Origin of the sequence: Flavobacterium gyeonganense (genome assembly GCF_029625295.1) — a bacterium.
Lineage (GTDB): Bacteria > Bacteroidota > Bacteroidia > Flavobacteriales > Flavobacteriaceae > Flavobacterium > Flavobacterium gyeonganense.
This window is the reverse complement of the sequence record NZ_CP121112.1, coordinates 1,499,456-1,557,126: the sequence shown is the minus strand read 5'-3', so window position 1 is coordinate 1,557,126 and position 57,671 is coordinate 1,499,456. Positions and strand designations below refer to the sequence as shown.

Annotated in this window: 39 protein-coding genes (2 of these 39 running past the window's edge); 27 read left to right on the top strand and 12 right to left on the bottom strand. The window is 35.8% G+C overall.

Annotation, left to right across the window (positions count from 1 at the left end):
- Positions 1-636 carry the 3' portion of a response regulator transcription factor gene (locus P5P89_RS06735; protein WP_278011273.1) on the top strand. Its footprint begins 132 nt before the window's first position, so only the last 636 of its 768 coding nucleotides appear in the window; its start codon lies beyond the left edge, outside the window; it ends in the stop codon at positions 634-636.
- A gap of 50 nt (positions 637-686) precedes the next feature.
- Here the strand turns inward: P5P89_RS06735 and P5P89_RS06730 are convergent, their stop codons facing one another.
- From P5P89_RS06730 to P5P89_RS06695, 8 genes are all read right to left on the bottom strand, one after another.
- Positions 687-1,790 (bottom strand): pectinesterase family protein, encoded by a 1,104-nt coding sequence (locus P5P89_RS06730; RefSeq protein ID WP_278011272.1) that lies wholly within the window; start codon positions 1,788-1,790, stop codon positions 687-689.
- A 91-nt stretch (positions 1,791-1,881) separates the two neighbouring features.
- Positions 1,882-3,186 carry an L-fucose:H+ symporter permease gene (gene fucP, locus P5P89_RS06725; protein WP_278011271.1) on the bottom strand — a complete coding sequence of 435 codons (1,305 nt, stop codon included), beginning with the start codon at positions 3,184-3,186 and terminating at the stop codon, positions 1,882-1,884.
- A 21-nt stretch (positions 3,187-3,207) separates the two neighbouring features.
- Positions 3,208-3,648, bottom strand: coding sequence for a MaoC/PaaZ C-terminal domain-containing protein (locus tag P5P89_RS06720; protein ID WP_007809657.1), 441 nt, complete (start codon positions 3,646-3,648; stop codon positions 3,208-3,210).
- Between the two features lie 168 nt (positions 3,649-3,816).
- A complete protein-coding gene (locus tag P5P89_RS06715) occupies positions 3,817-4,881 on the bottom strand; it encodes a Gfo/Idh/MocA family protein (protein WP_278011270.1) in 1,065 nt (354 codons plus the stop codon).
- A gap of 2 nt (positions 4,882-4,883) precedes the next feature.
- Entirely contained in the window at positions 4,884-6,107 is a 1,224-nt protein-coding gene (locus tag P5P89_RS06710) for an extracellular solute-binding protein (RefSeq protein ID WP_278011269.1), read from the bottom strand.
- Positions 6,107-7,246 (bottom strand): CaiB/BaiF CoA transferase family protein, encoded by a 1,140-nt coding sequence (locus tag P5P89_RS06705; RefSeq protein WP_278011268.1) that lies wholly within the window; start codon positions 7,244-7,246, stop codon positions 6,107-6,109. Before P5P89_RS06705 ends, P5P89_RS06710 begins: the two co-directional genes overlap by 1 nt.
- Positions 7,247-7,250: 4 nt before the next feature.
- Complete coding sequence (locus P5P89_RS06700) at positions 7,251-8,393, bottom strand: CaiB/BaiF CoA transferase family protein (protein ID WP_278011267.1); 1,143 nt, start codon at positions 8,391-8,393, stop codon at positions 7,251-7,253.
- Positions 8,394-8,397: 4 nt separating this feature from the next.
- On the bottom strand, positions 8,398-9,537 hold the full coding sequence (locus P5P89_RS06695) for an ABC transporter substrate-binding protein (RefSeq protein WP_278011266.1): 1,140 nt from the start codon (positions 9,535-9,537) through the stop codon (positions 8,398-8,400).
- A 287-nt stretch (positions 9,538-9,824) separates the two neighbouring features.
- On the opposite strand from P5P89_RS06695, the gene P5P89_RS06690 reads away from it, so the two are divergent.
- The 6 genes from P5P89_RS06690 to P5P89_RS06665 are packed head-to-tail and all read left to right on the top strand — an operon-like array spanning position 9,825 to position 15,335.
- Positions 9,825-11,012: a glycoside hydrolase family 88/105 protein gene (locus tag P5P89_RS06690; RefSeq protein ID WP_278011265.1), complete on the top strand. Its 1,188-nt coding sequence runs from the start codon at positions 9,825-9,827 to the stop codon at positions 11,010-11,012.
- Between the two features lie 17 nt (positions 11,013-11,029).
- Positions 11,030-11,794 (top strand): SDR family NAD(P)-dependent oxidoreductase, encoded by a 765-nt coding sequence (locus tag P5P89_RS06685; protein WP_278011264.1) that lies wholly within the window; start codon positions 11,030-11,032, stop codon positions 11,792-11,794.
- 15 nt (positions 11,795-11,809) lie between these two features.
- Positions 11,810-12,664 carry a fumarylacetoacetate hydrolase family protein gene (locus P5P89_RS06680; RefSeq protein WP_278011263.1) on the top strand — a complete coding sequence of 285 codons (855 nt, stop codon included), beginning with the start codon at positions 11,810-11,812 and terminating at the stop codon, positions 12,662-12,664.
- Position 12,665: 1 nt separating this feature from the next.
- Positions 12,666-13,679: a zinc-binding alcohol dehydrogenase family protein gene (locus P5P89_RS06675; RefSeq protein ID WP_278011262.1), complete on the top strand. Its 1,014-nt coding sequence runs from the start codon at positions 12,666-12,668 to the stop codon at positions 13,677-13,679.
- Positions 13,680-13,698: 19 nt separating this feature from the next.
- Positions 13,699-14,496: an SDR family oxidoreductase gene (locus P5P89_RS06670; protein WP_278011261.1), complete on the top strand. Its 798-nt coding sequence runs from the start codon at positions 13,699-13,701 to the stop codon at positions 14,494-14,496.
- A 5-nt stretch (positions 14,497-14,501) separates the two neighbouring features.
- Positions 14,502-15,335: an amidohydrolase family protein gene (locus tag P5P89_RS06665; protein WP_278011260.1), complete on the top strand. Its 834-nt coding sequence runs from the start codon at positions 14,502-14,504 to the stop codon at positions 15,333-15,335.
- 60 nt (positions 15,336-15,395) lie between these two features.
- Here the strand turns inward: P5P89_RS06665 and pelA are convergent, their stop codons facing one another.
- Positions 15,396-16,604 (bottom strand): pectate lyase, encoded by a 1,209-nt coding sequence (gene pelA / locus P5P89_RS06660; protein WP_278011259.1) that lies wholly within the window; start codon positions 16,602-16,604, stop codon positions 15,396-15,398.
- 70 nt (positions 16,605-16,674) lie between these two features.
- Positions 16,675-18,363, bottom strand: coding sequence for a glycoside hydrolase family 28 protein (locus tag P5P89_RS06655; RefSeq protein WP_278011258.1), 1,689 nt, complete (start codon positions 18,361-18,363; stop codon positions 16,675-16,677).
- Between the two features lie 407 nt (positions 18,364-18,770).
- Here P5P89_RS06655 and P5P89_RS06650 point away from each other — a divergent pair, with 407 nt between their 5' ends.
- From P5P89_RS06650 to P5P89_RS06640, 3 genes are all read left to right on the top strand, one after another.
- A complete protein-coding gene (locus P5P89_RS06650; RefSeq protein WP_278011257.1) occupies positions 18,771-21,284 on the top strand; it encodes an L-rhamnose mutarotase in 2,514 nt (837 codons plus the stop codon).
- Positions 21,285-21,423: 139 nt separating this feature from the next.
- A complete protein-coding gene (locus P5P89_RS06645) occupies positions 21,424-22,488 on the top strand; it encodes a Gfo/Idh/MocA family protein (RefSeq protein WP_278011256.1) in 1,065 nt (354 codons plus the stop codon).
- A complete protein-coding gene (locus tag P5P89_RS06640) occupies positions 22,485-24,065 on the top strand; it encodes a sodium:solute symporter (protein WP_278011255.1) in 1,581 nt (526 codons plus the stop codon). The genes P5P89_RS06645 and P5P89_RS06640 overlap by 4 nt, the downstream gene beginning before the upstream one ends.
- An 83-nt stretch (positions 24,066-24,148) precedes the next feature.
- Here P5P89_RS06640 and P5P89_RS06635 read toward each other — a convergent pair whose 3' ends face one another.
- Complete coding sequence (locus P5P89_RS06635) at positions 24,149-29,035, bottom strand: T9SS type A sorting domain-containing protein (RefSeq protein ID WP_278011254.1); 4,887 nt, start codon at positions 29,033-29,035, stop codon at positions 24,149-24,151.
- Between the two features lie 317 nt (positions 29,036-29,352).
- On the opposite strand from P5P89_RS06635, the gene P5P89_RS06630 reads away from it, so the two are divergent.
- Together P5P89_RS06630 and P5P89_RS06625 are read left to right on the top strand one after the other, a co-directional pair.
- Positions 29,353-30,027 carry a right-handed parallel beta-helix repeat-containing protein gene (locus P5P89_RS06630; protein WP_278011253.1) on the top strand — a complete coding sequence of 225 codons (675 nt, stop codon included), beginning with the start codon at positions 29,353-29,355 and terminating at the stop codon, positions 30,025-30,027.
- Positions 29,910-30,866, top strand: a complete 957-nt coding sequence (locus tag P5P89_RS06625) for a T9SS type A sorting domain-containing protein (protein WP_278011252.1) — start codon at positions 29,910-29,912, stop codon at positions 30,864-30,866. The genes P5P89_RS06630 and P5P89_RS06625 overlap by 118 nt, the downstream gene beginning before the upstream one ends.
- Before the next feature lie 171 nt (positions 30,867-31,037).
- On the opposite strand, the gene P5P89_RS06620 is transcribed toward P5P89_RS06625, so the two are convergent.
- Entirely contained in the window at positions 31,038-32,246 is a 1,209-nt protein-coding gene (locus P5P89_RS06620; RefSeq protein ID WP_278011251.1) for an MFS transporter, read from the bottom strand.
- Positions 32,247-32,346: 100 nt separating this feature from the next.
- On the opposite strand from P5P89_RS06620, the gene P5P89_RS06615 reads away from it, so the two are divergent.
- The 15 genes from P5P89_RS06615 to P5P89_RS06545 all read left to right on the top strand — a co-directional run.
- Positions 32,347-33,147, top strand: coding sequence for an AraC family transcriptional regulator (locus P5P89_RS06615; protein ID WP_278011250.1), 801 nt, complete (start codon positions 32,347-32,349; stop codon positions 33,145-33,147).
- A gap of 241 nt (positions 33,148-33,388) precedes the next feature.
- The gene (locus P5P89_RS06610; RefSeq protein ID WP_278011249.1) at positions 33,389-35,572 is read left to right on the top strand and encodes an alpha-L-rhamnosidase-related protein; all 2,184 of its coding nucleotides are present in this window, start codon (positions 33,389-33,391) and stop codon (positions 35,570-35,572) included.
- A gap of 261 nt (positions 35,573-35,833) precedes the next feature.
- Entirely contained in the window at positions 35,834-37,510 is a 1,677-nt protein-coding gene (locus P5P89_RS06605) for a glycoside hydrolase family protein (protein WP_278011248.1), read from the top strand.
- Positions 37,511-37,679: 169 nt separating this feature from the next.
- Positions 37,680-38,801, top strand: coding sequence for a glycoside hydrolase family protein (locus P5P89_RS06600; protein WP_278011247.1), 1,122 nt, complete (start codon positions 37,680-37,682; stop codon positions 38,799-38,801).
- 145 nt (positions 38,802-38,946) lie between these two features.
- Entirely contained in the window at positions 38,947-42,288 is a 3,342-nt protein-coding gene (locus P5P89_RS06595) for a glycoside hydrolase family 2 TIM barrel-domain containing protein (RefSeq protein ID WP_278011246.1), read from the top strand.
- Between the two features lie 246 nt (positions 42,289-42,534).
- Entirely contained in the window at positions 42,535-43,641 is a 1,107-nt protein-coding gene (locus P5P89_RS06590; RefSeq protein ID WP_278011245.1) for a glycosyl hydrolase, read from the top strand.
- Positions 43,566-43,748, top strand: coding sequence for a glycosyl hydrolase (locus P5P89_RS06585; RefSeq protein ID WP_278011993.1), 183 nt, complete (start codon positions 43,566-43,568; stop codon positions 43,746-43,748). Before P5P89_RS06590 ends, P5P89_RS06585 begins: the two co-directional genes overlap by 76 nt.
- The gene (locus tag P5P89_RS06580) at positions 43,702-45,927 is read left to right on the top strand and encodes a glycosyl hydrolase (protein WP_278011244.1); all 2,226 of its coding nucleotides are present in this window, start codon (positions 43,702-43,704) and stop codon (positions 45,925-45,927) included. Before P5P89_RS06585 ends, P5P89_RS06580 begins: the two co-directional genes overlap by 47 nt.
- A gap of 150 nt (positions 45,928-46,077) precedes the next feature.
- Positions 46,078-47,502: a sialate O-acetylesterase gene (locus P5P89_RS06575; RefSeq protein WP_278011243.1), complete on the top strand. Its 1,425-nt coding sequence runs from the start codon at positions 46,078-46,080 to the stop codon at positions 47,500-47,502.
- A 165-nt stretch (positions 47,503-47,667) separates the two neighbouring features.
- Positions 47,668-49,950, top strand: a complete 2,283-nt coding sequence (locus tag P5P89_RS06570; protein WP_278011242.1) for a DUF5703 domain-containing protein — start codon at positions 47,668-47,670, stop codon at positions 49,948-49,950.
- Positions 49,951-50,009: 59 nt separating this feature from the next.
- Positions 50,010-52,457 carry a pectate lyase family protein gene (locus P5P89_RS06565; protein WP_278011241.1) on the top strand — a complete coding sequence of 816 codons (2,448 nt, stop codon included), beginning with the start codon at positions 50,010-50,012 and terminating at the stop codon, positions 52,455-52,457.
- A gap of 88 nt (positions 52,458-52,545) precedes the next feature.
- Positions 52,546-54,138 (top strand): glycoside hydrolase family 127 protein, encoded by a 1,593-nt coding sequence (locus P5P89_RS06560; protein WP_278011240.1) that lies wholly within the window; start codon positions 52,546-52,548, stop codon positions 54,136-54,138.
- A 23-nt stretch (positions 54,139-54,161) separates the two neighbouring features.
- Positions 54,162-54,566: a glycoside hydrolase family 127 protein gene (locus P5P89_RS06555; RefSeq protein ID WP_278011239.1), complete on the top strand. Its 405-nt coding sequence runs from the start codon at positions 54,162-54,164 to the stop codon at positions 54,564-54,566.
- Between the two features lie 108 nt (positions 54,567-54,674).
- Complete coding sequence (locus P5P89_RS06550) at positions 54,675-55,667, top strand: pectinesterase family protein (RefSeq protein WP_278011238.1); 993 nt, start codon at positions 54,675-54,677, stop codon at positions 55,665-55,667.
- Positions 55,668-56,368: 701 nt separating this feature from the next.
- Positions 56,369-57,671, top strand: the 5' portion of a protein-coding gene (locus P5P89_RS06545; RefSeq protein WP_278011237.1) for a SusC/RagA family TonB-linked outer membrane protein. 2,069 nt of this gene lie beyond the right edge of the window; only the first 1,303 of its 3,372 coding nucleotides appear in the window; the start codon lies at positions 56,369-56,371; its stop codon lies beyond the right edge, outside the window.

The window sequence follows — 57,671 nt, the reverse complement described above, 5'->3', positions numbered from 1 at the left end:
GCTGTACTTTCGGATTTTCAGGCTGACTGTAGTTATATTTATGCAGGTAATTTTGGTAAATTACTCGGATTCTCAAATGATTTGTTTATCGATTCTGCTTTTGAAGACTGCATATTTGATAAGTTAAATTCGGAGGATGTAATCGAGCGTCATGCCTTAGAACTTTATTTTTTTCAATATCTTAAAAATCTTCCTGAGGAAGAATATAGAAATTACAGTACTTATAGTCGTCTGCGTTCTTCTGATGATAAAAACAAGCATTATATTAATCACCGAACCATGTATCTTAAAAGATCACCCAATGGAAGTGTTTTATTTGCATTGTGCCTGTATGCACCATCTACTAATTCGGAATTCCGAAATGGGATTGATGCTAAAATTGTAAACATTAAAACAGGAGAAACTATATCATCTGAAAAGTATAAGCCTTATACAGAAAGTCTCCTTTCTAAAAGAGAATTAGAAATACTGACTCACGTGGCAAAGGGAAGCAATAGTGATCAGATTGCAGAATTGTTAAATATTTCGGTTTATACGGTTCGTCGCCACAGGCAGAATATAATTCAAAAATTGCAGGTTGCGAATACAACCGAAGCATTAAAAACAGCTTTTGTTATGGGACTAATAAATATATAAATTTAAAAACCTTTAAGTATATATTGCTTAAAGGTTTTTATATTTTGTTCTTAGTTAAATGCTTTTTCAAAATTTGAATCGGCATTCTTGGTTTTTTTGGAAGGTAAAACAGAATCACATTTGTCTTTTTCAATTACCGGATTCCAATCACCTTCAAGATTACTTGCAGTTGTTGTGCTGGCTGCAAATATTTTTTCTTTGGTATATTCAGACGCTTCGGTTTTATTTAATTGTTTCGACCATGAAATACGATTATCTGAATTTGATCCCGGACCATAACAATCATATTCTGCATAGAAAGAAGTTTTCCAGTTGTCATAGGCTTTATTTTCCGGATCTTTAGACCAGATTGACCAGCCTTCAGGTATTATAATAGATTCTTCATACGAATGGATAAAAACTGTATTTGCACCGGCTCCCCACGGTCTTCCAAGTGACACTTTTGAAATGGCTGCTTTAGGATATTTCATGATGACACAATCTTTGAATACAAAACCATATTTACTTTTTCCCGCTTCATGATTACCGGCAGTGATGTATGAATCTTTTCTGCATTGGATAAAACAATTTTCAAACAAAGCTATTCCTGCGCCAAAAATAAAGTCTGTTGTGCCATCAATTATACAATCTTTGATATAGGATCTTTTGTTAGCTTTAAGGTAAAATGTATCCTGAAAACCGCTCATTTTGCAGTTATGAAAAATAACCCTGTCGCCATTTACCATTAAAGCTACTGCCTGGCCGCCTTTTTTATATTGAGGTAATTCACTGCTAATCGTATTTTCAAAAGTGATGTTTTCTGCGAAAAAATCATCCGCTTCAATCAATACACTAAAAGACTTGCTGGTTCCTCCTGCAATTTCAGCATAATCATCAAAAGTGAGAATGGTAGTTTTGTATGATTCACCTATAAGTTTTACTTTTTTGTTTTTAGTTAATTTTAGTTTTTCTTTATAAGTGCCGGGCTTTATAAAAATGATTGTCTGCTTAGTATTATTATCAGGTACAGCATTAAAAGCATCCTGAACTTTAGTGTAATTACCGCTTCCATCAGCAGCTACCACAATATCATAAACAGTTTTGTTTTTTTGAGCGTGTAAAGCTGCACTGAAACTAATAAGTAAGAAATAAAAAGTAAGTAAAGTTTTTTTCATGTTAGATTCTGAATGATAAAGTTTTAAAATAAAATTTCCAAGGAATAAATTGTTTACACCTTGGAAATTTATAAAAAGAATTGAAATATAACTAAGAAATAGTGTTTTTTACTTTATGGCCAAATACTCCGAAATAAAGAATGATTACAAAACAGACCAAAGGAATAATATATCCAGCCTGAATATCATCATGTTTCATATCGATTAATGTTCCCATACCATAAGGCAGAATAGCTCCGCCAACAATTGACATTACCAACCAGGATGAACCAGTTTCTGTATTGGATTTTAAACCTACCAATCCTAAAGAGAAAATAGTTGGAAACATAATTGACATAAAAAATCCAATTCCGCCAAGAGCATAAATAACTACAATTCCCGATCCGTAAATAGCTACTAAACAAAGTAAAATACTGGCGACACAATATATAGAAAGTAGAACATAATCTTTAACAAACTTCAAAAAGAAAGTTCCAATAAAACGTCCTGCCATAAACAGAAAACCATAAACTCCAAGATAATATCCGGCTGTCTTTTCATCTAATCCAGCTCCTTGCTGTGCAATTCGAATGAAGAAACTCGTAATACAAACCTGGGCGCCAACATAAAAAAACTGTGCTACAACAGCCCAACTCAAATGAGAGAATTTCAAAACAGAGAAAAATCCCGGTTTTACTTCCACTTCAGAATGTTGTGGTTTCATTGAAGGTAAATGCATGAAATAAAATAAGATAGCAACCAATACCAATACACTTCCTAAAATGATATAAGGTAATTTCACAGCCGAAGCTTCCCCTAATAGATAAGCAGCTTTTGTTGCTTCCGGCATAGCTGCCATTTGTTCTGGAGTGTGATTTGTTCCTGAAAGAATAAACAGTGAACCAACAATTGGGGCAACCATAGCTGCTAATCCGTTAAAAGAAGCAGCTAAATTTAATCTTTTGGAAGATGATTCAGCAGGCCCTAATATAGCAGCATACGGATTGGCGCTGGTTTCCAGAATGGTTAGTCCACAACCAATAACAAACAAGGCTAAAAGGAAAAGTTCGTAGGTTCTTGTATTTGCAGCAGGTACAAAAAGAAATGCTCCACAGGCAAAAACTAATAATCCTATTATGATGCTATTTTTATAGCCAAATCTTTTAATCAGCATTCCGGCGGGAATTGCCATAATAAAATAAGCAAAAAATACGGAGGTATCAATCAATGTAGATTGACTGTTATTTAATTCACAAGCTTTTTTTAAGTGTGGAATCAAAATAGAATCCAGATTGTGCGCCATTCCCCAAAGGAAAAATAAGCTGGTAATTAAAATGAAAGGCAAAAGATACTGATTTCCTTTTCCGCCTTCTGTAGGCACTTCGTGTTGGTCGCCTGTTTGGTTGGTTACTTGCATAGTTAGATTTTTATTTTAGGATTATTTCTTTTTTACTAATAAAAGGTGGTCACACACCAAAACCACTTCACCTCGCTGGTTGATGATTTCTACGTGCTCGGTCACCGTTCCCATATCCGGCTTTTTGGCTTCTCCTTTTTCTGAAATGGTAATTTCTGAATGAATGGTGTCACCAATATGAACCGGTTTCACAAAACGCATTCTGTCATATCCTTTAGAAAAAGCTTCCGGGTTTATTTCGGATGCAGTTAAACCGATACCAATACTAAAAACCATTGTCCCGTGGGCAATTCGCTGTCCGAAAGGCTGGGTTTTGCACCATTCTTCATCCATGTGATGCGGAAAAAAATCGCCGGTATGTCCTGCATGAACTACAAAATCAGTTTCTGTAATAGTTCTGCCTAATGTAACTCTTTTATCATTAAGTTGATAGTCTTCGAAAAATGTGGATTTGAAATACATAGTTTTTTTGTTTTTCACCATATAAGTTATATAAGTTCATTTAATTATTTTGCGTGAAACAAAAAGAACTTATTTAAATTTATGGTCTAATTTTTACTTCTTATATGAATTATTTTTTTCTACTCAAACTGAGTTAAATGAACTTATATAACTTATATGGTAAAAAAATTACAAGTCATTTAGTGGAATTGCTCCTTTTTGATTACTGATATAGCAGGCTTCGACAACTTTCATAGTGTCGAGAACATCCTGAACACTTGCTAATAATTTAGCATCAGACCCTTCTTTAAAACGCATTAGGTTTGACATGGTACCAATGAAGGCTTCCGGGAACCAGGAACCTTCCAGATTGATTTTTTCCCATTCGTAGTTCCCATCCTTTTCTAAAGCAACTTCAAATTCGTCCGGCATACCGTCAGGGTAATTCATCAATAAACCCATTTTGGCTTTGATTGCTCCTTTTGTTCCTTCCCATTTGATGTAGCTTTCTTCGTGTTTTGGACCAAAATGATGGTCGTGATTGGTATTGATAACCACACGCATCGAATTGCCATAATCCAAAATAATCGAAGAACGGCAAGATGATAATTTCTTTAAAGGATGATTGGTTGTTTTTGCATAGACTCCTTTTGGATTTCCCATAAAGGAACGAATGCAGTCAATATAATGCACACTGTGAAAAAGAATTTCCAATCTTGGATGTTCCTTAATCAGCGGAAACAATTCCCAAGGTGTATTTACCGTAACTTTAAATTCTAAATCATACAAATCGCCAATAATTCCCTGATTAATCATGTATCGTGCTGCACTGACAAAAGAGGCAAAACGCAACTGAAAATTAATCGCTGCTACTAATTTTTTTCTTTCGCAAACAGCTACAATTTCTTTGGCCTGCGCCAAATCATTTCCCATTGGCTTCTGAATCAAAACTGCAGCACCATCTGGCAATTGTTCTAATATTTCGATGTATTGATCAGGTAATACCGTAATATCATAAACAGCATTCGAAGGAGCATTTTTTACAGCATCGGCTACGTTTTCAAAAACATTCGGAATGCCAAATTCTTCAGCCATTGCGTGTGCTTTTGCTACCGTTCTGTTTGTAATTCCAAAAACGGAAAAGCCAGCCATTTTATAAGCAGGCAAATGAGCATCTTTTACAATGCCACTTGCACCAATAATAATAATCGGCTGCGTTGTTTCGGGCAATAAAGGTTTATATGGAATATTCATATTTATTCTATTTTTTGAATATTATTATGTGTTTCTTCTAATAATTGTGCTGAAGGAATGTCGCTGTTGATTGCTTTTAAAATCATATGATCAATAAACTCACACACTTTTGGCCAAATTGGTGTTTGTGGAAGGGTAAATGCATTTTCATGTAGCATTTCCAGTTTATGATAAAATGGTATTAAAGCATTAATTTCTTCATCTTTCCAAGTCGACTTTCTACAACCAATACCGCCTTCTTTTGTTAATAATTTGTCACTTTCAGAAGTTGTTGCAAAACGTAAAAAATCGTAAGCCAGTTTTTTATGTTTACTTCCTGAGCCAATAGTATACAACCAGTACACATTCAAAGAAGCCGTTTTATGATTCGGATCGGAAGGGAGTGAAGTGATATCAATTTTTCCCTTTACTTTCGATTCCTCAATCACTTGTGCCATCGAAGCAAATCCGAACCAGTTAATAGCCATTGCAGCTTCCTCTTTGGCGAAAGCCAAACCCGCCTGAACCGAATCAAATTCTTTTGATTTTGGATGAACAGCAGTTGGATCGTTCACCATTTTTCTGTAAAAATCCAATGCTTCAATTGCAGCTTTACTGAGAACGCTGATTTGATTTTTGTGATTGATTAATGATCCGCCACGTGTCCATAATTGCAGGCAGAAATCAAAAACCATGTTGTGTCCGTCTGGATAATTGGCAAAAATGCAACCGTAAAGATTTTCTTCCGGCCGATTAAAGAAAGAAGCAATTTCTACGAACTCTTTCCATGTTTTTGGTGTGGAAAGTTCGTAACCATACTGCTTTTTAAAAGTTTCCTGCTCGTTTTGGTCTTCGAATAAATCCTTTCTGTAAATCAGACATTCCGGGCCATCATGAAACGGAAGTCCATAAGTGCCGTTATCCAGTTGCTGCAATTTTAAAAGCGATTTATGCCAGCCGTAAGGATAATTTTCCGGTGGATTTGCTGCTATAAAAGAATACAAATCCAAAACCGCTTTTTCGTGTACAGCATCATAAATCCAATCGGTATTGAGGTGTGCAATATCCCATTTACCTTCTTTCAAACCTTTTTTCGTAATAGTGGTTTCATACAAATCATGAAGCTCCAGCGGTACCATTTCTGCTTCAATTTGAATATTGTTTTGAAGGCAGAATAAATCCCACAGCTTTTGAAGTGTACTTTCAAAAGGATCAAATTTCCGGACAGCAATTCTTATTTTCTCCATTACAATTCTATAAATTCCTTAATAATTTGCTCGTTGTCCTGTCCTAATTTTGGAGAACCTTTACCTGATGTAAAAATTTCTCCGTCAATTCTAATAGGACATCGGGTTGTTTTATAAGTGTAGCTGTCCAGCATTTCAACTCGCTGTACGAAATTCAGAACCTGAAAACCCTCTTCTGCAAAAAGCTGTTTATAGTTCAGGACTTTGGCACACCAAATATCAGCGGGCTCCAAAATATCCAGCCAGTGTTGCGTTTCCTGAGTTTGCAAATGAGAAGCCAGAATGTTTTTGATTTCATCCCTCAATTCAAATTTATTTTCAGGAAATTGCAATAATTCATCACATTTTAAAAGCGAAGCCAAAACTGGAATTGATCCCATCGCCAAAGCCAGATAGCCATTTTCGGTTTTGTAAATTCCGTAAGGTGCGCCTAAATAAGCGTGTGCATTATTGGATTTTGTTCGGAGAGGCAATTCACCACCGTCGTTAAAATAAGTTGTAATGGTTTCAAACTGAAAATCAAAAGCCGATTCCAGCATACTTACCTGAACTTTTGCCCCAATACTATGGGTTGCTTTTCTGTATAAAGCAGCTAAAATTCCTTGTGCCAGATGTGCTCCCGCCAACATATCCACAATTGATAATCCCATTGGTACGGGTCCATCCTCCTGATTTCCACTTAACCAGGTTAAGGCTGTCAGCGATTGCAGTAATAAATCCTGTCCGGGTAAATCTTTTAGTTTGGATTTTGTACCGTAGCCTGAAATTTCTGCATAAATGATATTGGGATTGATTTCTTTCACTTCATCATAACTCAAACCTACTCGTTCCATTACGCCGGGTCTGAAATTGTGCATGACAACATCGGCTTTGGTCAATAATTTTTTTAATTTTTCGAGTTCTTCCGGTTGTTTGAAATCTATAGCGAATGATTCTTTGTTTCTGTTGATGGTATGAAAAACGGAAGATTCGCCGTTCATAATTAAATCAGAAGTATATAAGGTTCTGCAGATATCTCCGGTTCCCGGTTTCTCAATTTTTATAACACGCGCACCTAAATCGGCCAATCGCAAACTTGCTGAAGGGCCAGAAAGAAACTGGCTAAAATCTACTATTAAATAATTTTCTAATGGTTTCATCCTGCTAGTTTAAAAATTGTTCGTGTATTGTTACATTATCTTCGCCCACTTTAGGCGCTGCTTTGGTACTGGTTAAAATTTTACCATCCAGTTGAATTGGGCTTCTGGTCGTAACCAATGTTTCTCCTGCTGAATTTTGTACCGTTTGTTTCAATTGAAGTTCATTAACAAAGGACTGGTTGTCCAATTCCTGGTAATTAAGTACTTTGCCACACCAGATTCCTTGTTTCTGCAATAAATTCGACCAATAATCTGCTGTTTGAGTATTCAGCTTTTCCGCTAAAATTGCTCTGATTTCATCTCTTTCAGAAAACCATTTGTGTTTATCAGTATATTTTTGGAAATCGATTTCCAAAACACTTCCAATAAAAAGTAAATCGCCCATTGCCAGAGAAATGTAACCGTCCTGAGTTTGATAAACACCATAAGGTGCACTGAGAAAAGCATGAGCGCTTCCTTTAACATCACTTCTTTGTGGCTGTTGTCCACCATCATTTAAGTAAGAAGTAATGGCTTCGAACTGAACATCTAAAACCGATTCCAGTAAACTAACTTCGACCAAAACACCTTTTCCGGTTTTGGCTCTTTTCAATAACGCAGCTAAAATTCCCTGAACGAAATGATTTCCGCATATTAAATCGGCTACAGCCAGACCAAACGGAACTGGTCCCTGACTTTTTCGACCGCTTAACCAGCTTAATCCGGAAAGTGATTGAAGCAATAAATCCTGTCCCGGTTTATTTGCCCAGGGGCCTTTATCTCCGTAACCGGTTATAGTTCCGTAAATTATTTTGGGATTAATATTTAAAGTTGTTTTAAAATCCAGTCCGATTTTTTCCATAACACCCGGACGGAAATTATGGGTCATAATATCTGCCTTGGCAATTAGTTTTTTTACCAAAATCAAATCATCAGTATTTTTAAGATCAGCTGCAAAGGATTCTTTATTTCTATTTATTGTATGAAATAACAAACTGCTATCATCAACAAAAAGATCTTTGATACTCAACTGACGGCAAGCCTCACCTTTTACAGGACGCTCGATTTTTACAACCCTTGCTCCTAAATCAGCCAGTTTTAATCCAGCAGAAGGTCCTGCCAAAAACTGGCAAAACTCTAAAACAACTAATCCTTCTAATGGTTTCATGTTTTTATAAGTTTAAAGATTTTACGTAAAGTGCATCCATTACTTGTAAAACTTGTTCTTCGTTACCGGCATTCATTAAATAATCACGAACGACATCGCCTGCATGATCCTGAAAATACATGTGTCCGGAGTATCTTGGTCTTAAAAATGCTCTTTCTAAAGCCGGTAATGTATTTTTAAAATAATCATGTGTTATACCATTGATGCGGTCATTTTTCCAAGCTTGTAAATGTCCAGGCTGTCCGCCATTATCTGAAAAAATATTTTGCTGTACCTGTGATGATCCTGTAAATTCAGCATATTTAATAGCTTCAGTAATATGCTGGCTAAAGGATGAAACTGCTAATCCGGTTCCGCCTAAAGAGCTGATCATTGGTTTATCATTCAATTTAACTAAGTCATAAAAGTGAAGCAGATTTTTGCTGTAACCACTTCTCGAATAATTAGAATAGCCGTACGCAAAAGGGCAGTAAGCAATTTCATCAGTATTGACCATAGCTTCATATACCTGAATCGGATTGCGATTGAAATTTGCCGGATCCATTAATTGAGCCAGTTCGCGATGCATCTGCAAAGCTTTTTTTCCTGTTTCCACAGAAATTACTTTTTCCTGAGACTGAAAAGGAGCTTCACCTAAACTGCAGCAAAAAGAGTAAAAAGTCATAAGCGAATCTACCGGAATTCCTGCAAAGGCAACTAATCCCTTTTTGGCTAATGCCAATAAATCGTCATAGGTCTGTGGGACTTTTAATTCCTGTTTTTCTAAAATATCTAACCTTGCTGCTGCTACCGGAGTTGCTGCATCTATTGGTAATGCCCATAATTTGTTGTGAAAAACGTAACTGCCGTATGACTTCCCAACGGTATTGATTTCCTGATCTTTTATATATTCTGCAGAAAGATGATCTGATAAAGGCAAAATTGTTTTGGTATAGGCACCAAATCCTGTCCAGGGATGGTCAATAACAAGCAGGTCAAATCTTTTGGCTAAGTCTTCAATAGAAGCATCTGCAAATTCCTGTAAACTTCTTTTCTCCCAACTTATTTCTATATCAGGATTCAACTCTGTAAAACGTTGAGCTGTGGCAACCATTGGCAATAATCCTCTGGTGTGGTTCCACGTAATCCCTTTTAGTTTTTTCATTTTGATAGTATAAATATAATAAATGTAATTTTCACATTTACAAATATAGAAATTAGATTCAATTGCTAAGATTATATGATTTATTTTTTCTCAAATAGTCCAGGCTTTTTTTATATTTTGTACAAATTACACATAAAATGTGATATTGTTTTTAATTATATCTATTTTTAAGCACTGATCCTTAAAATAAGTGTCGGGTATTCATATTAAGTTTTATATTTGTAAATGTGAAAATCACATTTATTTTTACATCAATTTCACATAAATACAATTTTTAAAGTAGCGATATGCTTAAAATTTCTTTTCTTTCCAAAATGATTGTCTTACTGATTTTTGTAACGGCAATTTCAAATGCTCAAAATACAATTTCCACTAAGCTGAAATGGTCAGAAAGAATGGCATTAACCTTAATGCAGCGTTACCCGAAAGCCTATATGCTTGATGATGCTCCTGTAGCACACATCAGTTATGTTCATGGTTTGGTTACTTATGCTTTTCAGGAATTAGGCAAGAAAAAAAATGATGAAAAATACGCGGCTTACGCTAAACAATATGCTGATGAATTGATAGATGCCGATGGAAATATTAAGACTTATAAGTATGAGTCTTTTAATATTGATAACATACCTACAGGACGAATTTTGTTCGACATTTATGAGCAAACTAAAGACAAAAGATATTTAGTTGCGATGCAGACTTTGCGTAAACAATTAGAAGAACAGCCTCGTACCCCAAGTGGTGGTTTTTGGCACAAAAAAATATATCCCAACCAAATGTGGCTGGATGGCTTGTATATGGGAGAACCATTTTATGCAGAATATACCGTTACGTTCGAAAATGGAGCTAAGTTAGATGATGTTGCTCATGAATTTGAATTGATTCAGCAAAAGGCAACAGATGCAAAGACAGGATTGTTATATCATGCCTGGGATGAGAGTAAACAAATGCCATGGGCAAACAAAGAAACTGGTGTTTCACCTAATTTTTGGTCCCGCTCAATGGGATGGTATGTGATGGGATTGGTAGATGTTCTGGATTATTTTCCTAAAGATCATCCAAAACGAAATGAACTGATTTTGTATTTGAATAACATTTCTAACGCATTAGTGAAATTTCAGGATCCGTCAGGATTATGGTATCAGGTTACTGATATGGGAACAAGAGAAGGTAATTATTTAGAAACTTCTGGTACGGCTATGTTTGCTTATGCTTTTGCGAAGGGAGCAAAAAAAGGATATCTGCCTAAAAAATTCAAAAAAATTGCTGAAAAGGCCTTTGATGGTATTACTTCAAAATTTGTTAAAGTATATCCAAACGGAGAAATTGAAATTACGAATGCCTGTGCTGTTGCTGGTTTAGGAGGAAATCCATATCGTGATGGTTCATATGAATATTATATTAATGAAAAAAGAAAAGATAATGATCCTAAAGTAACCGGACCTTTTATTCTGGCTGCTTTAGAACTAAATAAATAATACTATAATTTAAAAATATGTTTTCATTACAAAATAAAAAAGCCGTCATAACCGGCGGAGGAAGTGGAATAGGAAGGGCTATTGCAACTTTGTTTGCGAAACAAGGAGCAGAAATTCACATCATTGATTTAACTATTGAAAGTGCTCAGGATGCAGTTGCTGATATTGAGCAATTGGGTGGAAAAGTATTTTCATATGCGTGCAATGTAGTAAATCAGAAAGAGGTAGTCGATACATTTGAAAAAATTGGAAATATCCATATTTTGATTAATAATGCCGGTATTGCACATGTGGGAAAAGTAGACACAACTTTGGAAATCGATTTCCAAAGAGTGATGGATGTAAATGTAAAAGGCGTTTACAACTGTTTGTATGCAGCAATTCCGCAATTCAGATTATCAAAAGGAGGTGTTGTTTTGAACATGGCTTCTATAGCATCATGGGTCGGTATTCAGGATCGTTTCGCTTATTCAACTGCTAAAGGAGCTGTAATGGCAATGACTTTATCAGTGGCGAGAGATTACATAGATGAAGGGATTCGCTGTAATTCGATTTCACCGGCAAGGGTGCATACACCTTTTGTAGACGGATTTATCAATAAAAATTATCCGGGCAAAGAAGCTGAAATTTTTGAAAAACTGTCTAAGTCGCAACCAATCGGACGTATGGGACAACCGGACGAAATTGCTGCCTTAGCCCTTTACTTATGCAGTGATGAAGCAGGATTTATTACGGGAAGTGATTATCCTATCGATGGAGGATTTATAAAATTAAATAACTAATTAAAAATATAAAAAATGAAATTAATACGTTTTGGAGCAGCCGGACAAGAAAAACCGGGAGTTATTATTGGAGAAAAAAGATATGATGTTTCTTCCATTGTAACGGATTTTAACGAAGCTTTTTTCGAAGATAATGGGTTGGAAAAATTAAAAAAAGCATTAGAAAGTAATCCAACATTACCGGAAGTGAGTGCAGATGTTCGTTTGGGATCTCCGGTTGCGAGACCTTCAAAAATAATCTGTATCGGATTAAATTATGTAGATCACTGTCATGAAACAGGTGCTCCAATTCCAACAGAACCAATTATCTTTTTTAAATCAACGACTTCTTTATGCGGTCCGAATGATGATTTGGTTATCCCAAAAAACAGTGAAAAAACAGACTGGGAAATCGAATTGGCATTTGTAGTGGGTAAAAAAGCGAGTTATGTAGAAGAAGCAGAAGCTTTGGATTATGTTGCAGGATACGCTTTATTGAATGATTACAGTGAAAGAGCATTTCAAATCGAAATGGGCGGACAATGGGCAAAAGGAAAAGGTTGTGATACTTTCGCACCTCTTGGACCGTTTTTGGCTACGCAGGACGAAATTGCCGATGTGAATAATTTACCAATGTGGTTAACAGTTAACGGAAAGAAATTCCAAAACAGTAATACTTCTAATCTGGTTTTCAAAATTCCATTTTTAGTGCATTACCTAAGTCAGTTTATGACTTTGCTTCCTGGCGATATCATTAGTACAGGAACACCTCCGGGAGTTGGATTAGGAATTAAGCCGGATCCAATCTATATCAAACCGGGTGACGTTATCGAATTGGGTATGGACGGTTTGGGTTCAAGTAAACAAGTAGCTAAAGCTTATTCTAAATAAAATGAAATATATTGTTTGCGAAAAACCGCAGGAGTTTCTAATCAAAGAAAAACCAATGCCGGAACCAAAAGAGGGAGAAGTACTTTTGAAAATTAGAAGAATAGGAGTTTGCGGAACCGATATTCACGCTTTTGGAGGAACACAGCCTTATTTTGAATACCCAAGAATTTTAGGCCATGAACTGGCTGCTGAATATATAAAAGGAAATGCCAAAGGTTTCGAGCCGGGCGATAAAGTAACGTTTATTCCTTATTTCAGCTGCGGAACATGTGTTGCCTGTCGAAATGGTCTGACTAATTGTTGTGCCAATATCAAAGTCTTCGGCGTGCATATTGACGGCGGAATGGCCGAGTATGTTACGATTCCGGAGCAGTATTTATTGCACGGACAAGGTTTGGATTATGACGAACTGGCTTTGGTTGAACCATTAGCAATTGCAGCACACGGAGTAAGAAGAGCGGCTGTAAAAGCAACCGATACCGTTTTGGTAATGGGTGCAGGGCCCATTGGATTAGGATTGATTCAGTTTGCGAAAATTGCGGGAGCCAAAGTGATTGTGATGGATATCAACGAATACCGTCTTAACTTTTGCAAAGAAGCACTTCAGGCTGATGAAACTATCAATCCTTTGCATGATGATGTAGCTGCAAAATTGGCTGAACTGACCAATGGAGATATGGCAAATGTTGTCATTGATGCTACCGGAAATCAAAAGGTGATGAACAGTGCTTTCAATTATATTTCGCATGGTGGAAGATTTGTTTTAGTCGGACTTCAAAAAGGAGAATTGAGTTTCAGTCATCCGGATTTCCATAAAAGAGAATCTACTTTGATGAGTAGCAGAAACGCGACCATCGAAGATTTTGAATATGTAATGAAATGTCTGAAAGAAGGTAAAATCGATCCAAAAAAATACATTACACACAGAGCTGATTTTGAGGATATGATCAGTGAATTTGGAAAATGGATTGATCCGAAAAACAATACTATCAAAGCAATTATAGAATTAAATTAATTCTGAAAAATATAATATTATGGATTTACATTTAAAAGGTAAAATTGTAGTCGTTTCAGGATCGGCTGGAAAAGAAGGAAGTATTGGTGAGACCATCATCAATCGATTAGCGGATGAAGGTGCTATTCCGGTTTTGGTTGACAGAAACAGCAGAGGCTTTGGTTATGCGGAAGCTTTTCAGAAAAAAGGAATCGATTCTTTGTTTATACAAACGGATGTGACTGATCCTGTCCAGATGGAAAAAGCAGTTGCTGAGATTGCGAAAAAATACGGCAGAATTGATGCTGTCATCAATAATGTTGGAGTTAATGATGGTGCAGGCTTAGATGCCAGTTATGAAGAATTCATGGATTCTTTAAAACTGAATGTGGTGAGTTACTTTTTAATGGTGAAATATGCACTTCCGTATCTAAAAGAATCAAAAGGAAATGTTTTAAATATTGGTTCAAAAGTAGCTCTTACAGGGCAGGGCGGAACTTCAGGTTACGCTGCTGCAAAAGGCGGCGTTCTTGGACTGACCAGAGAATGGGCAGTAGATTTGATTCAGTTCGGAATCCGATCGAATGCTATTATTATTGCAGAAAGTTATACTCCGGCTTATGAGGACTGGATCAAAACATTACCGGATGGCGAAACAGTTTTGAAAAAAATCAATAAAAGTATTCCGTTTGAAAGCAGAATGACCAAAACAGAAGAAATTGCAGACACTGCGTTATTTATAATTTCAGATCGTTCTTCTCACACTACAGGACAATTTGTTTTTGTTGATGGAGGTTATGTACACTTAGATCGTGCTTTAATCAGTGATGTAAATTAATTGTTATGAACCGAATTGACTCCCATCAGCATTTTTGGATATTTGATCCGGTTAGGGATAGCTGGATTTATGATTCTATGAAAAAGATCCAAAGGAATTTTTTACCCGAAGATTTGTTGCCATTGCTTTCAGAAAATCAATTTTCCGGATGCGTGGCGGTTCAGGCAAGTCAGTCTGAAGAAGAAACCATTTTTTTACTGGATCTCGCTTCAAAAAATGATTTCATAAAAGGAGTTGTGGGCTGGGTTGATTTAAGAGCTGAAAATATTTCAGAGCGATTGAGTCATTTTTCTCAATTTGAAAAGCTAAAAGGTTTCAGACATGTTGTGCAGGGAGAACCGGATGATTTTATGTTCGGAAAGGAATTCCGTAACGGAATCGTAGCCTTAAAAGAGTTTGACTTTACCTACGATATTTTGATTTTTCATCGTCAATTGCCGGCAGCAATTGATTTGGTAAAAACTTTTCCGAAACAGGCTTTTGTTATTGATCATATTGCAAAACCGGATATAAAATCGGGTGAGATTGCGTCATGGAAAAAAGGAATTGAGGAGATTTCAAAATTCGAAAATGTAAAATGCAAAATCTCCGGAATGGTGACGGAAGCCGATTGGAACAATTGGAAACCATCCGATTTAAAACCGTATCTGGATGTGATTTTTGAAAACTTCTCTTCGGATAAATTAATGTTCGGTTCCGACTGGCCGGTTTGTAATGTAGCTTCTGATTATACTAATTTAGTCAAAACCATAGAGAATTATCTGGCTGGTTTCTCAGTTGAGAATGAAAATAAGTTTTGGTTTGAAAATGCAAAATCATTCTATAAACTGAATGATTAGAAGAATAGTAGTGAAAGTAAAAAAGCGTGAAATATTTAAATTCACGCTTTTTTTATGTTTTTATTTTTTTAAAACATCTGTTTCAGGAGTCCATTTTTTCTGCCATTCGGGATACTTTTTCAATACTTTTTCAGGATTGTAGGTATACCAGGCATAACCTGTTCGGCGTTCGCGGCTTACTTCTGCTAATGAATACAAGTATACACTGTCCCTGTCACAAAACAAAGGTTTTCCTGTTCCTAATTCGTAATAACGGGTCCAGATTGGTGGTGCTGTAGGGTCGTTTACCACACGTCGGTCATCTTTAATTTTTTTGAATTTTGAATCCATCTCCGGAGCTTCAAAAGTTTCTACTCTGGTATTGTATATTTTAGAATCCTCAAACCACTTAACGGCACTTTGTACCGCTCTTATAACCTGTTCACTCGGATTTTCAATTTTCATTAAAAATAAGACAATATCAACACTTTCTGCATTACTGACACTTGGCGGTTCAAATTTTCTCGCCCATACCGGAAGTAAAGTTACCTCGTCATGCTGCTGGCACCAGGCACTAAGTTTTCCATGGTCAGAAATTTGTGTTTTTAAAATACAGTCAATTCCTTTTTCATAAGCTGTATTTACTTTGCTTTTTGTTTCAGCATCTATAAAACTAAAATTAGGATCGTTCTGTACTATTTTATCCAGCAAATTCATAATCCCCATATAGGCACCGTCATTAAAAGTAATATGACGGCTATATCCTTTTTCCAGTGGATAATATTGAGGCCATCCACCATTAGGATATTGGGCTTCCAAAATAAAATCGATACCTTTCAGACAGGCTGTTTTGTATTTTTCTATTTTAGTCAGTGTATAAACCTGCGCCAGATAATAGACATGAGTATAAGTGGTGCCGTTGTCAAAAGTGGTATGCAAAACTGACCTTGAACCTACAATATCATTTATCTGTTCAGTTGTCAAAATAGCACGCATGTCATAATTTTTTGGCCATCCGCCATTATCTCTCTGAAAATAGATGATGTTATCCGCAATTTTGGTGTATTCGGATTCTTCATATTTCGGCTGATTCGGAATCGGATTTACAATATTGTTTTTATCAGCAATACCATACCAGTGATTCATACTGTCGCTAAATGGTTTTGTACTGATTACAGTCGTCTTTTTGTCTTTTTCAGATTGAGCGCCTGAATAAAGAAACGAAAAAGAGGTGAGTAGGATGCCAAATAATAAACTCTTATTTCTGGACAGACTTTGTGATGTTTTCATAGTAATTTGATGAACTTCAGTTGTGTTTAGTTTGAACTTAGACACAACTGAAGGATAATGGTTTAATTAACTATAGTTTTACCGCAGATTTTGGAACAGTTTCTCCAATCACCGTTTTTTTGGCAAAATCTGAATTCGCTGAAGGAACAAATTCTACGTTCTGAGTCTCTTCGCCATTTATAGTAATGGCTTTAGATGAAGTAGAATTGAATTCAATATCCTTAAACGACATGTTTTTACCGTTGTAAATATCAATTACATTTGGTTTTTCAATATCTAGTTTTGCATTGTGAATTTTAATTCCGTTAGCATCAACAATAGTAAATCCATTTTCTGCTTTTGCAATCAGATTAGAAATTTCAATATTTTCCAGGTTCATTTCAGGAAGTCCTTGTAAAAATACAGCTTGTTGCGCCCCTTTGATTGTTATATTTTTTATCGAAATATTTTTGAACTGAGGCGTTTTTTCATCTACAGGAATTTTTTGATTGACAATTTTCGCACCACCTTCTTCCAAAGTTTCAGCAATGGATTTTCCTCCATAATAAAGATTGAATGAAATCGCCTGAGAGGGAATATCGGTCATGAAAATGTCAGAAATAAAAATATTTTCTACAACCCCACCTCGTCCACGGTTACTTTTAAAACGCAGCCCCACATCAGTACCCATAAAAGTGCAATTCGAAACGTGCATGTTTTTTACGCCTCCGGACATTTCACTTCCTACCGTAACACCACCATGACCATGATACACAATATTGTTTTTTATGATGATGTTTTCACAGGGAACACCTCTGTCACGACCGTCTTTATCCTTTCCTGATTTGATACAGATAGCATCATCTCCCACATCAAAACTTGAATTTTCAACGATTACATTTTTGCAGGATTCTACGTCAAGACCATCTCCGTTTTGTGAAAACCAAGGATTACGAACCGTTATATTTCGAACTATCAAATCTTCAATCATTAAAGGATGAATATTCCATGCCGGGGAATTTTGAAATACAGGTCCGTCAAATAATACTCTTTTACTGTTTTGAATACTCACCAATACCGGACGAAGGAAATCATGAATTTTTTCAAAATCTTCTTTAGTTTTTAAATCCAGACGTACATTCTGATCTGCTCCTACAGAAGCTTTCATGAAAGTTTCAGATGGGTACCAGCTCGTTTTACTTTCGTTAAGGACACCGCCTGATTCGACAAATTTCTTCCATTGGCTTTCTGTTAATTTTGCTTTTTTGACTTGTCTCCAAACTTCGCCTGAACCATCCCATACACCATTTCCTGTAAAGGCAACATCTTCAAGATTTTTCCCGTAAAGTGGAGAAATACAACGCCAGGTGTTCAAACCTTCAAAGCTGGTTTCAATTATTGGGTATAAACTCTTGTCCGGTGAAAATTTGATTAAAGCACCGGTTTGTGCATGCAATTCTATTTTACTTTTTAGAATGATTGGACCTGTTAACCAGATTCCAGGAGGAATGATTAATTTTCCACCTCCTTTTTTTGAAAGTGCATTAATGGCATCTTCAAAAGCTTTTGTGTTTAAAACATATCCTCCGTTTACAGCGCCAAAGTCTTTAAGATTTACAATGTTCTTCGGAATTTTTGGTTCATTGACTTTTGCCATTTTAAATTCAATGTTGTCGTAAGTACCATTGGATTTAGACTTTTGGGCTACTGCTTTTCCTGCATAGCTAATGGTCACAACAGCCAATAGCATACGGAAAAATTGTGTTAGATTAGTTTTCATTCTTATTGAATTAGTTAAAGTTTAGATTTTGATATCAAAATAATATGATATATTTATCTTGATAATACTTTTTTTACAAATTGCAAAATAAGTTTCATAAAAAAACGAAAATACAATAATGTAATCGATTACACAAATTTATAAAAAATATTAACAATATATTTAATTTAATACTGATTATAAAGTATTCTTATTCGTAACTAAGGTGAATTACAGATATTGTTTAATATGCAAAATACTATAGGATATATTTTAAGCTATACAGGAGTGTGCAGGATACTTATATTTTTATGTTCTGTTAAATTGTACCCGTCATCCGGCAAAAGTGTGAAAAACACATTTATTTGCAAGTCTTATACTGTTAAGAAATATATAACCTTTCCAGATTTACCTCAAAAAAGAAAAAAATGCGTTTAAATTCCTATACAAAAGTTCTAATTCTGTTATTAATAACAATTTCCACATTTTCATTAAGTGCTGCTGAAATCTGGGTTTCTCCACAAGGGAAAGATACTAATACAGGTACGAAATCTAGTCCGCTGGCAACTGTTCAGATGGCCGTGCGAAAAGCCAGAGAACTACGCCGTCTGAAAGATCCATCCATTAAAGACGGAATCCGTATTATTGTAACGAACGGAACGTATTATTTAAACGAACCTTTATTTATAAGACCTGAAGATTCCGGAACAGCCGATAGTCCGACGACCATTGAAGCGGATGCTAATGCCAAACCAATATTAAGCGGAGGTATCGAAATTAAAAACTGGAAAAAATCAACACTTGCCATAAACGGTTTAAAAACAGGAACAATTTGGGAAGCCAACGCTCCTCAGCAGGCAGGTGAAATTATCAATTACCGTCAGTTATGGGTGAATGGCAAAAAAGCAGTGAGAGCCAAAAGTACTGCAGGGACCCAAATGGACAGAATCCTTTCCTGGGATGCAGCAACCGAAACCTGCTGGATTCCTTTCAAAAACAAATCAGTTAAGTTTGAACCGGGAATGGAAATGTTCATCGTACAATGGTGGGCGATTGCCAATCTCCGAATTAAAAATATCGAAATCAAAAAAGACAGTGCGAGACTTTCTTTCGAGCAGCCTGAAAGCCGAATCCAGAGCGAGCACCCCTGGCCGGCTCCGTGGATTTCTAAAAATAACGGAAATTCAGCTTTCTATTTAAACAACGGAATTTCAATGCTGAATGAGCCTGGAGAATGGTTTTTAGACAGAAAAAAAGGTAAAATCTATTACATTCCAAGAAAAGGTGAAGATTTGGCTTCTGCTAAAGTAACTGCACCGGTTTTAGAAAATTTGGTAAAAATGGAAGGTACTTTAGATACTCCGGTACATCATTTTAATTTTAAAGGAATTTCATTCCAATACAGCAACTGGCTTCGTCCCTCACAACAAGGTCATGTGCCTTTGCAGGCGGGAATGTATTTATTGGATGCCTATAAATTAAAAATTTCGGGAACTCCAAATCAGGCGAGTTTAGAAAATCAGGGCTGGGTGGGAAGACCAAGAGCAGCTGTTGAGGTAAATTATGCCAATAATACACTTTTCGAATCTTGTAGTTTTGAACATTTGTCATCTACAGGTTTGGATTTGCACAGAGGAACGAATCACAATATTGTTAAAGGAAATCTATTCAGAGACATTGGTGGCAACGGAATTAATTTGGGTGTTTTCTCCGAAGAATCTTTCGAAGCACATTTGCCTTATACTGTAAAAGATGAAAGAATAGTTTGTTCAGACGAATTGATTTCGGATAACTTAATTACCAACGTAGCCAACGAAGATTGGGGATGCTTGGGAATTGCAGCCGGTTTTATAAAAAATCTGACTATCGAACACAACGAAATTTCGGATGTAGCCTACAGCGGAATTTCAATGGGATGGGGCTGGACATATACTGAAAACGTAATGCGTAACAATAAAATATTGGCGAATAAAATTCATCATTATGCCAAACATTTGCACGATGTAGCTGGAATTTATACACTTTCAGCGCAGGCGGACAGCCGAATTGAAGAAAACTACATAGATAAAGTGTACAACAGTCCTTATGCGCACGATCCATTTTTATGGTTATATCTGTATACCGATGAAGGAAGCCAGGGTTTTACGATTAAAAACAACTGGATTCCGATTCAGAAAATATTAAAAAATAATAATGGTCCGAAAGGAAATATCTGGCAGGATAATTATGCTTTTGTTGATCCAAAAATCAAAGAAAACGCTGGAATACGTGCTCCATACAACAGTTTAGTGGCTAAAGAAGTGGTTGTTGACGAAGCCTGGGGATTACAGGAAATGCCAAAATCGGTAGCCATTGAATTAATTGGAAAAGATCTGGATATCGAAAAAATCAAATCGACGATAAAAGGTTTCCGAATTGTTGGTGAAGAATTGTACCAATGGGAAAATCATCTGGTTATTTACGGATTGATGAATCAGCCTGAAAGAACGAAAAGAAAACTGGCTTTGGCTTTTCCGAAATTGGAAATTAAAATTTACGAAAATCCGGTGTATGATTTTCAGAATTTCGAAAGATGTAAAGAGGCTAAAGTAGCATCCGAATGGGATAATGTCGTACTTACTGCGAATTTAGTAGAAGACGAAAAACTGCAAAAAGAATATGTAGATTACCACACCACCCAATTCGAAAAGTGGCCGGAAATTGCCAAAGGTTTCTGCAATGCCGATTTCCAGCAGTTACAGGTTTTCAAAAACGGAAGGCAATTGATGTTGGTGATCAGTATCCCGAAAGGAGAAAATCTGGATAAACTGAATCCAAAAACAACAGAAAATAATCCAAGAGTAAATGACTGGAATGCCCTTATGAAAAAATACCAAACCGGAATCGAAGGTGCAAAACCCGATGAAACCTGGATATTTCTTAAAAAAGTAGAAACGAAATAAAAGTTAGCCACGAATTCACGAATTATTTTTTTAAAATCTTTGCGATTATTTATTCGAATTAATTCGTAAAGATTTTAAAAAAATAATTCGTGAATTCGTGGCGAAAAAAAATAACTATCAAAAACCTAAAATAAGACCAATGTTAAAAATAGCCATCTTAGGACTTGGAGAAGGACGAAGCACAATGTCGGCCGCTATAGAAAGTTCAGAATTAGAGCTTGTCAAAATATGTGACACAAATGAAGACTTGTGTAAACAAAGAGGCAAAGAGTTCGATTTTCATTCGTACACAACCAATTACGACGATTTATTAAACGATAAATCCATTGACATCATCGCTATTTATACGCCGGACCATCTGCATGCTCAACACGTAAAGCAGGCTTTGCTGGCAGGAAAGCACGTAGTGTGTACCAAACCGTTTATCGATGACCTTTCGGATGCCAAAGAACTATTGGAATTAAGCAAAACAACCGGTAAAAAGGTTTTCATCGGACAAAGTTCAAGATTCTTCGAACCGGCCAAAAGACAAAGAGCCGATTATGAAGCCGGATTAATAGGTGATTTAATTACGATTGAAGCTCAATATCACGCAGACCACAGATGGTTTTTGAAAAAAGAATGGTCATTATTGCAGTCTTTCAAATGGCTGTACGGTGGATTAAGTCATCCTGTAGATTTCATTCGTTGGTATCTTCCAAATATTCAGGAAGTAATGGGGTATGGAATGATCAGCAGTAACGGGGCTGTTGCAGGCTTAAAAAACGAAGATACGATGCATTTTATCTTTAAAGCGACAGATGGCAGAATTGCCCGAGTGAGTGGTGTCTATACTTCGCCAACACAGCCAGCTCAAAGAGACAGTGGAATGAGCACAATTTTAAGAGCAACAGAAGGAGCAAGCCAGGCCGATTATCACGAATTGCGTTATGCGGTTACAGATAAAACCGGAGAAGAAAAAGTAGTTACCTGGGGTGACAGCACTATAAAATATTATTTCCGTTTTGAAGGGCAGAGTCATCACGGCGGCGAATATCAAAATTACTTGGAATATTTTGTGGATAGTATCGAGCAGAATTTTGAAGCCTATCCAAATATGGAAGAAGGCATCGGAACCGTGGCATTATTACAGGCAATGGATAAATCATTACAAACCGGTCTGCCAGTAAAAATTGCTGACGTCCTTAACGAATACGGACTATGAACAGCATCTACGATAAGTTAACGACCTTAGATTTTATGATTGTTGCGGCCTATCTGGTGATTTTATTGGTCATTGGGTATGTGGTGAGCGTGAAGCAAAGCAAGAAGAACGAAACGCTTTTTATGGCGGGAAATTCCTTGAACTGGTACAACATCGGATTCAATATGTGGGGTACAAATGTCGGACCTTCTTCTTTATTGGCTTTTGCGAGTATTGGTTATGCCACCGGAATTGTAGCCGGAAATTTCGAATGGTATGCTTTTGTATTTTTATTGCTTTTAGCAATTGTTTTTGCACCAAGATATATTGCCAGCAAAGTCAGTACAATGCCCGAATATATGGGGAAACGTTATGGCGACAGTACACAGACGATTTTAGCCTGGTATGCGATGGTGAAAATTTTAGTAAGCTGGCTGTCGTTGGGATTGTTTAGTGGAGGAATTTTGGTACGCCAAATTTTGGGAATTCCGATGTGGCAGAGTGTGACAGTTTTAGTGATATTCTCCGGAATTTTTACTTATGCCGGAGGTTTAAAAGCCATTGCCAAAGTTAATGTTTTCCAGATGATTTTATTGATTGTCGTTTCACTTACCTTATCTTATTTAGGTTTGCAACAAGTAGGCGGAATAGAAGCTTTGATTGCCAAAACACCTTCTAATTTCTGGAATTTGGTACAGCCTGCCGATGATGCTCATTATCCGTGGCCTGCTATTTTATTGGGATATCCTGTGGCTGCAGTAGCATTTTTCTGTACCGATCAATCGATGGTGCAGAGTGTTTTGGGAGCTAAAAATCTGGAACAAGGACAATTGGGTGTGAATTTCATAGGCTGGCTAAAAGTAATGGCTTTGCCATTGTTTATTTTACCGGGCATCCTGTGTTCTGTTTTGTTTCCTGAATTGGGTGAAAACTCCGATTTGGCTTATATGACCATGGTGACCAATTTATTCCCAAGCGGAATGAACGGTTTGGTGATTTGTGTCATGATTGCCGTTTTGGTAGGAACAATTGGTTCGTCATTGAATGCATTGAGTACCGTTTTCACGAATGATATTTATGTAAAGAAAATGAATCCGACAGCTTCTATAAAAGAACAGATCAAAATCGGAAGATTGACCATTGGTGCAGGCTGTGTGTTTGCGATCCTGATTGCCATTGCGATTGACAATATCAAAGGACAGAATTTGTTCAACATCTTTCAGGCGGTTTTAGGTTTCCTTGCGCCATCATTATCGGTTGTTTTCTTATTGAGTGTTTTCTGGAAACGCACCACAAAAAAAGCCGTAAACGCTACTTTGTCCTGGGGTTCAGCCTTTAGTTTATTTGTTGGGGTTTTATACTTATGGATTTTTCCAGCCGATAAATACCCGGTTTGGCCACACTTTTTATTGATTTCTTTTTACATTTTTGCTGTGCTTTTAATTGCTGCAGTGATTATTTCATTAACCGATAAAAATCCGGAAGTTAATTTTTCAGATGAAACGGATATTCCGAAAACCAGTAAGCGTGTGAAGATTTTATTCGCTGTATTGGGTCTGGTGATTTTGAGTTTGTATTTGGTTTTTAATGGGAATTAAATAGTATTTATTCAAAACAAAAAAACCTGTTAGATTTTACTCTAGCAGGTTTTTTGTTTTTACTATAACTTAAGGTATGTAGTTTAGTTTTTAATTACTTTTTTAGTAGAATAGCCTGCATTAGTCTCTATAATAAATAGATATTCTCCCCTTGCTAAATGCTTCATTGAAATTTGAGATTGTGTAGTCGTTTCTACTTTTTGTCCTGTCAGTGAGAACACTTCAACTTTTTTCAATTCTGTGTCTGCTGGAACTACAATGTTCAATATATCATTAGTAGGATTTGGATAAATTAATACTAATTTGTTATTTTTTTCAAAAGTATCGTTAGACAATGTACAAGAAGTAATGCTATAACTTGCAGTAGCATCTTTTTTCCAACCAGTATTCGGCGGAGTGGTACTATCTGCTTCAATACATTTAAGATTAGCGTTGCCTGTGGCATCAAAAGTAATTACTTTTTTATTAAACCCGTTTTTAACATTTAATGTTGTCAATTGATTTGAAGTACATTTCAAATATGTCAAAGCTGCATTCTTTGAAACATCTAAATTTTTTAATTGATTTGAGCTACAACCTAATCCAATTAATGCACTATTTTTAGATACATCCAGACTAGATAAACCATTAAAAGAACAACCTAAATTAGTCAATACGCTATTTTTAGATACATCCAGACTAGATAAAGAATTATAAGTACAATCTAAAGCAGTCAATGCTGTATTATTTGAAACATCTAAATTAGGTAGTACATTGGTACTGCAAATCAAACTTTTCAAAGCAATATTTTTTGATAAATCAAGTGATGCTAGACTATTAGAACTGCAATCTAAAGTAGTCAAAGCAATGTTTTTTGATACATCTAATTTCATTAATCCTTTATTGTCATTGTTTGCATCCCCATTATCGCTACAATCCAAATTAGTCAAAGCAATATTTTTTGAAATGTCAAGGCTCATCAAATGATTTGAATCGCATTGCAGTCTAGTCAAAGCAATATTTTTGGAAAGATCCAAAGTTGTCAAAGCATTCGAGCTGCATTCTAAAACTTTAAGTGCCGTGAAATCCTGAATTCCGGTTAAATCACTTATTTTAGTGAAATGACCATTTGCATAGCAATTGATATACAAATAGGTAACATCTTTAATGTTATTTGTGATAACTTTTCCGTCATATTTATCATCAAGGTTCAGTGAAATTAGCGCTTGTTCAAATTGGAAATCCGGAATAAGTGTGTAAATTGTACAATAACTTTCGTTGTAACCTGCAAGGGAATCTTTTTGATCAAACCAATTGCTGTTAGAATAAGTAGCATTGTCTACCTTAATGCAAGTAAGGTATGGGTTTGTTCTAAAATCGACGATGCTTAATAAAGTGTTTTTTCCATTTCTTATATCTACATTGGCAAAATTGTTATTGTTGCCATAAAATGTTTTGAGATTGGTATTTTTGGAAAGATCTAAACTTGTTAATTTATTTTTACTACAATTTAAATCAGTCAATGCAATATTTTTAGAAAGCTCAAGAGTGGTCAAATTATTTAGAGAACAATCTAAAGTTGTCAAATTAATATTATTGGAAACATTCAGTTTTGTTAACTGATTTAATCCACAAAATAAACTCACTAAAGCAGTATTTTGCTCTAAATCAATATTTATTAAGGGATTTTGATAGCAGTTCAGCCACTTCAAAGAACTATTTTGAAAAACATTCAAACTTTTTAATCGATTGTTTTGACAGTTTAGTATTTCTAAAGAGTAGAAGTTCTCAATACCAGTTAAATCGGCAATGGAACCAGACGAAACATCCAGAGAAGTTATTTTCTCAATACTAGCAGTCAGTACTTTTCCATTTTTTCCATCAGTATCAATTCCCAATGCAATCAGTTTGCTCTCAAAATTGGTGTCTGGAATTAATGTGTAAGGGAATAAGCAATCTTTATCATTATATTCTGTTTGAGGGTCTTTGTTACTGATCCAATTGGCTTTTGAGTATAGGGAATTATCTACCAGAATACAAGTTAAAGATGGGTTTACATTAAAGTTAGGATTTATTAATAAGGTGTTTTTTCTGTTCTTTAAATTCAAATTTGATAGTTTGTTGTCATTACAACTTAATGTAGACAAATTAATATTTTCAGAAAGATTAAGGTCTGATATTAGATTTGAACTGCAATTCAGGTCTGTCAATAATACATTTTGTGAAACATCCAAAGTTGTCAATTTATTTGACTTGCAATTTAGTTTTGTCAATTCCAATCTTTCAGAAATGTCAAGGTTTGATAATTGATTTGAACTGCAATCTAAATGGGTTAAAGCAGTATTTTTGGAAATATCCAAATCCGTTAACTGATTTGTGTGACAAATAAGCTCTTGTAAATCCACAAAATCCTGTATTCCTGTTAAGTTTGTAATAGAACTGGAAGATACATTTAACGATGTTACCTTTGTTATATTTGACGTTAATACTTTCCCATCAATAGTACCTGAATCCAGACCAAGACTAATTAATTTATTTTCAAAATTCACATCAGGAATACTGGTATAAAGCGTACAGGAAGTATCCACGTAAGTTGCTGTAGCATCTTTAGCACTATTCCATTTGCTTGCGAAAGCAGCTGCATTATCTACTAGAATGCAAGTCAGATTAGGGTTGTAGGAGCAACTAAAATATGACTTAATCAAATCGTTTCTTCCATTTTTTAAATTTAAATTCAGGAGTTTGTTGCCTCCACAATAAAGGATCTCCAAATTACCATGCTTAGAAAGATCAAGACTGGTTAATTGATTTGAACTGCATTCTAAATAGCTTATTTTTAAGTTTTTAGAGATGTCCAGATTTGTCAGTTGGTTTTGTTCACACGTTAACCAGACTAAATAGGCGTTTTTAGAAAGATCTAAAGATGTTAATTTATTTGACTGACATTTTAAAGAAGCTAAAACTGGGTTTTTAGAAGTATTCAGACTAGTTAGTTGATTTGAATAGCAGTACAAATCATATAAAAAAGCATTGTTAGATACATCCAGATTTTTTAATAGATTAGATTCACATGCTAAAAAGGATAAAATTACATTTTGGGAAACATCCAGGGTTGTTAATTTATTTGAGCCACAAATTAAAGAAGTCAAAGCAAAATTTTGCGTTAAATTCAAACTAGATAAATTGTTTGTTCTACATGATAAGCTTTTTAAAAACAAGTTTTTGCTAAAGTCCAGGTTTTTTATGTAATTGCTATTGCAATTTAAATTAATCAAAGCAACATTTTTTGAAACGTCCAGGCTTCCTAGCGAATTTGAAGAAACATTAAGATCAATTAAAGCTATATTATTTGATAGATCCAAACTTGTCAATCTATTAGAATCACACTTTAAATTTTTTAAAGCTACAAAATCCTTTATACCTGCCAAATTTGAAATCGAAGAGGAAGAAACATCCAGAGAAGTTATTCCAGAAATTCTAGAAGTCAGTATTTTTCCGTTTTTTCCATCATTATCATACCCCAATGCAATTAGCTTGTTTTCGAAATATGCATCGGGAATTAATGTGTATACAGCAACGGCAACACAAGCTGTATTATTATAACTAGTTGTATTATCTTTCGCAGCAAGCCAATTAGCATTGGAATAAGCCACATTGTCAACCAAAACACACAATAAATCTGGATTTGTTTTTAAGTTGAGATTTGTCAGTTTTGTGTTATTTCCATTTTTAAGATTTAAACTATGAAGATTATTTTTTTCACAACGAATACTGTTTAAATTAATGTTTTTAGAAAAATCCAGTGAATACAATTGATTTATAGAGCAATTTAGTGATACTAAAGAGAGATTGCTGGATAAGTCCAATCCTGTGAGGGCATTTCCTGAACAATTAAGATTAGTCAGCGCAGCAAAATCTTTGATTCCCGTTAAATTAAGAATATTGCTGTAGGACACATCTAAAGAAGTTAAAGAAGAAATATTTTCAGTGATTACTTTCCCGTTTTCACCATCTTTATCAATGCCTAATGCAATAAGCTTTTTTTCAAAATTAACGTCAGGAATAGCTGTGTAGGTATAACAGGCTACGTCATTATATTTTGCTGAAAATTCCAGTTTGTCAATCCAATTCGACTCTGAATAAGCTACACTATTAACTAAGATACAAGTCAAATTATAGCTATAGGTACAGTCTATTTCAAAAGTAGGAATGTTTTTTCCTGTTTTTAAGTTTATAGTTTTTAAGAGTGAGCTTGAGTTACATACCAAATCTGATAGAACTTGATTTTTGGATAAATCTAAAGTTACAAATCTGTTATTTGAACAGCTCAAGGATTGTAATGCAATGTTTTTAGATAAATTGAGGTTGGTAATTTGATTGTTACTTACATTCAAATTAACCAAAGCTAAGTTTGTTGATAGATTTATATCTGTCAATCTATTAGATTCACAGCGTAATATCTTCAAGGCTATGTTTTTAGAAACATCAAGGGTTGAAAGTTGGTCTAAACTACAATTTAAATCTGTCAATGCCAAATTCTTAGAAATATCTAAGGTTATCAATGGATTAGAATTAGAGTAAAGGACTTCTAAAGCTATATTTTGACTTAAATCCAGACCAGTTAGTGAATTCGTAGAGCAGTTCAGAGTGGTCAAAGCTAAATTTTGAGTTAAATTTAAAGTTTTTAATGAATTTAAGGAACAATTCAATGTTTTCAAAGAGGTAAAGCCTTCAATTCCAGCTAAATTTGAGATAAATTTACCTGAAACATTTAAACTAGTTATGTTCGTAATATTAGCAGTTAGTACCTGTTGATCCAGTGGACCAGAATCAAGTCCCAGTGCTATCAATGCTTTTTCAAAATTTGCATCGATTATAGCAGTATAACCTGCAGTTGTTTTTTGTGAAGGACTTATAGTCTGAGCTATTGTACTTAAACTAAAAAAAAGTCCTGAAAACAATATTATAATAAAGAGTTTGTTTTTTCTCATCTTCTAAAAATTTATGCGAAAATAATTTATTAATTTGAGAAAATGTTAAAATCTTACTAAATTGATTAATAATATATTGTAAGTTTTTTTTAATGAATTTTTTTTGCTTCTTCTTGCACTATTTTATCCCAACTTCCCCTGCTCGTGCGAGCTTCTAGCTCGTACACACACATTCAATTAAAAATCTCTCAAACATATTTTTAATCATTCCCTCAATTTTAAAAATCAAATTCAATTTGCTCAAAACCATTGAATTAATTCAATATTTTTATAAAAAACCATAAGTACCTTGTGCAGTTCAAACTAACACAAAACTTATGAAAAAAATCTACTATTTTATGCTGTCCCTTTTAGTATCGGGATCAGTTTCAGCAGCTACTTATTATGTAACACCAACCGGAAATGCTTCTAATTCGGGTTCGAGTTTTACTAGCGCTATGAATTTTAAAACCGCTGTTGGCAAAGCTGTTGCCGGAGATGTTATTTTATTACAAGCCGGAACGTATACAATTGCGTATACTGCCGGTGCAAAAAACACTATTTCGTTTACAAAATCAGGAACTTCAGCAAGTCCAATCAAGGTAGAATGTGTAAACAACGGAAGAGCCATTATCGATTTTTCTTTTCCAGATCAGGAATGGGTACAGGATTCGTATGGTTTTAGTATTACAGGTTCTTATTGGAGTTTTAAAGGAATTGCTATTACCAGCGCAGGTTATCAGGGAGCATATGTAACAGGTGCCAATACTATTTTCGAAAATTGTGCTTTTTACAACAATCGTAACACCGGTTTGGAAATTAACAAAGGAGGTTCGAATACCACGGTAAAAAACTGTGATGCGTACAGAAATTATGACCCTAAAAAAAGGGAAGTATGGCTGATGGTTTTGGTCCAAAACAAGAACAGGGACCCGGAAATAAATTCATCAACTGCCGTGCATGGGAAAATTCAGATGACGGATATGATTGTTTTGACAGTACTCAAAAAGTAACTTTCGAAAACTGCTGGGCGATCAGAAACGGTGTAGATGTATGGAATTACGGAGGCTTTACCGGAAACGGAAATGGTTTTAAAGTAGGAGGAAATTCTGTTCCGGCTGACAATGTACTGACCAAATGTGTTGCAATAGGACATCCCAAAAAAGGATTCGATCAGAACAACAATACCGGAAGCATAACAGTATACAATTGTACAGGATTCGGAAACAACATCAACTTTGGTTTTGGGAATCCGGTGCAGTCGGGAAAGAAACATGTTTTTAAAAATAATATTTCATTGTCCGGAACAATTTCTATTTCAAACGCCACCCAGCAAAACAACTCGTGGAATTTAAGTGTGACAGTAAATACTTCTGATTTTACAAGTACCAGTATTTCACTTGCCATCGGAGCCCGACAGTCAAATGGGGATCTTCCAACTAACTTGCCATTCAAATTAGTTCAGGGAAGCGATCTGATTGACAAAGGAACAAATGTTGGTCTTTCGTATTCCGGCAGTAATCCTGATTTAGGTTATTCCGAAAGTAACTTTACAACCGCTAAAAAAATAAATACAGATCTAAATGTGGAAACAATAGAAGATGTTAATTCTGATTTCACATTTAATTATTATCCAAATCCGGTAAAAAACATCCTGACAATAGAATTAGACAGCGAAATGGCAAAAGGCACTTTAATTGAGCTGTTTGATTTGTCCGGTAAATTGATTGTTACTAAAACTGTGAATAGGCAAACAGAAAACTTAAGTTTAGAAAATCTTCCATCTGGAGCTTATATTTTGACTTTAACAACTAATGGAAATAAAATTAGTAAACGTATTATTAAAGATTAAAGGGGTACAATTTTAGTGTTTCACTTTGAAAATTAGATACAAAAAAACAGATAGTTTTCAGTTAGAGAACTATCTGTTTTTTTATGAAATACTGTAAGATTGTTTGCAAAACTTGCTTTAAATGCCAAAAAAGAAACCTTTGCGACTTCGCGACTTTGCGAGATTAAAAAATTAGGCCTTTTTTCGACCTTCAATATTCGGTAAAAAGCCGGTAATAATACCAATCAACGGCAGGAAGGCACAAATTTTAAAAACATATTCGATACTGGTGGCATCAGCAATTTTTCCTAAAACCGCAGAACCCAATCCGCCCATTCCGAAAGCAAATCCGAAAAAGAGACCAGCTACCAGACCCACTTTCCCCGGCAGTAATTCGGTAGCGTAAACCAGAATTGCCGAGAACGCAGATGAAAGTATCAGGCCAATTATTACAGATAAAGTTCCAACCCAGAATAGCGAAACGTAAGGTAATAAAAGCGTAAAAGGCGCAACACCCAGAATCGAAACCCAGATTACATATTTTCTTCCGAAACGATCTCCAATCGGGCCTCCAATTAAGGTTCCGGCAGCAACTGCACCCGAAAATAGAAATAAATAAACCTGCGACTGCTGAATTGAGATATGAAATTTATCAATCAAAAAGAAAGTGTAATAACTTGTAATACTGGCCATGTAGAAATATTTGGAAAAAATCAAAACCAACAAAATAATCAGGGAAACGATTACTCTGTTTTTAGACAAATGATGCGTTTCAATTTTATGCACTGCTTTATTAGCATTTCTTAAAGCCAGATGTTGCGTGTACCAAAGTGCAATTTTATACAAAGCAAGAATTCCGATCAGGGCAATAAGACAAAACCACGCAATATAATTCTGGCCATGCGGAATCACTATAAAAGCCGCTAACAAAGGTCCGATGGCACTTCCGGCATTTCCGCCTAACTGAAAGATAGACTGCGCCAGCCCTTTTTTACCGCCCGAAGCCAGATGGGCTACTCTGGAAGATTCAGGGTGGAAAATAGAAGAGCCGATTCCAATTAAGCTAACCGATAATAAAAGGTAAGTAAAACTCGAAGCAATCGAAACAAGAAATAAGCCAGTCATGGTAAAACACATTCCGATAATCAACGAATAAGGTTTTGATTTTTTGTCGGTATACATCCCCACAAATGGCTGTAGAATAGAAGCAACAATCTGATAAGTAAAAGTGATAATCCCGATTTGAGAAAAACTTAAATTGAAATTTTCCTTCAGTAACGGATAAATGGACGGAACAACAGCCTGTAAAAGATCATTAATTAAATGCGAAAAACTGATGATAAAAAGAATAGAATAAGTAGTTTTTTTGACTATTTCCGAATTGGTTTTAATGGTCTCCATGAGTTATTTTTAGATTATGACAGATTAGAAATGATATCTGCAATTAATTTTTTACAAAGGTGAAAATAAATGATTGTGTCTTAATTACTATATTTGGACAATGAATAACGATGTTCGGACATATAAAGTAGTCGATTTTGGATTTCAAATAAATCCTGAGTTACCCGTTGTCGGTTATACCGAAATGGTAAACGATGCCGTTTGCATATCACATTCTCACCCTCGGGCACAGCTTATTTATGCTACCAGCGGTGTTATGAATGTCGTGGTCAATAATCAGATTTGGGTGGTTAATCCGTTGCAGGGACTTTGGATTCCTGGTGGTTTGGAGCATCAGGTTACATTTCAGAAAGATGTCAATTTGTACAGCATTTTTATTGACCCATCGTTTACGGACGGACTTCCAACTTCTAGCTTTTCTTTTGATATTTCGATATTCCTGAAACAATTGCTTTTTAAAATTATTTCTTTTGGAACTGAAGGGAATCTTACACCTGCAAAAAGAAGAATTATTGACGTGTTTTTAGATGAACTTACCTTAATTGAACCGAGCGCTACTTTCCTGCCTACAACCAATCATGAGAGACTGCAAAAAGTAGTGCAGCTTTTGCTCAATGATGTAGCAAGTAAAAATACGATCGAGTATTATGCTGACATATCTTTTATGAGCAGCAAAACCTTATCCCGCTTATTCATCAAAGAACTCGGAATGAATTTCAGTGATTGGCGTACCCGATTGAAATTACTGGAAGCCATAAAAAGATTAGGCGAAAAGCAATCCATCAAAGAGATAGCGCTCGATTTGGGTTATGAAACTGCGAGTGCTTTTATTTTTATGTTTAAAAAACATTTGGGTACTACACCGGCTAATTATATTTTGGAGGATCAGAAATTATCATAATGCTTAAATTAAGATAATAAGTAGTTCTAATTTCAGATAACTTCTTGATCTGACTGTCCAGACATTTATCTATTTTTAAGTTTACTTTAGGCTTTCATTATTGTATTGTAACTTATGTTTCTAATTGTGTTTTAAAATTCTTTCAAAACAGTAATATTTTGTTAATTTCAGGATGGTACAGGACAGTACAGGTTATGAAATGTGAAAGGAACACTTATCTTTAAACCCAAAATATCTTTTTATGCGAAATCGATTTCTAAATTTTAAAAAATTATTTGTTTTTACAGTTTTATTTTCTTCCGCTATTATATTTGCCCAGGAAAATAAGCCTGCCACATGGATCTGGTATCCAGGAGATTTTGAAGTTTGGTTAAGCAATAAAATGCAAGTTAGACGTACAGAACGCGAAGCCGTATTTCCTCCGCTTTGGCAATATTACAGTCCTTATGCCTTGGTCACTTTTCAGACAGAAGTAGATATTCCAAAACCAGACGATGTAAAAATCTTCTCAGAAGGACCTTTTCAATTACTTTTAGATGGCGTTCAAATTTACGGACAGCCAAAATCAATTACAGTTCCTGCCGGAAAACACAAAATTTCTTTTAAAGTGTACAATCAAGAAGTATTGCCAGCTATTTATATTGCAGGTAATTATGTTAAATCTGATGCTTCATGGAAAGTTACCAACGAAGATAAACTTTGGATTGATGAAACTGGAAAAGCACAACAATCTGGTACGCCTTGGGTTCCTGTTGGTTCTTGGAATTTTAATTCGCCAGAAAATAAACCTTCAGAATTTAAACTAACAACCAAACCTTTAAGTGCTAAAAAAACAGAAAAAATAGGAGCGGGTCAGTTAGTAGATTTTGGTAAAGAAACTTTCGGTTATATTAAAATTCACGGTTTAAAAGGAAAAGGGAAACTAGCATTGTATTATGGTGAATCTCGTGAAGAAGCTTTGGATTCCGCTAAATGCGAAACCTTAGATCATTTATTTTTTGATGGAAAACAGCCTCAAACTTACATACATGACGGATCGAAAGCATTCCGCTATGTTCAGGTACAAGCAGATGCAGGAGTAAAATATGATTCTATTTCGATGCTATATGAATATCTACCATTAGACTATCGTGGTGCATTCAAATCTTCTGATGAGCAATTGAATAAAATTTGGGATGTGTCGGCTTATACGATGCACTTAACCTCTCGTGAATTTTTTATAGACGGAATTAAACGTGACCGCTGGGTTTGGTCGGGCGACGCTTATCAAAGTTATTTAATGAATTATTATTTGTTCTTTGATTCGGCTTCTGTAGAACGAACGTTGTTAGCACTTCGCGGAAAAGATCCTGTAACGGCTCACGTAAATATCATAATGGATTATTCGTTGTATTGGTTTGTAGGTGTTTATGATTACTACTTGCATACGGGCGACACGAAATTCATCAAAACTTTTTATCCAAGAATGAAATCCCTTATGGATTTCTGTTTAGAAAGAAGAAACAAAAACGGATTCCTCGAACCATTAGAAGGCGACTGGGTTTTTATTGACTGGGCAGATGGATTGCCAAAAACGGGCGAGGTTAGTTTTGAGCAAATGCTTTTAGCGAGAAGCCTTGAAGCGATGGCGGTAAGTGCAGCAATAGCTGGTAAAACCGAAGACCAAAAGCAATATCAAAAATTGGGTGATGACTTAAAAACCAAATTATTTGATGTGTTTTGGGATAAAAAAGAAAACGTAATGAAACACCAGCGTATCGATGGAAAAATTCAAAATATTGTAACCAGATACGCTAATATGTTCGGTATTTTCTTCAATTATTTTACTGAAGAACAAAAGCAAAGCGTAAAAAATAAGGTATTACTGAACAAAGATATTCTTCAAATCACAACACCCTACATGCGTTTTTATGAGTTGGAAGCCTTGTGTGCCATGGGCGAACAAGATTATGTACTGAAAGAAATGAAAGATTATTGGGGTGGAATGCTGAATGAGGGTGCAACATCTTTCTGGGAAGAATACAATCCAAATAAAAAAGGAACAGAGCATTTAACAATGTATGGCCGTCCTTACGGGAAAAGCCTTTGCCACGCCTGGGGTGCAAGTCCGATTTATCTACTAGGAAAATATTATTTAGGCGTAAAACCAACTGCTCCGGGTTATTCAGAATATGAAATTAAACCAAATTTAGGAGGTTTAAAATGGATGGAAGGAAAAGTGCCAACACCAAACGGAGAAGTTGCCGTGTATTGTAACACTAAAGAAATCAAAGTAAAAGCAGGCGAAGGAGAAGGAAAATTGATTTTTGAAAGTGCCAGCAAACCTAAAACAAACTCGGGAACCATTACAGAATTAGCAAAAAATAAATATCAATTGATTGTAAAACCTAATTTAGAGTATAAAGTGAGTTATAAAGCGATTTAGTAATTAGTGATTAGTTCCTAGTAATTAGTAATTAGCCGCTAGTTGATAACGTCTAGTTTGTCATTCCGACGAAAGAGGAATCCCACTCGTAACCACAAAGATTATCACGTACAGTTTGTCATTTCGACGTAAGGAGAAATCTTCGCAAGTAGCTCCGCACCAAATGTCGCCAATCTTTGTAGAGTTTCTCGCGAAGATTTCTCGTTCCTCGAAATGACAAGATCGGAGAAATTTAGAAGTCAATAAAAAAACAAAAAACCAATGTTTTCAAAAAACACAAAATACAATTTCAAGTTAAAAACCGCTTTCATAATGCTGTTAACTGTTTGCATACAAGCCACAGCACAAAATACCGCATGGAAATCAGCATCATTTGAAATTGTAAAATCCAATTACAAAACATTCAAAACCACACAATACGCTCATGTGTTTTCAGGAAGCAAACACAATATTGTTCGTTTAGCCCCAGAATTAGAAGGTTTAACAGGCGTTGAACTTCCTTTAGAAAAATATAAAAACGGAACTAATGTTCCATTACAATTAAAATTTAAAGAATCAGTTCAGGTTTTAATTGGTGTTTTTAAGGAAAAAAACAGTGAGGAATATTTTCAATTTAAAGATAACGAAAATGCCAAGTTGATTATTGAAAATGGAATTACTATAACAGGTCTTCCATCTGTAGACATTTATGCAATGTCTTTTTCAAAAGGATCATTTAATTTAAAAAGCAAAGGATTATTTGCCTTTTTAGGAGTTGTAAAAGCCTCAGAAAAATTTGAACCAAGAAATGCCAATTTTCCAGACGGAAAACTCTGGAATCCAACTTTTATCGTTGAAGGATTTTCAGATGAAAAACCGCTTTTCGAAGTTATCGGCGGAGAAAATAAACCCGTTATCGATGAAGGAATGTATGGAACAGAAGGCATTCAGGGAGGTTTTGAAGGAGGACGTGTGGTAAAAGTTGGCGATACGTATCATATGTTTCCAACCGAAAGAGCAGGAGAAAAAGGTGTTGATTATTATTACGATCGTGTAAAAACAAAAATAGGGCATTGGACAAGTAAAGATGCTATTCATTGGAAAAGAGAATCAACCATTTATCAAGCAAGTGGAACTTACGCCGTTACAGAAGATGATAATCCGATGAATGATCGTCGTGCAGCTATTTGGTCTTATATGCCAGTTTTCAATGAAAAAGCAAACAAATGGTACGGCTATTATTTGGCTTATACGGTAAGTAAAGAAATAGAACCAAATCATTCATTCGGAAGAATCTGGCGTTGTGAATCAACTGTAGACGGAATCAACGGAATTGGAGGGCCTTATAAAGATATGGGAATCATTATGGAACCCGGATTAGATTCTCAGCCTTGGGAAGGACGTCAGGGTGTTGCTTCGTTTTTTCCATATAAAGTGGGCGATAAATACTTCGGATTTTACAGTGGTGCTTATCCGTTCAATTCATGGGCAGATTATCCGAAGAAATCAGGAAAAGGCTGGTTTGTGGCTTTAGCCGAATCCAAAAGTTTAGAAGGCCCTTGGTTGAGAATGAATAAAGGTTTGGAACCCATTAAAACCATGCATCCGCTTTTTGTTGAAAATCCAATTGTAAGTCAATTGCCAAACGGAATGTATATCGCGATTTTCGACGGTGGTCCAGACGGCTGGGGACATCATTTACCGAATATGATTGCGTATTCATTATCAGCAGACGGAATTAATTGGGCTGAAGCGCATTATCTTCCAATAGAAACCAAAGTTGATAAATGGTGGGATATTATGAGAACGCCTTTGTGTTTAATCCAAGAAGGGAATGACGTTTACACCATAGTATATAATGCAATCGATCTGAAAAGAAGATTTCACCCAACAGGAATGGTAAAAGTAAAATTGAATAAAGACGTGATGGATTCTAAATTAAAAGAGTTGAAGAAATAAAAGAGAGTGGGGAGAAGAAAGATGCAAGAAGCAAGATACAGCAAGATTTTAGAGTATAGAAAATAGAAACTTTGCGACTCTGCGACTTTGCGAGATTAAATCGTTCTAATACAAAAACTTAGTCCCGATAGCTATCGGGATATCGCCTTCGCGGCAAAAAAACATAAAAATGAAAATTAAATATCTAATCCTAACCATTTCAGCACTTGCCATAACAAGTTGTGCAACTAAATACAAGAAAAGAGAAATCACCGAAAATGTAATGCAGGAGATTTACGAAGAAATCAAAACGCCTTATAAATACGGTTTGGTGATGGTTCCCACAGACAACTCATACAAAATGGATTGCCCGAGTGTATTTAGAAAAGACGGAAAATGGTACATGACGTATTTAATTTATGACGGAAGAGGTTACGAAACCTGGTTGGCAGAAAGCGACAATCTATTAGATTGGAAACATCTAGGAAAAGTAATGTCCTTCTCAGAAAATGAAAAACATTGGGATGTCAATCAAAAAGCTGGATATATTTCGTTGCAAGATCCAACGTGGGGCGGAAGTTACGAATGGGAAAAATACGATGATAAATACTGGATGAGTTATTTTGGCGGAGACAGTAAAGGTTACGAAGCAGGTGTTTTGTCTATCGGAATGGCGTATACCAAAGAAGCGCCGACAAAACCGCACGAATTTCAAAGATTAGAAAATCCGGTTTTAACACCAAAAGACAAAGACGCTAGATGGTGGGACAATAGTACGATGTACAAAAACAGTGTGATTCGTGATAAGGATAAATTGACAGGACACAATTTTATCATGTATTACAACGCCCGTGGCGATAGTATCAATCCTGCAAAAGGTGCTGAACGTATTGCAATGGCAGTATCAAACGATATGAAAGAGTGGAAGCGTTATGGCGACAAACCATTAATTAATCATCATAAAGGAATTTCGGGTGATGCTTATATTCAGCGTATTAATGATACTTGGGTAATGTTCTATTTTGGAGCTTTTTGGACGGGTTGGAATCAAGGTGCATTTAACCGTTTTGCCGTTTCGAATGATTTAGTAAACTGGACCGACTGGAAAGGCGACGATTTAGTTAAATCCTCTGAACCTTACGATGATATGTTTGCGCATAAATCATTTGTGGTAAAGCATGATGGTGTAGTCTATCATTTTTATTGTGCCGTTAACAAAGCAGAACAAAGAGGAATCGCCATTGCAACGTCTAAAGATTTAGGAAAAAGTAAATTGAATTTTGTGGCACCGCCGGAGAAAAAGAAGAAATAGTTATGAGTTATGAGTTATGAGTTGAGTTATGAAATACCTTAATACTCACAACTGAAATGACTCCGTTAGGAGGCGCTGGTCGGTAGAAAAAACAAATTATCGCATAGAAAATTTTGTCCCATAGGGACAATTGAATCAATTAATAATGAAATACAATATAAAACCAATGTTTACATCAAAATCAAAATACAATAATCCATTTTTCAGATTACGATTTTTGACGTATGCATTTTACATTTTACTATTCACAACTTACACGCAGGCACAATCCGTAACAGGAGAGCCAGCGGGAGTTCCAGAATTACACAAAAAATACAAATTTGCTCCGTGGGAAGATCCAACAATTACGAGCATCAACAGACAGCCTTCAAGAGCAACTGCTTATTCGTACGCAAGTGTAGAAGATGCTTTAAAAGGCGACAGAACCAAAAGTAGAATCCAGATGCTAAACGGCGATTGGGATTTTAAATATGCTGTAAATCAGAAAGAAGCTTCAAAAGATTTCTATAAAAATACCGTTTCAGGCTGGGACAAAATCGAAGTGCCTTCTAACTGGGAAATGAAAGGTTATGATAACCCCATTTACAAAAGCGCCGTTTATCCGTTTAGACCCATAAATCCGCCTTATATCCCTAAAGATTATAACGGAGTTGGTTCTTACCAAAGAAGTTTTACCGTGCCGGAAAACTGGAAAGATATGACCGTAACTTTACATTTTGGAGCCGTAAGTTCAGGTTTTGAAGTGTGGTTAAACGGAGAATTTTTAGGATATGGAGAAGACAGTTTTCTACCATCAGAATTCGATATTACACCCTATTTAAAAGCGGGAGAAAATGTAGTTTCAGTTCGTGTAATCCGTTGGACAGATGGCTCTTATTTAGAAGATCAGGATCACTGGCGTATGAGCGGTATCCAGCGCGAAGTTTTCATTATGGCCGAGCCGAAATTACGCATTCAGGATTTCTTTGTTCAAACGAAATTAGACAAACAATATACAGATGCGATTTTCAAACTTCGTCCAAAAGTGGAGAATTTGACAGGAGAAAAAATAAAAGATTATACGATGAATGTTCAACTGTACGATGCCAATAATACGGCAATGTTCAAAGAACCGCTTCAAAGACCTGTGATTGATTTAATCAACGAAAGTTATCCTCGTTTGGATAATGTACGTTTCGGATTCTTTCAGGAAACCATCAAAAATCCAAAAAAATGGAGTTCAGAGGAGCCGAATTTATATACGATGGTGATTTCTATAAAAGATAAAAATGGAAATGTTACAGAAGCCAAAAGCTGTAAAGTTGGTTTCCGTTCCATTGAATTTTCGAAAGAGAATGGCAAAATGCTCATTAACGGAAAAGAAACTTATGTGTATGGCGTAAACCGTCACGATCATCATCCGACAAGAGGGAAAGCGGTTACGAGAGAAGATATAAAACAAGATATCACCACGATTAAAAAGTTCAATTTCAATTTTATACGTACAAGCCATTATCCAAACGATCCCTATTTCTACGAATTATGCGATCAATACGGAATCATGGTAATGGACGAAGCGAATCAGGAAACACATGGAATTGGCGGGAAATTAAGCAACGATCCGCTTTGGACAAATGCTTATATGGAACGAATGATCCGAATGGTCGAAAGAGATAAAAACCATCCATCCGTCGTGATGTGGAGTTTAGGAAACGAAGGAGGAAAAGGACCAAATCATGCTGCAATGTCGGGCTGGGTTCACGATTTTGATATTACACGTCCAGTTCATTATGAACCAGCGCAGGGAAATGCCAAATTAGACGGTTATATCGATCCGCTTGATTCAAGATATCCCAAAACAATTGATCATGCATATCGATTCGAAAATCCGCAGGATGATTCCTATGTCGATATGGTCAGCCGTTTTTATCCGGGCGTTTTCACACCGAAATTTTTAGTTGATCAAAAGAAAGATACTCGTCCGATTATCTTCGTTGAATATTCGCATGCCATGGGAAATTCAGTTGGAAACTTAAAAGAATTATGGGATGAATTCCGTTCGCTTCCAAGAGTTATTGGAGGCTGTATCTGGGAATTTAAAGATCAGGGGATCGTGAAATTTGATTCCAGATCTGGTCAGAATTATTTTGCTCACGGAGGCGATTTTGGCGAAAAATACCACGACGGAAACTTCAATACAAAAGGAATTGTAGATTCTAACGGAAAACCAAAAGGTTCCATTTTTGAAAATAAATGGGTGTATCAGCCAGCGATTTCGACTTTAAACGGAAATCAATTGGAAATCAAAAACCGTCAGGCGGTTAAATCATTAGAAGGTTATATTCCAGTTTTAAAAGTATTAGAAAACGGAAACGTAATCAAAACTCAAATTTTAAAACCATTAAAAGTAGAAGCAGGACAATCAACAACTTTAGATATCAGTTCTTATCTGCCAAAAATGAAACCCGATGCCGAATATATTTTAAATATAGAATTCCAGCTTTCAAAAGAGGAACTTTGGGCTTCAAAAGGTTACGCTGTCGCGGAAGATCAATTTCTGTTGAAAAAGAAAGAAGTCGTTTCTCCAGAATCTAAAAAAGAAACACTCAACGTTTCTGAATCAGATTCCGATTTCAAAATCAAAGGAAAAACATTTGATATTACGATTGGAAAAACAAACGGAGCTTTGAGTTCGTATATTTTTAACGGAGAAGAACAAGTTTTTGCACCGCTATTACCAAACTTTGCAAGACCACTTACGGACAATGATAAACGTGGATGGAAATCGCAAAAGTTGTTGAAACAATGGTACAAAGCAAAACCAAAATTGGTTAACATTTCAATTGATAAATCAGCTTCGGATATTAAAATAACAAGCGATTACGAAGTTATAAAAGACAGTGCGAGCGTAAAAGTGGTCTATAATATTTTACCAAACGGATTAATAAAAGTAGATTACAGTTTAAAAGCATCAAACAAACTGCCGAACATTCCAAAAATCGGAATGCAGATGGGAGTTCAAAGAAAATTCGACCAAATTTCATGGTACGGAAAAGGGGAATTAGAAAATTACAGTGACAGAAGTTTTGGTTCGTTTGTTGGGAAATATTCGCTTCCAATAAATGATTTTATCGAACATTATCCAAAACCACAAGAAAATGGAAACCGATGTGATGTGAGATGGATGGCGCTTACAACTCCGCAGAAAAACAACGGGTTTTTAGTAGTAAACGATACCAAAGTCCTAAGCATGAGCGCATGGCCATACACACAGGAAAATTTAAGTTCTGCAAGTCATACATACGATTTGAAAGATCCAGGATTTTTGACGGTAAATATTGATTTACTTCAAATGGGAGTTGGAGGAAACGACAGCTGGACGATTGTAGCACAGCCATTGGAACAATATCAGATTAAATCTGGAGATTATGAGTACAGTTTTTATTTGACGCCTTTTAGTGGTTCGAAGAATGAATTAGAAAGTAGTTTAAAGAAATTTAAATATTAGATTACGATTTATCCTAACAGGTTTCCAAAACCTGTTAGGTGTTTTGTATTTTATAGATAAAGTGTATTTTAAGTATAGTAAAAGTACAGTTTGTCATTTCGACGTAAGGAGAAATCTTCGCAAGAAACTCCACAAAGATTGGACTTTCGTTACGGAGCTACTCGTGGAGATTTATTTCATCCGTTCGCTACCGCTCGGGTCTCCTTACGTCGAAATGACAAAGCAAACGAAATAAAACAAAGAATAATGTTTCAAAAAAAACACCTCTTTTTTATTCTCCTTTTGGCGAGCATCGTCTCGGCACAGGAAATCCATAAAAAAGAATATTTTCAGCCAACAGTAGCATCCTCAAGACCTTGGGTGTATTGGTATTGGATGAAATCGGCGTATTCTAAACCCGGAATTACGGCCGATTTAGAAGCGATGAAACAAGCTGGAATTGCAGGCGCTTATTTAATGACCATTAAAGGCCCAGCAAATCCACCGTTGCTAGATCCGCCGGTTTTACAGTTGAGTCCTGAATTTTGGGATATGATTCATTGGGCTTTTAAAGAGGCCGATCGTTTAGGTTTAAAACTGGCTTTTCATGGAGCTGACGGATTTGCAGTTGCAGGCGGGCCTTGGATTACTCCAGAAATGTCAATGCAAAAAGTAGTCTGGTCAACAACTGAAATTTTGGGAGGCAAAAAAGTTATTTCGAAATTACCAATTCCAGAACACTATAAGGACTATTATAAAGACATTGCAAGTTTTGCCATTCCGATAAAAGAATATCAAATTACTTCGCAGATGCAAGTGCCAAAAGTAACGACATCAAACAACACCGATGCATCGTTTTTGGCTGATTCTAAAAAAGATGAAAACTTCAAGTTTGCCGATGCAGGTTGGATTCAGTATGAATTTGCACAGCCTTTTACCTGCAAATCTATTGTAATTGAAACCAAAGGAAGAGATTTTCAGGCACAGCGTCTTATTGTAGAAGTGAGTGATGATGGAGTTAATTTTAGATTCCACGAAAGAATGATAGCACCGCGTCACGGCTGGCAGGATATGGATTTCCCGAATACCCATACGATTACGCCAGTTACAGCAAAATATTTCCGATTTGTGTATGATCCAAAAGGAACAGAACCTGGCGCAGAGGATTTGGATTTTGCGAAGTGGAAACAAAATCTGAAAGTCAGCAAAATTATACTTTCCAACCAGTCGTTGATTAACAATTACGAAGGAAAGTCAGGAGCAATTTGGCGCTTGACTCCGCAGACTACTCAAAAGAAATTCCAAATTCTGATGCATTTAAAAAATCAGAAATTATTAATATCTCCAATTTTGTTGATGCCGATGGAAACCTGAATTGGAAAGCGCCAAAAGGAAAATGGAAAATTATCCGAATGGGACATACTTCGACAGGACATGAAAATGCAACTGGCGGAGCAGGAAAAAGGACTGGAAGTAGATAAATTTAATCCAGAATTAATTCGTTTTCAATTGGATCATTGGTTTGGAGAAGCCGTTCGTTCAGCTGGTCCAGAATTGGCATCAAAAGTTTTAGAAATTCTTCATTTTGATAGCTGGGAATGCGGAAGCCAAAATTGGTCTTCGGTTTTTCAGGTAGAATTTAAAAAGAGACGTGGCTACGATCTTGTAGATTATCTTCCAGTTATGGCGGGAATTCCCGTAGAAAGTGCTGATTTTTCAGAGAAAGTTTTATATGATGTTCGAAAAACAATTGCCGATTTAGTAGCTGATAATTTCTACGGAACTGTCGCTCAAATTGCAAAAGAATATAACGTTAAGTTAAGTTCTGAAAATGTTGCGCCAACCATGATGAGTGATGCTTTGCTGCATTATAAATATGTGGATTATCCAGGCGGAGAATTTTGGCTGAAAAGCCCAACGCATGACAAACCTTTTGATATGGTCGATGCCATTTCGGGCGGACATATTTACGGAAAAGATATTATTCAGGCTGAGTCTTTTACGGCTTTGCGAATGGATTGGGACGAACACCCAGGAAATTTAAAAACAACAGCAGACCGAAATTACGCTTTAGGAATTAACCGTTTATTTTATCACGTTTTTGTACATAATCCGTGGACGGACAGAAAACCGGGAATGACTTTAGACGATATTGGAACTTTTTTCCAAAGAGACCAAACGTGGTGGAAACCAGGAAAAGCGTGGTTTGATTATTGTCAAAGAGTACAGTTTCAGTTGCAAAAAGGAAAACCTGTAATTGATTTGGCGGTTTTTATCGGTGAAGATTTTCCTTCCCGTTCTTTTGTACCTGATCGTTTGGTACCGTTTATTCCGAATGTGTTTGGTGCAGCAAGATTGGAAAGCGAGAAAATCCGTTTAGAAAATGAAGGTCAGCCAACGGCTAAAATGCCAAAAGAAGTTACTTATTCTAAAAATATCACCGATTTATCGCAATGGATTAATCCGCTAAATGGTTATCAATATGATTCTTTCAATGCCGATGTCTTAATCAATCGTGCGAAATTGGTAAAGGGAAAAATCTCATTTGATGGCGGAATTGAATATGGCGCTTTATTCTTTCCGGGAAGTCATAAAATGGGACCAAATACCATTTTATCTTTGGCTTCCGCCGAAAAAATCCTGCAGTTGTTAAAAGATGGCGCAACCATTTTTGTAGATGAAAAACCAAATCTTCAGCCAGGAATTCGATCAGAAGCCGATCAAAATAAATGGCAGAATGTAATTGATGAAATTTGGAATAACGCCAATTTATCAACATGGAAAATCGGAAAAGGAACAGTTATAAAATTACCGTATTTAGGAAATGATTTTGCTTCCTTAGGAATCACACAAGACGTTTATTTTCCGAATTTAAACCGAGCTGATTCAGAAAGATTGGCTTGGGCGCATCGTAAATCAGAAAGTGAAGATTTATATTTTCTTTCGAATCAAAAGAATGAAAAAAGAATATTCGATGCTTCTTTCAGAATAGCTGGAAAAGTGCCACAATGGTACAATCCTGTGACAGATCAAACTTCGGCTTTAGCCAATTGGAAAATAGAAAACGGAAGAACAATTGTTTCTATAACTTTAGATGCCAACGAGTCTGGTTTTGTGATTTTTAAAGAGGAAACAAAAGAAGTTTTAGCTAAAGGAAATGCATCTGAATTTGAAAAAGTTCAGGTTTTAGATGAAAATTGGGAATTGCAGTTTGATACAACTTTTAAAGGTCCGAAAGGAGTGGTGAAAACAACCAAGCTTTTTAATTGGAGTACTTCTGAAAATGATCAAATTAAGTATTATTCAGGAACTGTGGTTTATAAAAAAGAGTTTATCTGGAAAGGAAAAGATGCTAATAAAATATGGCTTGATTTAGGCGAAATTGCCAATATGGCCGAAGTTTCAATCAACGGAAAAGACTGCGGAACGCTTTGGACTTTCCCTTTTAAAACAGATATTTCGCAGGCATTACAAAAAGGGAAAAATACAATAGAAATTAAAGTCACAAATACTTGGGCTAATAAATTAATTGGCGATCAAAAATTGCCAAAAGAAGAAAGATTAACCTGGACAACAGCGCCGTTTAGATTAGAAGGAGAAGAATTGTTGAAAGCAGGATTATTTGGGCCGGTTATGATTTTGAAAGAGAAAAATAAATAAAAATTTAGCCACAGATTAAAATGATTATTTGGATTGTCACCCTGAGCGAAGTCGAAGGGCGCTTCAATTGGAATCGGGCTTCGACTTCGCTCAGCCTGACATAACTAAAATTAATAATCCTTTTAATCTGTGGCAAAAAATAAATAAAAAATGAAAAAATCAATTATTACATTATTAACGATTTTAGCGAGTCTTCAAATCAATGCCAAAATTAAACTGCCTGCATTGTTTACAGACAATATGATGTTACAGCAAAAATCGAATGCACCCATTTGGGGCTGGGCAGAAAAGAACGCCAACATTGTAATCAAAACTTCTTGGGATTCTAAAACCTACAAGGTAAAAGCAGACGCTTCAGGTAAATGGAAAACAGAATTAAAAACGGTTTCATTTGGTGGCCCATACACAATTGAAGTATCGGAAGGAAACGAAAAAGTAACTATCAAAAATGTCTTGTTGGGTGAAGTTTGGCTTTGTTCGGGACAATCTAATATGGAAATGCCGTTGAAAGGATTTCAGGGTCAGCCTGTTAAAAATGGAAACGAAATCATTGTAAGATCAACTAATAAAAACATTCGTTTAATCACGATTCCACGAGCGACGGTTTTAGAACCTTTGCAGGATTTTGAAGGAAAATGGGAAGAAGCTTCTCCAAAATCAACTTCCAATTTTAGTGCAACGGCTTGGTATTTTGGATCGCTTTTGCAGGAAGTTTTAAATGTTCCTGTTGGATTGATTCATGTTTCGTACGGAGGTTCAAGTATGGAAGCATGGATGAATCAGGAAATGCTGAAAGATTTTGCAAGCGCTAAAATTCCGACCACAAAAGAAGAATTGGCAAAAGATCCAAATCGTGTGCCTACGACTTTGTTTAACGGTATGCTTTCGCCTGTAATTGGTTATGGAATAAAAGGCTGTATATGGTATCAGGGAGAATCGAATTACGAAAGAGCTAATGAATATACCGCTTTAATGAAGAAAATGGTCAGCAGTTGGAGAACATTGTGGAATCAAGGAGATTTTCCTTTTTATTTCGCTCAGATCGCACCATTTAATTACGCCTCATTCCATCCAAAAGATTATTTAGAAAAATACAATTCGGCTTATTTGAGAGAAGCGCAGTTTAAGGCTTCAAAGGAAATTCCAAACTCAGCAATGGCGGTTTTAATGGATGTTGGTGAAGAAAATAACATTCACCCGATGGACAAAGAAAAAGGAGGAAACCGATTGGCTTTTCAAGCTTTGGCAAGAACGTACGGAATTGAAGGTTTCGAATTCGAAAGTCCGAAATATAAATCGATGGAAATAAAAGATGCCGCTGTAACGGTTTCGTTTGATGATGTTGCCAACGGAATTACGTCTTATGATAAAGAAGTTTTAGGATTTGAAATAGCAGGAGCAGACAAAGTTTTCTATCCCGCAAAAACGGTTGTAAGAAGAAAATCAGTGGTTCTAACTTCTGATAAAGTGAAAAATCCAGTTGCAGTTCGCTATTTATGGAAAGATTTCGCAAAAGCGGAATTGTTTAGTGCAGGAGGTTTGCCAGTTTCTTCGTTTAGAACGGATGAGTGGTAATTTATAATTGATAATTGATAATGATGAATTTAACATTCAGTTTGTCATTCTGAGGAACGAAGAATCTTCGTTTACAGCATCGACAAAGATTAGAGATTTTGATTGAGGAGTTACTTGCGAAGATTCTTCGTTCCTCAGAATTACAAACTATAATAAAAAATTAAATTGAAATATATTAAATACATACTTCTCTTCACAACGCTTTGCCTTAAAGCGCAAATTCCTGCGCTTGATAATTACAATCAAGTTTGGACAACGCAGAGCAATAATTCATCAGAATCTATGCCTTTAGGTGGCGGTGATATTGGCATGAATGTCTGGGTCGAGAAAGGAGATTTGTATTTCTATTTTTCACGAAGCGGGACTTTTGACGAACATAATACTTTACTGAAATTAGGCCGTGTAAAAATTACTTTAACACCAAATCCATTTGAGGAGGCAGCAGGCTTTTATCAGGAATTAAAACTGAAAGACGGTTATGTTTTAGTTGGACAAAACGGTACTAAAATCAAACTTTGGGTAGATGTTTTTAAACCGATTATTCATGTTGATTTAGAAAGTAAAAATCCGTTGAAAATGACGGCTTCTTATGAAAACTGGCGTCATCAAAATCGTGTTTCCAAAGGAAAAGAAAACAATGCCAATTCCTATAAATGGGCACCTCAGGGAGATCTTGTCAATTTTAAAGATTCGATTGCTTTTGAGAATAACGGACTTAAATTCTATCATCGAAACCGCGAACAAACCGTTTTTGACATAGCGATAAAACAGCAGAAAATGGAATCGGTTAAGGACCAGATGATAAACCCGATTGCGAATTTGACTTTCGGCGGATTCATGAAAGGTGATAATTTAAAGCCTGATGGGAAATATCTTGGAAAATATCAGGATACCGATTTCAAAGGGTATAATTTAACAAGCATAAAACCTTCAAAAAAACAGTCGCTGGAAATTTATTTAAACACCAGTCAATCTGATTTTGCTGCTTGGGATAATGGTTTAAAAAGTTTGATTGCTTCGAATAAAAACACTGCAAAACAAGCGGAGAAAAACACAATAAAATGGTGGAATAATTTCTGGAACCGCAGTTTTATTTTTACCCAAAAAAATCAATCGATTGATAAAGATTCAGTGTATCAAATCGGGCAGAATTATCAATTGTTCCGATATATGCTCGGATGTAATGCGTACGGAAAATATCCAACCAAATTCAACGGCGGACTTTTTACAGTTGATCCGGTTCATACCAATAAAGACCTGAATTTTACTCCGGATTTCAGAAATTGGGGCGGAGGAACCATGACAGCGCAAAATCAGCGATTAGTTTATTTTCCAATGGTAAAAAGTGGTGATTTTGATATGATGAAATCGCAATTGGATTATTATTTGAATTTACAGAAAAATGCTGAATTGCGAAGTAAAGTCTATTGGAAACACAACGGTGCTTCTTTCACAGAACAGCTAGAAAACTTCGGATTGCCAAATCCTGCTGAATACGAATGGAAACGCCCCGCAGATTATGATCCTGGAATGGAATATAATGCCTGGCTTGAATACGAATGGGATACCGTTTTTGAGTTTTGTAAAATGATGCTGCAGCAGAAAGAATATGCTAACGAGGATATTCAAAAATACAATTCGTTTATCATAAGCTGTCTGCGTTTTTTTGATGAACATTATCAATATTTAGCCAAAAAAAGAGGCCGAAAAGCTTTGGATGGAAACGGGAAATTAATTCTTTTTCCGGGTTCAGCGGCTGAAACGTATAAAATGGCGAATAATGCCAATAGCACAATTTCAGCCTTAAAAGTAATTACAGAAAACCTTTTAAACCTTTCTGCTAAAGAATTGTCAAAAGAAGATGCCGAATACTTAAAAGGATTTCAAAATAGAATTCCACCTTTGAATTTCGGGCAGATTGAAAATCATAAAGTTCTGCTTCCAGCCAAAACATGGGAACGCGTTAACAATACCGAAGTTCCTCAATTGTATCCGGTTTATCCGTGGGGAATTTACGGCGTTGGAAAACCGGATCTAGAAACGGCTTTAAATACGTGGAAATACGATTCTGATGCGATAAAATTCAGAAGTTACATCGGCTGGAAACAGGATAATATTTTCGCAGCCAGTTTAGGTTTGACAGAAGAAGCAATGAAATATAATCTGCTAAAAATGACCAATTCAGAAAGACGTTTCCCGGCATTCTGGGGACCAGGTTTTGACTGGGTTCCGGACCACAACTGGGGCGGTTCTGGAATGATTGGTATGCAGGAAATGCTTTTGCAGGAAGATGATGGAAAAATCTATCTTTTTCCGGCATGGCCAAAAGAATGGAATGTACATTTTAAGTTACATGCAAAACAAAATACAACAATTGAAGCCGAACTTATTAATGGAGAATTAAAAGTTTTGAAGGTAACTCCGGAAGGAAGAAAAAAAATATTATAAATCTGTTAGGGATTTCAATAGAAGAAAAGAAAAAATTAAACTAACTATTACTAATTAAAATGATAAAGAAATTTTTTAGCACTGCTGCTTTAGTATTGCTTTTAACTGCCAGCGGGCAGGCACAAAATAAACAAATGATAAAAGTCGATTTTGACTTTTTTCAGAGAAGACTTGAAGAAGTTCATGCTCCGGGCTATGATTCGTGGGTGGTTAATGAAATGAAAGAAGACCAAAAAACTTTTAACGGTGTGACATTTAAACTGAAAGGCAACTTCAGTTCGAAATGGTATAAAGTGGGGATTAATGCTCCATTTTACAATAGATTGGGAGCTGACGGACTAGTTACAGCAGAAAATCTGGAAATGAAAATCAGTGGGTTAAACCCAGGAAAACACACCCTTTTAACCTTTCATAATGCTTTTGATGTTATCGCAGGAAAAACTTTTTCACCAATAAAAATCTTTGTAAACGGGAAACTTCAGGAAACTGTAAATGCAAGTCAGAGAGCCAATGCAAAAATTGATGCTACAATGGCTTATATAACTTTCAATGCTGAAAAAGGAAAAGATGTAGTAATTCGTTTTGAAATTGATCCTGTAACCAATCCTGATATTGTGAAACAGATTGTAATTAATGGTTTTGAAATTGATACGCCAAACTTGATGAACCAGGCTCGTTCTCCAAAACCGGAAAATGCAAATGAGCATGTTGTGACAACTGACAAAAAGTTTTTGCTGGAATGGGATGCTTCAAAAAATGCGGTAGCACATAAATTGTTTTTTGGTGAAGATAAAAATGCTGTTGCAAATGCTACTGAAGCTTCAAAAGAATTTAAAGGTAAATTGGCTGAGAGAACATTTTGGGTTGCTGATTTATACAGTGGTTCGACTTATTACTGGCGTGTTGATGAAGTTGATGCTAAAGGAAATGTTACTTTAGGAAATGTCTGGTCATTTAAACCAGCTCAGCTGGCTTTTCCGGGAGCAGAAGGTTACGGGCGTTTTGCCGTTGGAGGCCGTGGCGGAAAAGTTATTGAAATAACCAACCTTAACGATGACGGACCGGGAAGTTTACGTGACGCCATTAACCAGCAAATCGGACCAAGAACTATTGTGTTTAACGTTTCCGGTAACATTCAGTTGAAATCAAGATTAGTAGTCAATCAGCCTTACATTACTATTGCAGGACAAACAGCCCCTGGCGAGGGAATTACGATTAGCCGTGCACCTATTGGTTTAACTGGAAATGATGGTGTAATTCGATTTTTAAAAGTAAGAATCGGAGGCGGAACTACTTTTGACGGAATGGGATTAACAGGTGCAGATTACAGTATAATCGATCACTGTTCTATCAGCTGGACGATTGATGAATCGTTCAGTTCCCGTGGTGCACATCACATTACATTACAGAGAACTTTAATTTCTGAAGCTTTGAATGTGGCAGGACACGATAAATACGAAGCCGGAAAAATGCACGGCTATGCAGCGACGATAGGTGGTGATATCGGAAGTTTTCACCACAATTTACTGGCTCATAATTACGGCCGTAACTGGAGCATTGGCGGCGGTTTAAGCGGTGACGGATTTTATACAGGAAGGCTCGATATTAGAAACAATGTCGTTTATAACTGGGGTAAAAGAACGACTGACGGAGGTGCAAATGAAGTTAATTTTGTGAATAATTTCTATAAGCCGGGCGCTTCTACAGGGATTTTCGTTGCACTAAATGCACAGCACGAAGGTGTTGGAAAAGGAATGCAGCGTTATTTCTTTGACGGAAATGTAATGCCGGGTTATTTTGATGAGAAATCTCAGGAAAAAGGCAGAAAAAGAACCATTACCAATAACGATAAAGTAGACTATGAAACATTTGTAGACAAGCCTTTCTTCGATTCTTATGTAAATACGCAGTCAGCAAATGGGGCTTATAAAAATGTACTTTCGGATGTTGGTTCCAATCAGCCGTTTTTTGATAAGCATGATAACCGCATTGTAGAGGAGACTTTAAAAGGGACTTTTACCTATAAAGGAAGTAAAAGCGGTTTAGGCGGAATGATTGATAATGAAGAAGATGCAGGAGGATGGCCAAACTTTCCAGCAGAAACCCGTCGGGCAGACTGGGATACAGATCATGATGGTTTGCCGGACTGGTGGGAAAAAGCATTTGGTTTAAATGAAAATTCAAAAGCAGGAGATTTTTCAGATGCTAATGCGGATTTAGACGAAGACGGATTTACACAATTGGATAATTATTTAGACTGGATGGCGCAGCCGCATTTCTTTGTGAAATCTGGAGAGCAAACCGTTTTAAATGCTGCAGATTATTTTAAAGGATACGAAGCAAGTCCTGTATTTACGTTTTCGGATCTTACTAATGGACGAGTAATCTTAAAAGGAAAAGAAGTTCAGTTTAAGCCTATTGAATCAGGATTCGCATCTTTTGTGTTAACAGTTAAAGATGCTGATGGGGATACAATGAGCAGAACAATTAATTTCTTTGTGAAATAATAATTTACCGCAAATTCGCAAATTATTTGAGCAAACTCAACACTTATAATTTGCGAATTCGCGGTTGAAATTTTTTTAAATATAAAAAATGAAAAAGCAAATCATCGTATTATCAGCAATCCTTTTTTCAACTGCTTTTATAGCCCAAAACAAAGGTCTGGTTGCCAATTCAGAAAGTCCTTATTCTAAATTGCAGAGTGTAGGTTTACAGGATGTAAAATGGACCAATGGTTTTTGGAAAGAACAATTTGATGTAGAAACCAAAAATACGCTTCCCTACATGTGGGACTTGTATCACAACGATGAGGTTTCCCACGCATACAAAAACTTCGAAATTGCTGCCGGAATAAGCAAAGGAACTTTCAAAGGACCTTCTTTTCATGATGGTGATTTTTATAAAATTTTTGAAGGAATGGCTGCGACTTATGCCGTTACAAAAGATAAAAAGCTGGATGCAGAAATGGATAAAGCGATTGCACTTTTCGAAAAGGTACAGCGCAAAGATGGTTACTTGCACACTCCGGTTTTGATTGACGAGCGCTGGGGAACTTTGGGACCTGAAGAAGTTAAAAAACAATTAGGTTTCGAAAAATACAATATGGGGCATTTGATGACGGCAGCCTGTATTCATTATCGTGCTACCGGAAAAACTAATTTTCTGAATATTGCAAAAGGCGTTGCTGATTTTTTATATGATTTCTACAAAAAAGCGTCGCCAGAATTAGCGCGAAATGCCATTTGCCCTTCGCATTATATGGGAATTGTCGAGATGTACCGCACCACGAAAAATCCGAAATATCTCGAATTAGCCAATAATCTAATCGATATCAGAGGAACTACCGAAGATGGAACCGATGATAATCAGGACAGGATTCCGTTCAGACAGCAGACAACAGCAATGGGTCATGCGGTAAGAGCGAATTATTTGTATGCCGGAGTAGCCGATTTATATGCTGAAACCGGAGAGAAAAAATTACTTGATAATTTAGAATCAATTTGGGATGATGTAACATATCGAAAAATGTACATCACAGGAGCTTGCGGTTCTTTGTATGACGGTGTTTCGCCAGACGGGACTTCGTACAATCCAACAGATGTTCAGAAAATTCATCAGGCATACGGAAGACCTTTCCAACTGCCAAATGCTACCGCTCATACTGAAACCTGTGCTAATATTGGAAACGTGTTATGGAACTGGAGAATGCTTCAGATTACAGGGGATGCCAAATATGCGGATATTGTAGAATTGGCATTATATAATAGTGTATTATCAGGAATCAGTCTGGAAGGAAAGGAATTCTTTTATAATAATCCGCTGAATGTTTCTAAAGATTTGCCTTTCAAACAAAGATGGAGCAAAGAACGCGAAGGCTATATTGCGTTATCCAATTGTTGTGCCCCGAACGTGACCAGAACGATTGCTGAGGTGAGTAATTACGCTTACAACTTTTCGAAAGAAGGTTTATATGTGAATTTATACGGAAGCAATAACCTGAGTTCAACGACACTTGCAGGAGAAAAAATTGAAATCGAACAACAGACCAATTATCCCTGGGATGGAAAAGTTACGTTGAAAATCGTAAAAGCTCCAAAAGATGTTTATGCTTTTTTATTGAGAATACCGGGCTGGAGTCAGGGGACAACTATTTCATTAAATGGAAAAAAATCAACGAGGCTATAACTTCAGGATCCTACCAAAAAATAGTGCAAAAATGGAAAAAAGGCGATGTGATCGAATTGAATATTCCGATGCCGGTTGAATTGATGCAGGCGAATCCATTAGTAGAAGAAGTGAAAAATCAGGTGGCTGTAAAAAGAGGTCCGATTGTTTATTGCCTAGAATCGGATCAGCTTCCTGAGAATGCAAGTATCAACGAAGTAGTTTTGGATGTCAATTCTAAATTCACGACAGATTTTATCAAAATTTGCGATAGACAATTGTTGAGTATAACTGCCAGTTCATCAATAAATAATGATACTTCATGGGATAAAAAGCTTTACAAACCGCTTTCGGCAAAAGATAGCAAAGAGTTTACTGTGAAATTAATTCCGTATTTTGCGTGGGGAAATCATGGTAAGGGCGAAATGTCTGTCTGGCTTTCACATTAAAATAATTTGAATTTACCATGTAAGTCATATAAGGTTTTTAAGCAAGAGAAAAATGATTTCTAAACTTAGTATCTTATATGACTTATGTAATTTAAAAATCCATCAACTATGAAATATATCGTTACCTTATTTTTAGCATTAATAGCCTTAACATCATCAGCACAAACAACCGATAACCGGTTTGAATTAACTGTCGCTCAGGATGGCTCCGGAGATTTTAAAACCATTCAGGAAGCCATCAATAAGGTAAGAGATCATGCCGAAAAAAGAGTTCTTATCATTATCAAGTCTGGAATTTATAATGAAAAAGTAGTGATTCCGGCTTTTAAAAGAAATATTATTTTAAAAGGTTCGGATAAAGAAAAAACGATAATTTCATACAATGATTATTCCGGAAAACCATTCAGAGGAATTGACGTTACGGGAGATCCAAAATTTAGTACTTATACGTCTTATACTTTGTTAGTTCAGGGAAATGATTGTTCAGTAGAAAATCTCACTATAGAAAATACAGCTGGTAAAGTAGGTCAGGCAGTGGCCTTGCATACTGAAGGTGACAGGATTTATGTAAAAAACTGCTCCATTTTAGGAAATCAGGATACTTTGTATTTAGCAAAAGGCGGAACCCGTAATTATTTAGAAAACTGTTATATCAAAGGTACAACCGATTTTATTTTTGGTGCTGCAACTGCATATTTTTATAATTGCACTATCGAAAGTTTAAGCAATTCGTATGTTACCGCAGCCTCCACAACTAAGGAAGATACATACGGATTTGTATTTGTGGATTGTAAACTTACTGCAAAAGACAATACGGTTGATAAGGTTTTTCTGGGGCGTCCGTGGAGGCCTTTTGCGAAAACGGTATTTATCAATACAGAATTAGGTTCGCACATAGTTCCTGAAGGATGGAATCCATGGAAAGGAGATAAGAACTTTCCAGACAAGGAAAAAACGGTTTATTATGCTGAATTAGGAAGCAAAGGTGAAGGAGCTAAAGACCTTTCTAAAAGAGCAGCATGGTCGCATCAATTGAAAAAAGCAGATCTAAAAAAATATAGTTTGAATAAAGTATTGGGTAACTGGAATCCTAAATTATAAAATTATTGTATAGGATTGAGACTTATACAATTACAACAAGCCAGTTTCTATATGAGGCAATTCGATTATTGTGGAGGATTAAAAAGTACTTCAGCATAACGTCAATCTCCAATTTCGACACAGAATAATCGATTTATTTAAAAAATCGATTTATATTAAACACTTAAAATCCAGAAGATCGTCACTGTATTAATAAGAATTTACTACTCTTAAATTATTTTTTTTATTTTTTTTAATTTTTTTTATTTGTGATGAATTGTATTTTTTGTAAGAATTTTAATTAAAAGAAATCGATTTCTTAAAGTGTTTCAATAAAAAAAATATAGATAATTATTTTTAATCTCATTGTTTTTTTTAAAATAGCTTCGTTTTCAGGTATTTTTTCTTACTTATATTGCCTCCGTTTTGTTATGTTTAAATTTTCATGGTTTTTTTTGATGTAACACTATTTACTCTTACATTTTTTTAAGGATACACTTTTTTTACTTAAATTTTTTTGATGATAATTTTTTAGCAGGATGCTACAGGACAGTTGTGATTTTCAATCCTTATATTTTTGAAACCAAGTATAAATGTAATTTTAACGTTTAACTTTCTGCAGTTATTTAATAGCCCATAAAATTGTAGTATCTATTAACGTTAAAATTAATTATTAAAACTAAAAACTAACCTAACTATTAATCTAACTAAATCAAAAATTTATGAAACAAACACTTATCAAAAGATGTAGTTTTATTTTGTTTGCATTGATGAGCATTATCACTTATGCCCAAACTGCGAGCAGCCAAATTAAGATCACTGGTACTGTTACGGATCCTACAGGATTACTGATACCAGGAGTAAACGTAACTGAAAAATCTACCAAAAACTCTGTAAGTACAGATTTTAGTGGTAAGTATCAAATTAGTGTAAAGCCCGGTGCCACATTAGTTTTTTCGTTTATTGGAATGAAGAAAATGGAAATTCCTTTAAATGGACGTACCAATCTTGATGCTAAAATGCAGGAAGATTCTAATGTATTAGATGATATCGTTGTTGTAGCTTATGGTACACAGAAGAAAAATAATATTACAGGCGCTATTGCTACAATTAAACCTGAAAGCGTTCAGGATTTACCAGTAACAAACTTATCAGAAGCATTGAGAGGCTTGGTACCTGGATTAACTGTTAATGGTGGATCAACAAGACCAGGACAAGCAGCTTCTTTAGAGATTCGTCAAACTTTTAGTTTTTCTAAAGATGGGGGTTATACAACACCGTTAATTGTAATAGATGATATGGTACAGGTTGATCCTGCTACAGGAATGCCAACGTTGGAAACATTTAACCGATTGGATCCTACAGAGATTGAAAGTATAACAGTGTTAAAAGACGCTTCAGCAGCTATTTATGGTTCCCGAGCTTCTCAGGGGGCTGTAGTAGTTAAAACTAAAAGAGGTAAAGTTGGGGCGACTAAATTTTCATATCAGCAACAATTTGCCGTTAACGATGCCGTTAGTCACGGTAAAGTTATGAATGCTTATGAATTTGGGGTTTTTAATAATCGTTTCTTGAAAGCAAAAAATTCAGCTGGTGCTGGTGGTGCAAATCTTTTTTCGGATGCTGAATTGGAAGAGATGAAAGGTTTGGATTATAACTGGCTGGATAAAGCCTGGAAGCCTGCTACTCAGGTAAAACATGCTTTTAATGTAAGTGGAGGTACAGAAAAAGCAACCTATTTTGCCGGAGCCACTTATTTGGATCAGGGAGCAAACCTAGGGGATCAGGATTACAGTAAATGGACTTTTCGTACAGGAGTAACAGCTAAAATATCAAGCTCTTTAGATTTTGCAGCGACTGTTGCAGCTAATACTGGAAGTATTCAAAAATCATATACTAAATCAGTTACTTTTAATGACAGTAGTTTTGGTTCTTCTGCCGGTGGAGAACAAGCTGATTATTCAATATTATTGCATATGCCGCAATATATTCCTTGGGAAACAACAGTTAATGATGAGACTTATT

What these genes read in the sequence shown, in the direction of transcription:
- P5P89_RS06730 (WP_278011272.1), bottom strand. Translation starts at nt 1,790, where the DNA reads ATGAAAAAAACTTTACTTACTTTTTATTTCTTACTTATTAGTTTCAGT.
- fucP (WP_278011271.1), bottom strand. Translation starts at nt 3,186, where the DNA reads ATGCAAGTAACCAACCAAACAGGCGACCAACACGAAGTGCCTACAGAA.
- P5P89_RS06720 (WP_007809657.1), bottom strand. Translation starts at nt 3,648, where the DNA reads ATGTATTTCAAATCCACATTTTTCGAAGACTATCAACTTAATGATAAA.
- P5P89_RS06715 (WP_278011270.1), bottom strand. Translation starts at nt 4,881, where the DNA reads ATGAATATTCCATATAAACCTTTATTGCCCGAAACAACGCAGCCGATT.
- P5P89_RS06710 (WP_278011269.1), bottom strand. Translation starts at nt 6,107, where the DNA reads ATGGAGAAAATAAGAATTGCTGTCCGGAAATTTGATCCTTTTGAAAGT.
- P5P89_RS06705 (WP_278011268.1), bottom strand. Translation starts at nt 7,246, where the DNA reads ATGAAACCATTAGAAAATTATTTAATAGTAGATTTTAGCCAGTTTCTT.
- P5P89_RS06700 (WP_278011267.1), bottom strand. Translation starts at nt 8,393, where the DNA reads ATGAAACCATTAGAAGGATTAGTTGTTTTAGAGTTTTGCCAGTTTTTG.
- P5P89_RS06695 (WP_278011266.1), bottom strand. Translation starts at nt 9,537, where the DNA reads ATGAAAAAACTAAAAGGGATTACGTGGAACCACACCAGAGGATTATTG.
- P5P89_RS06690 (WP_278011265.1), top strand. Translation starts at nt 9,825, where the DNA reads ATGCTTAAAATTTCTTTTCTTTCCAAAATGATTGTCTTACTGATTTTT.
- P5P89_RS06685 (WP_278011264.1), top strand. Translation starts at nt 11,030, where the DNA reads ATGTTTTCATTACAAAATAAAAAAGCCGTCATAACCGGCGGAGGAAGT.
- P5P89_RS06680 (WP_278011263.1), top strand. Translation starts at nt 11,810, where the DNA reads ATGAAATTAATACGTTTTGGAGCAGCCGGACAAGAAAAACCGGGAGTT.
- P5P89_RS06675 (WP_278011262.1), top strand. Translation starts at nt 12,666, where the DNA reads ATGAAATATATTGTTTGCGAAAAACCGCAGGAGTTTCTAATCAAAGAA.
- P5P89_RS06670 (WP_278011261.1), top strand. Translation starts at nt 13,699, where the DNA reads ATGGATTTACATTTAAAAGGTAAAATTGTAGTCGTTTCAGGATCGGCT.
- P5P89_RS06665 (WP_278011260.1), top strand. Translation starts at nt 14,502, where the DNA reads ATGAACCGAATTGACTCCCATCAGCATTTTTGGATATTTGATCCGGTT.
- pelA (WP_278011259.1), bottom strand. Translation starts at nt 16,604, where the DNA reads ATGAAAACATCACAAAGTCTGTCCAGAAATAAGAGTTTATTATTTGGC.
- P5P89_RS06655 (WP_278011258.1), bottom strand. Translation starts at nt 18,363, where the DNA reads ATGAAAACTAATCTAACACAATTTTTCCGTATGCTATTGGCTGTTGTG.
- P5P89_RS06650 (WP_278011257.1), top strand. Translation starts at nt 18,771, where the DNA reads ATGCGTTTAAATTCCTATACAAAAGTTCTAATTCTGTTATTAATAACA.
- P5P89_RS06645 (WP_278011256.1), top strand. Translation starts at nt 21,424, where the DNA reads ATGTTAAAAATAGCCATCTTAGGACTTGGAGAAGGACGAAGCACAATG.
- P5P89_RS06640 (WP_278011255.1), top strand. Translation starts at nt 22,485, where the DNA reads ATGAACAGCATCTACGATAAGTTAACGACCTTAGATTTTATGATTGTT.
- P5P89_RS06635 (WP_278011254.1), bottom strand. Translation starts at nt 29,035, where the DNA reads ATGAGAAAAAACAAACTCTTTATTATAATATTGTTTTCAGGACTTTTT.
- P5P89_RS06630 (WP_278011253.1), top strand. Translation starts at nt 29,353, where the DNA reads ATGAAAAAAATCTACTATTTTATGCTGTCCCTTTTAGTATCGGGATCA.
- P5P89_RS06625 (WP_278011252.1), top strand. Translation starts at nt 29,910, where the DNA reads ATGGCTGATGGTTTTGGTCCAAAACAAGAACAGGGACCCGGAAATAAA.
- P5P89_RS06620 (WP_278011251.1), bottom strand. Translation starts at nt 32,246, where the DNA reads ATGGAGACCATTAAAACCAATTCGGAAATAGTCAAAAAAACTACTTAT.
- P5P89_RS06615 (WP_278011250.1), top strand. Translation starts at nt 32,347, where the DNA reads ATGAATAACGATGTTCGGACATATAAAGTAGTCGATTTTGGATTTCAA.
- P5P89_RS06610 (WP_278011249.1), top strand. Translation starts at nt 33,389, where the DNA reads ATGCGAAATCGATTTCTAAATTTTAAAAAATTATTTGTTTTTACAGTT.
- P5P89_RS06605 (WP_278011248.1), top strand. Translation starts at nt 35,834, where the DNA reads ATGTTTTCAAAAAACACAAAATACAATTTCAAGTTAAAAACCGCTTTC.
- P5P89_RS06600 (WP_278011247.1), top strand. Translation starts at nt 37,680, where the DNA reads ATGAAAATTAAATATCTAATCCTAACCATTTCAGCACTTGCCATAACA.
- P5P89_RS06595 (WP_278011246.1), top strand. Translation starts at nt 38,947, where the DNA reads ATGAAATACAATATAAAACCAATGTTTACATCAAAATCAAAATACAAT.
- P5P89_RS06590 (WP_278011245.1), top strand. Translation starts at nt 42,535, where the DNA reads ATGTTTCAAAAAAAACACCTCTTTTTTATTCTCCTTTTGGCGAGCATC.
- P5P89_RS06580 (WP_278011244.1), top strand. Translation starts at nt 43,702, where the DNA reads ATGAAAATGCAACTGGCGGAGCAGGAAAAAGGACTGGAAGTAGATAAA.
- P5P89_RS06575 (WP_278011243.1), top strand. Translation starts at nt 46,078, where the DNA reads ATGAAAAAATCAATTATTACATTATTAACGATTTTAGCGAGTCTTCAA.
- P5P89_RS06565 (WP_278011241.1), top strand. Translation starts at nt 50,010, where the DNA reads ATGATAAAGAAATTTTTTAGCACTGCTGCTTTAGTATTGCTTTTAACT.
- P5P89_RS06560 (WP_278011240.1), top strand. Translation starts at nt 52,546, where the DNA reads ATGAAAAAGCAAATCATCGTATTATCAGCAATCCTTTTTTCAACTGCT.
- P5P89_RS06550 (WP_278011238.1), top strand. Translation starts at nt 54,675, where the DNA reads ATGAAATATATCGTTACCTTATTTTTAGCATTAATAGCCTTAACATCA.